Annotated in this window: 55 protein-coding genes, 1 tRNA gene, 1 pseudogene and 1 riboswitch (1 of these 58 only partly in view); of the genes and pseudogenes, 36 read left to right on the forward strand and 21 right to left on the reverse strand. The window is 70.4% G+C overall.

Annotation, left to right across the window (positions count from 1 at the left end):
* Both FM112_RS17520 and FM112_RS17670 read right to left on the reverse strand, forming a co-directional pair.
* A pseudogene (locus FM112_RS17520) lies at positions 1-262 on the reverse strand (hypothetical protein); the annotation flags it as partial.
* Positions 259-972: a DUF3662 and FHA domain-containing protein gene (locus tag FM112_RS17670; RefSeq protein ID WP_087005748.1), complete on the reverse strand. Its 714-nt coding sequence runs from the start codon at positions 970-972 to the stop codon at positions 259-261. The gene FM112_RS17670 and the pseudogene FM112_RS17520, both read right to left, overlap by 4 nt.
* A gap of 159 nt (positions 973-1,131) precedes the next feature.
* On the opposite strand from FM112_RS17670, the gene FM112_RS07250 reads away from it, so the two are divergent.
* From FM112_RS07250 to FM112_RS07260, 3 genes are all read left to right on the forward strand, one after another.
* Positions 1,132-1,215 (forward strand) — tRNA-Leu (locus FM112_RS07250).
* Positions 1,216-1,622: 407 nt separating this feature from the next.
* Positions 1,623-1,732, forward strand: a riboswitch (TPP riboswitch).
* Positions 1,733-1,740: 8 nt separating this feature from the next.
* Positions 1,741-3,543, forward strand: a complete 1,803-nt coding sequence (thiC, locus tag FM112_RS07255; protein ID WP_087005930.1) for a phosphomethylpyrimidine synthase ThiC — start codon at positions 1,741-1,743, stop codon at positions 3,541-3,543.
* 54 nt (positions 3,544-3,597) lie between these two features.
* Positions 3,598-5,286 carry a GMC family oxidoreductase gene (locus tag FM112_RS07260; protein WP_217874468.1) on the forward strand — a complete coding sequence of 563 codons (1,689 nt, stop codon included), beginning with the start codon at positions 3,598-3,600 and terminating at the stop codon, positions 5,284-5,286.
* Positions 5,287-5,564: 278 nt separating this feature from the next.
* Here FM112_RS07260 and FM112_RS07265 read toward each other — a convergent pair whose 3' ends face one another.
* From FM112_RS07265 to FM112_RS07280, 4 genes are all read right to left on the reverse strand, one after another.
* Positions 5,565-6,311 (reverse strand): energy-coupling factor transporter transmembrane protein EcfT, encoded by a 747-nt coding sequence (locus FM112_RS07265; protein WP_087005751.1) that lies wholly within the window; start codon positions 6,309-6,311, stop codon positions 5,565-5,567.
* Positions 6,308-7,765 carry an ABC transporter ATP-binding protein gene (locus tag FM112_RS07270; RefSeq protein ID WP_254910411.1) on the reverse strand — a complete coding sequence of 486 codons (1,458 nt, stop codon included), beginning with the start codon at positions 7,763-7,765 and terminating at the stop codon, positions 6,308-6,310. The genes FM112_RS07265 and FM112_RS07270 overlap by 4 nt, the downstream gene beginning before the upstream one ends.
* Before the next feature lie 2 nt (positions 7,766-7,767).
* Positions 7,768-8,403, reverse strand: coding sequence for an ECF transporter S component (locus FM112_RS07275; RefSeq protein ID WP_087005757.1), 636 nt, complete (start codon positions 8,401-8,403; stop codon positions 7,768-7,770).
* An 81-nt stretch (positions 8,404-8,484) separates the two neighbouring features.
* Positions 8,485-9,843, reverse strand: coding sequence for an NtaA/DmoA family FMN-dependent monooxygenase (locus FM112_RS07280; protein ID WP_217874470.1), 1,359 nt, complete (start codon positions 9,841-9,843; stop codon positions 8,485-8,487).
* Positions 9,844-10,019: 176 nt separating this feature from the next.
* Here FM112_RS07280 and FM112_RS07285 point away from each other — a divergent pair, with 176 nt between their 5' ends.
* Positions 10,020-10,562, forward strand: coding sequence for a YaeQ family protein (locus FM112_RS07285; RefSeq protein WP_087005758.1), 543 nt, complete (start codon positions 10,020-10,022; stop codon positions 10,560-10,562).
* A 99-nt stretch (positions 10,563-10,661) separates the two neighbouring features.
* On the opposite strand, the gene FM112_RS17175 is transcribed toward FM112_RS07285, so the two are convergent.
* The 3 genes from FM112_RS17175 to FM112_RS07295 all read right to left on the reverse strand — a co-directional run bounded on the left by FM112_RS17175 (position 10,662) and on the right by FM112_RS07295 (position 12,032).
* Positions 10,662-10,811, reverse strand: a complete 150-nt coding sequence (locus FM112_RS17175) for a hypothetical protein (RefSeq protein ID WP_176386720.1) — start codon at positions 10,809-10,811, stop codon at positions 10,662-10,664.
* A 45-nt stretch (positions 10,812-10,856) separates the two neighbouring features.
* Positions 10,857-11,111 carry an addiction module protein gene (locus tag FM112_RS07290; protein ID WP_087005761.1) on the reverse strand — a complete coding sequence of 85 codons (255 nt, stop codon included), beginning with the start codon at positions 11,109-11,111 and terminating at the stop codon, positions 10,857-10,859.
* Positions 11,112-11,432: 321 nt separating this feature from the next.
* Positions 11,433-12,032: a TetR/AcrR family transcriptional regulator C-terminal domain-containing protein gene (locus FM112_RS07295; protein ID WP_217874472.1), complete on the reverse strand. Its 600-nt coding sequence runs from the start codon at positions 12,030-12,032 to the stop codon at positions 11,433-11,435.
* Positions 12,033-12,089: 57 nt separating this feature from the next.
* Here FM112_RS07295 and FM112_RS07300 point away from each other — a divergent pair, with 57 nt between their 5' ends.
* From FM112_RS07300 to FM112_RS07340, 9 genes are all read left to right on the forward strand, one after another.
* Entirely contained in the window at positions 12,090-13,307 is a 1,218-nt protein-coding gene (locus tag FM112_RS07300) for a beta-ketoacyl synthase (RefSeq protein ID WP_087005770.1), read from the forward strand.
* A gap of 245 nt (positions 13,308-13,552) precedes the next feature.
* Entirely contained in the window at positions 13,553-14,056 is a 504-nt protein-coding gene (locus FM112_RS07305; protein WP_087005773.1) for an Asp23/Gls24 family envelope stress response protein, read from the forward strand.
* On the forward strand, positions 14,053-14,244 hold the full coding sequence (locus tag FM112_RS07310; protein WP_087005776.1) for a DUF2273 domain-containing protein: 192 nt from the start codon (positions 14,053-14,055) through the stop codon (positions 14,242-14,244). Before FM112_RS07305 ends, FM112_RS07310 begins: the two co-directional genes overlap by 4 nt.
* On the forward strand, positions 14,241-14,627 hold the full coding sequence (locus tag FM112_RS07315) for an NTP pyrophosphohydrolase (protein ID WP_087005778.1): 387 nt from the start codon (positions 14,241-14,243) through the stop codon (positions 14,625-14,627). The genes FM112_RS07310 and FM112_RS07315 overlap by 4 nt, the downstream gene beginning before the upstream one ends.
* Complete coding sequence (locus tag FM112_RS07320; protein ID WP_140400610.1) at positions 14,628-15,212, forward strand: DNA/RNA endonuclease G; 585 nt, start codon at positions 14,628-14,630, stop codon at positions 15,210-15,212.
* Complete coding sequence (locus FM112_RS07325) at positions 15,209-15,826, forward strand: hypothetical protein (RefSeq protein ID WP_087005784.1); 618 nt, start codon at positions 15,209-15,211, stop codon at positions 15,824-15,826. The genes FM112_RS07320 and FM112_RS07325 overlap by 4 nt, the downstream gene beginning before the upstream one ends.
* Positions 15,827-16,165: 339 nt before the next feature.
* Entirely contained in the window at positions 16,166-16,732 is a 567-nt protein-coding gene (locus tag FM112_RS07330) for an RNA polymerase sigma factor (protein WP_087005787.1), read from the forward strand.
* On the forward strand, positions 16,729-17,349 hold the full coding sequence (locus tag FM112_RS07335; protein WP_087005939.1) for a hypothetical protein: 621 nt from the start codon (positions 16,729-16,731) through the stop codon (positions 17,347-17,349). The genes FM112_RS07330 and FM112_RS07335 overlap by 4 nt, the downstream gene beginning before the upstream one ends.
* Entirely contained in the window at positions 17,346-17,684 is a 339-nt protein-coding gene (locus FM112_RS07340) for a hypothetical protein (RefSeq protein ID WP_087005790.1), read from the forward strand. The genes FM112_RS07335 and FM112_RS07340 overlap by 4 nt, the downstream gene beginning before the upstream one ends.
* Before the next feature lie 30 nt (positions 17,685-17,714).
* Here FM112_RS07340 and FM112_RS07345 read toward each other — a convergent pair whose 3' ends face one another.
* Positions 17,715-18,260, reverse strand: a complete 546-nt coding sequence (locus FM112_RS07345) for a MarR family winged helix-turn-helix transcriptional regulator (RefSeq protein WP_254910404.1) — start codon at positions 18,258-18,260, stop codon at positions 17,715-17,717.
* A 156-nt stretch (positions 18,261-18,416) separates the two neighbouring features.
* Here FM112_RS07345 and FM112_RS07350 point away from each other — a divergent pair, with 156 nt between their 5' ends.
* The 4 genes from FM112_RS07350 (at position 18,417) to FM112_RS07365 (ending at position 22,833) form a co-directional block, all read left to right on the forward strand.
* Entirely contained in the window at positions 18,417-19,631 is a 1,215-nt protein-coding gene (locus FM112_RS07350; RefSeq protein WP_087005795.1) for a ferrochelatase, read from the forward strand.
* 314 nt (positions 19,632-19,945) lie between these two features.
* The gene (locus FM112_RS07355) at positions 19,946-20,794 is read left to right on the forward strand and encodes an SDR family oxidoreductase (protein WP_087005798.1); all 849 of its coding nucleotides are present in this window, start codon (positions 19,946-19,948) and stop codon (positions 20,792-20,794) included.
* Positions 20,795-21,279: 485 nt separating this feature from the next.
* Positions 21,280-22,161, forward strand: a complete 882-nt coding sequence (locus FM112_RS07360; RefSeq protein ID WP_087005801.1) for a DMT family transporter — start codon at positions 21,280-21,282, stop codon at positions 22,159-22,161.
* Positions 22,162-22,395: 234 nt separating this feature from the next.
* The gene (locus FM112_RS07365) at positions 22,396-22,833 is read left to right on the forward strand and encodes a pyrimidine dimer DNA glycosylase/endonuclease V (RefSeq protein WP_087005804.1); all 438 of its coding nucleotides are present in this window, start codon (positions 22,396-22,398) and stop codon (positions 22,831-22,833) included.
* 175 nt (positions 22,834-23,008) lie between these two features.
* Here FM112_RS07365 and FM112_RS07370 read toward each other — a convergent pair whose 3' ends face one another.
* Positions 23,009-23,665 (reverse strand): TetR/AcrR family transcriptional regulator, encoded by a 657-nt coding sequence (locus FM112_RS07370; RefSeq protein ID WP_087005807.1) that lies wholly within the window; start codon positions 23,663-23,665, stop codon positions 23,009-23,011.
* A gap of 170 nt (positions 23,666-23,835) precedes the next feature.
* On the opposite strand from FM112_RS07370, the gene FM112_RS07375 reads away from it, so the two are divergent.
* The 8 genes from FM112_RS07375 to FM112_RS07410 all read left to right on the forward strand — a co-directional run bounded on the left by FM112_RS07375 (position 23,836) and on the right by FM112_RS07410 (position 34,857).
* Positions 23,836-25,296 carry an ABC transporter substrate-binding protein gene (locus tag FM112_RS07375; RefSeq protein ID WP_254910405.1) on the forward strand — a complete coding sequence of 487 codons (1,461 nt, stop codon included), beginning with the start codon at positions 23,836-23,838 and terminating at the stop codon, positions 25,294-25,296.
* Between the two features lie 82 nt (positions 25,297-25,378).
* Positions 25,379-26,338, forward strand: coding sequence for an ABC transporter permease (locus FM112_RS07380; protein ID WP_087005814.1), 960 nt, complete (start codon positions 25,379-25,381; stop codon positions 26,336-26,338).
* The gene (locus tag FM112_RS07385) at positions 26,335-27,174 is read left to right on the forward strand and encodes an ABC transporter permease subunit (RefSeq protein ID WP_254910406.1); all 840 of its coding nucleotides are present in this window, start codon (positions 26,335-26,337) and stop codon (positions 27,172-27,174) included. Before FM112_RS07380 ends, FM112_RS07385 begins: the two co-directional genes overlap by 4 nt.
* The gene (locus FM112_RS07390) at positions 27,171-28,592 is read left to right on the forward strand and encodes an ABC transporter ATP-binding protein (RefSeq protein ID WP_087005817.1); all 1,422 of its coding nucleotides are present in this window, start codon (positions 27,171-27,173) and stop codon (positions 28,590-28,592) included. Before FM112_RS07385 ends, FM112_RS07390 begins: the two co-directional genes overlap by 4 nt.
* Positions 28,589-30,295, forward strand: a complete 1,707-nt coding sequence (locus tag FM112_RS07395) for an ABC transporter ATP-binding protein (protein ID WP_087005820.1) — start codon at positions 28,589-28,591, stop codon at positions 30,293-30,295. The genes FM112_RS07390 and FM112_RS07395 overlap by 4 nt, the downstream gene beginning before the upstream one ends.
* Positions 30,295-32,037 carry an ABC transporter ATP-binding protein gene (locus FM112_RS07400; RefSeq protein ID WP_140400611.1) on the forward strand — a complete coding sequence of 581 codons (1,743 nt, stop codon included), beginning with the start codon at positions 30,295-30,297 and terminating at the stop codon, positions 32,035-32,037. The genes FM112_RS07395 and FM112_RS07400 overlap by 1 nt, the downstream gene beginning before the upstream one ends.
* A gap of 131 nt (positions 32,038-32,168) precedes the next feature.
* Positions 32,169-33,950: a hypothetical protein gene (locus FM112_RS07405; protein WP_140400612.1), complete on the forward strand. Its 1,782-nt coding sequence runs from the start codon at positions 32,169-32,171 to the stop codon at positions 33,948-33,950.
* A 262-nt stretch (positions 33,951-34,212) separates the two neighbouring features.
* A complete protein-coding gene (locus FM112_RS07410) occupies positions 34,213-34,857 on the forward strand; it encodes a DUF4232 domain-containing protein (protein ID WP_087005828.1) in 645 nt (214 codons plus the stop codon).
* Positions 34,858-34,865: 8 nt separating this feature from the next.
* Here the strand turns inward: FM112_RS07410 and FM112_RS07415 are convergent, their stop codons facing one another.
* From FM112_RS07415 to FM112_RS17540, 3 genes are all read right to left on the reverse strand, one after another.
* Positions 34,866-35,900, reverse strand: coding sequence for a GTP-binding protein (locus tag FM112_RS07415; RefSeq protein ID WP_087005831.1), 1,035 nt, complete (start codon positions 35,898-35,900; stop codon positions 34,866-34,868).
* A 175-nt stretch (positions 35,901-36,075) separates the two neighbouring features.
* Complete coding sequence (locus FM112_RS17535; RefSeq protein WP_087005834.1) at positions 36,076-36,744, reverse strand: bifunctional 2-polyprenyl-6-hydroxyphenol methylase/3-demethylubiquinol 3-O-methyltransferase UbiG; 669 nt, start codon at positions 36,742-36,744, stop codon at positions 36,076-36,078.
* The gene (locus FM112_RS17540; protein ID WP_087005837.1) at positions 36,737-37,693 is read right to left on the reverse strand and encodes an NAD(P)/FAD-dependent oxidoreductase; all 957 of its coding nucleotides are present in this window, start codon (positions 37,691-37,693) and stop codon (positions 36,737-36,739) included. The genes FM112_RS17535 and FM112_RS17540 overlap by 8 nt, the downstream gene beginning before the upstream one ends.
* Positions 37,694-37,771: 78 nt before the next feature.
* On the opposite strand from FM112_RS17540, the gene FM112_RS07430 reads away from it, so the two are divergent.
* Complete coding sequence (locus FM112_RS07430) at positions 37,772-38,326, forward strand: helix-turn-helix domain-containing protein (protein ID WP_087005839.1); 555 nt, start codon at positions 37,772-37,774, stop codon at positions 38,324-38,326.
* 84 nt (positions 38,327-38,410) lie between these two features.
* Here FM112_RS07430 and FM112_RS07435 read toward each other — a convergent pair whose 3' ends face one another.
* The 4 genes from FM112_RS07435 to FM112_RS07450 all read right to left on the reverse strand — a co-directional run bounded on the left by FM112_RS07435 (position 38,411) and on the right by FM112_RS07450 (position 40,238).
* Positions 38,411-38,668, reverse strand: coding sequence for a type II toxin-antitoxin system RelE/ParE family toxin (locus FM112_RS07435; protein ID WP_087005842.1), 258 nt, complete (start codon positions 38,666-38,668; stop codon positions 38,411-38,413).
* 9 nt (positions 38,669-38,677) lie between these two features.
* The gene (locus FM112_RS07440) at positions 38,678-38,926 is read right to left on the reverse strand and encodes a type II toxin-antitoxin system Phd/YefM family antitoxin (RefSeq protein WP_087005945.1); all 249 of its coding nucleotides are present in this window, start codon (positions 38,924-38,926) and stop codon (positions 38,678-38,680) included.
* 112 nt (positions 38,927-39,038) lie between these two features.
* Complete coding sequence (locus tag FM112_RS07445; RefSeq protein WP_087005845.1) at positions 39,039-39,458, reverse strand: hypothetical protein; 420 nt, start codon at positions 39,456-39,458, stop codon at positions 39,039-39,041.
* Between the two features lie 90 nt (positions 39,459-39,548).
* Positions 39,549-40,238, reverse strand: coding sequence for a TetR/AcrR family transcriptional regulator (locus tag FM112_RS07450; RefSeq protein ID WP_087005848.1), 690 nt, complete (start codon positions 40,236-40,238; stop codon positions 39,549-39,551).
* 156 nt (positions 40,239-40,394) lie between these two features.
* On the opposite strand from FM112_RS07450, the gene FM112_RS07455 reads away from it, so the two are divergent.
* From FM112_RS07455 to FM112_RS07480, 6 genes are read left to right on the forward strand one after another with little or no spacing between them, the layout of a single operon-like run.
* Positions 40,395-42,188, forward strand: a complete 1,794-nt coding sequence (locus FM112_RS07455) for an ABC transporter ATP-binding protein (protein WP_087005852.1) — start codon at positions 40,395-40,397, stop codon at positions 42,186-42,188.
* Positions 42,185-43,954, forward strand: a complete 1,770-nt coding sequence (locus FM112_RS07460; protein ID WP_087005855.1) for an ABC transporter ATP-binding protein — start codon at positions 42,185-42,187, stop codon at positions 43,952-43,954. Before FM112_RS07455 ends, FM112_RS07460 begins: the two co-directional genes overlap by 4 nt.
* Positions 43,951-44,592, forward strand: coding sequence for an MptD family putative ECF transporter S component (locus FM112_RS07465; RefSeq protein WP_087005858.1), 642 nt, complete (start codon positions 43,951-43,953; stop codon positions 44,590-44,592). The genes FM112_RS07460 and FM112_RS07465 overlap by 4 nt, the downstream gene beginning before the upstream one ends.
* Before the next feature lie 13 nt (positions 44,593-44,605).
* Positions 44,606-45,310: an energy-coupling factor transporter transmembrane component T gene (locus FM112_RS07470; RefSeq protein WP_254910407.1), complete on the forward strand. Its 705-nt coding sequence runs from the start codon at positions 44,606-44,608 to the stop codon at positions 45,308-45,310.
* Positions 45,307-46,839: an ATP-binding cassette domain-containing protein gene (locus FM112_RS07475; protein ID WP_087005864.1), complete on the forward strand. Its 1,533-nt coding sequence runs from the start codon at positions 45,307-45,309 to the stop codon at positions 46,837-46,839. The genes FM112_RS07470 and FM112_RS07475 overlap by 4 nt, the downstream gene beginning before the upstream one ends.
* Entirely contained in the window at positions 46,836-48,092 is a 1,257-nt protein-coding gene (locus FM112_RS07480; protein WP_087005867.1) for an MFS transporter, read from the forward strand. The genes FM112_RS07475 and FM112_RS07480 overlap by 4 nt, the downstream gene beginning before the upstream one ends.
* A gap of 24 nt (positions 48,093-48,116) precedes the next feature.
* Here the strand turns inward: FM112_RS07480 and FM112_RS07485 are convergent, their stop codons facing one another.
* Positions 48,117-48,800 carry a CoA pyrophosphatase gene (locus tag FM112_RS07485; protein WP_087005870.1) on the reverse strand — a complete coding sequence of 228 codons (684 nt, stop codon included), beginning with the start codon at positions 48,798-48,800 and terminating at the stop codon, positions 48,117-48,119.
* 130 nt (positions 48,801-48,930) lie between these two features.
* On the opposite strand from FM112_RS07485, the gene FM112_RS07490 reads away from it, so the two are divergent.
* Positions 48,931-49,800 (forward strand): hypothetical protein, encoded by an 870-nt coding sequence (locus FM112_RS07490; RefSeq protein WP_087005873.1) that lies wholly within the window; start codon positions 48,931-48,933, stop codon positions 49,798-49,800.
* 25 nt (positions 49,801-49,825) lie between these two features.
* Here the strand turns inward: FM112_RS07490 and FM112_RS07495 are convergent, their stop codons facing one another.
* The gene (locus FM112_RS07495; RefSeq protein ID WP_087005876.1) at positions 49,826-50,335 is read right to left on the reverse strand and encodes a MarR family winged helix-turn-helix transcriptional regulator; all 510 of its coding nucleotides are present in this window, start codon (positions 50,333-50,335) and stop codon (positions 49,826-49,828) included.
* A 10-nt stretch (positions 50,336-50,345) separates the two neighbouring features.
* Positions 50,346-51,938: a DHA2 family efflux MFS transporter permease subunit gene (locus FM112_RS07500; RefSeq protein WP_087005880.1), complete on the reverse strand. Its 1,593-nt coding sequence runs from the start codon at positions 51,936-51,938 to the stop codon at positions 50,346-50,348.
* A 213-nt stretch (positions 51,939-52,151) separates the two neighbouring features.
* On the opposite strand from FM112_RS07500, the gene FM112_RS07505 reads away from it, so the two are divergent.
* The 3 genes in view from FM112_RS07505 to FM112_RS07515 are tightly spaced (each overlapping or abutting the next) and all read left to right on the forward strand, a layout consistent with a single transcriptional unit that may run on beyond the window.
* The gene (locus FM112_RS07505; protein ID WP_087005883.1) at positions 52,152-52,916 is read left to right on the forward strand and encodes a LamB/YcsF family protein; all 765 of its coding nucleotides are present in this window, start codon (positions 52,152-52,154) and stop codon (positions 52,914-52,916) included.
* Complete coding sequence (locus FM112_RS07510; RefSeq protein ID WP_087005886.1) at positions 52,913-54,526, forward strand: 5-oxoprolinase/urea amidolyase family protein; 1,614 nt, start codon at positions 52,913-52,915, stop codon at positions 54,524-54,526. Before FM112_RS07505 ends, FM112_RS07510 begins: the two co-directional genes overlap by 4 nt.
* Positions 54,526-54,834, forward strand: partial view of a biotin carboxylase N-terminal domain-containing protein gene (locus FM112_RS07515; protein WP_087005889.1) — the 5' end (the start) only. The gene runs 1,431 nt beyond the window's last position; 309 of the gene's 1,740 nt are visible here — the first part of the coding sequence; its start codon is at positions 54,526-54,528; its stop codon lies beyond the right edge, outside the window. The genes FM112_RS07510 and FM112_RS07515 overlap by 1 nt, the downstream gene beginning before the upstream one ends.

Genomic DNA, 54,834 nt, shown 5'->3' on the forward strand with positions numbered 1-54,834 from the left:
CGGCAAGCACGTCTACGGCGTCGCGGATGGGATGGGCGGCCACGCCGGAGGCGACCGCGGGGGTCGGGGTGGTGTCGGCCGGGCCCTGACCGGCCGCGGCGAAGGTCTGCTGCCTGGACTGGGCCGCCATGGCCTGCTGGTAGTCGCGGGACCGGGTGCCGAAGAGGTCGCTCCGGAGCGCGTAGACGATCGAGAAGACGAAGACCCACATGACCGCGAGAAACGCGAGACGGATGACGAGTAGCGTGAGCTCCCCGCTCATGGTGTACCTCCCGGTCGTCGCACGTATCCCGTGTCATCACTGGGCTGCGCCTCGGGGACGATGCGGAACGTGAGCTGGGTACGGCCGATTTCAATGAGTGAATCAGGGTCGAGCGCGGACTGCGCGACTCGCCGACCGTTGAGTTTAGTACCGTTCGTCGATCCGAGGTCGCGCAAGCCGGCGCGCTGGCCGTCCCACACCACCTCGGCGTGCTTGCGGGAGGCCCCGCCGTCGTCGATGGTGATCTGCGCCTCGGAGCCGCGGCCGATGACGTTCGAGCCGCGATGCAGGGGGATGCGGGAGCCGTTCACCTCGAGCACCGGGGTCCAGTTCACCCGACCCTCGACCGAGCGGGACTCGATGCCGAGCTGCCCCATGCTGAGCGAGTCGTCCTGGAGCAGCTTGACCGAGAGGCCGCCCGAGAACTGGTACTGGTGCTTGGCGGCGTGGCTCTCGATCTCCTGCAGCAGGGAGGAGCGGAGCGACTCGCCCATGCCGGAGAGGCGGTCGTAGTCGGCGGCGGAGACGTGCACGTTGAAGCGGTTGGGCACGAGGATGCGCTGGCGGGAGATGATCGACGCCTTCGTATCCATTTCGCGTTTGAGCGCGGCCACGATCTCGACCGGCTGCAGGCCAGACCGGAACGTCTTCGCGAAGGCGCCATTGAAGGTGCGCTCCAGTCCGCGCTCGAACTTGTCGAGAATTCCCACATGTCTCCTTGCCGCCGAATCGCGCGGACGTACTGCCGCGCACGGTTGCATCGCATAGTAATAGGCGTGCATGTAAACCATGCCCGATGCGTGCTGCCCAGGGGAAATCTTGGCCGGATGCGAGCGGCGAGTCAAACATCTGGTAGTGTTTTCCTCTGCGCGCGAGTGGCGGAATTGGTAGACGCGCACGGTTCAGGTCCGTGTGCCCTAGCGGGCGTGGGGGTTCAAGTCCCCCCTCGCGCACGAATGCCCTCGGCCCCGGTATCACCGGGGCCGAGGGCATCTTCGTGCGCTCGCGGCCAATGCTGGCGTCCCTCCTCGGCCGGTGCACGAGACAGCGCCACGCACCTGTCCCGGACAGTGCGCTATTGCCCCGGACAGTGCGCTATTGCCCCGGACAGTGCGCTTTGAGCGCGGCGTGCATGTCTGCCCGCCGTCGTCCACCACGATGTGCGGGGCGGAAGCCGTTGCATCGGCGCTCTCCATATGGGCCGGCTCCCGCGGGTGCGCCATTGCGCGGCGGCCGCCATCCCTCGGCGCCTGGCAGTCGGCACGCACCAGCCGGCCCGCTACCGCAGTTTCGGTATGCCGCTGTCTGCGGCGGGCGTGGCGTGTCGTTGCAGCCGGTGGATGCTGCGTGGTAGGAATTGATGGTCCACACGGGGGCCCCTGGCAGGGGCTGAGATCGGGCTGGTGGAGTCCGAGACCGTTGAACCTGATCCGGTCAATACCGGCGTAGGAAGTGAGGAGATACTCGTGCCTGCGTCTATTCCCAATACGGCTGCCAGCTCCGACGAGACTGTCGATACGACGGTTCCGCGGAATTCCGAACAACACCCTGCTCACCGCATCGGATGGATCGAGGATGCCGAGCACGGCATCAAGGTCCCCGTCACCGAGATCCATCAGTTGGACTCGCCCGGAGGTCGGCCGAACGAACCCCTGCGCGTGTACCGGACGATGGGCCCCGGCAGCGTCCCCGACGAAGGCCTGGCGCCGTGGCGCGCCGAGTGGATCGCGGACCGCGACGATACCGAGTCATATCAAGCCCGGGGCCATCGGCTTGAGGACGATGGCCGCACAGCGGTTCGGCGTGGAGCGCCTTCCCAGCAATGGCAGGGTCGTAAGCCCGTGCCGCTGCGGGGGAAGCCCGGTCGCCGAGTAACGCAGATGCACTACGCCCGCCAGGGCATCATCACCCCTGAAATGCGATTCGTCGCGCTGCGGGAGCAGTGCGATGTCGAACTGGTCCGTAGCGAACTCGCGGCGGGAAGAGCGATCATCCCTGTGAATGTGAATCATCCGGAGTCTGAGCCGATGATCATCGGCAAAGCCTTCCTCGTGAAGGTCAACGCCAATATCGGCAACTCCGCGGTGACGAGCTCGATCGACGAAGAAGTCGCGAAACTCGAGTGGGCGGCGAAATGGGGCGCCGATACGTTGATGGACCTTTCCACGGGTAACGATATCCACACCACCCGTGAGTGGATCATCCGCAACTCGCCCATCCCGATCGGCACCGTGCCGATCTACCAGGCGCTGGAGAAAGTCAACGGCGACGCCAACGCGCTGACATGGGAGATCTACCGCGACACCGTGATCGAACAGTGCGAACAGGGCGTGGACTACATGACCGTCCACGCCGGGGTGCTATTGCGCTACGTGCCGCTGACGGCTGACCGGGTCACCGGCATCGTCTCCCGCGGCGGGTCGATCATGGCGGGCTGGTGCCTGGCGCATCACCAGGAGAACTTCCTCTACACCCATTTCGACGAGCTCTGCGAGATCTTCGCCGCCTACGACGTCGCGTTCTCGCTGGGCGATGGACTGCGGCCCGGATCGATCGCCGATGCCAATGATGCCGCCCAGTTCGCCGAGCTCGACACCCTCGCCGAGCTGACCAAGCGCGCCTGGGAGTATGACGTGCAGGTCATGGTCGAGGGACCGGGCCATATCCCGCTGCACAAGATTCGTGAGAATGTCGAGCGACAGCAGGAGCTCTGCGAGGGCGCACCGTTCTACACGCTCGGCCCGCTGGCCACCGATATCGCCCCGGGCTATGACCACATCACGTCTGCGATCGGTGCGACCGAGATCGCCCGCTACGGCACGGCCATGCTCTGCTACGTCACTCCGAAAGAGCACCTCGGGCTGCCCAATCGCGACGATGTGAAAACTGGGGTGATCACCTATAAGATCGCCGCCCACGCCGCCGATATCGCGAAGGGCCACCCGGGTGCGACGGAGCGTGATGATGCCCTGTCGAAGGCCCGGTTCGAGTTTCGGTGGCACGATCAGTTCGCGCTCGGCCTTGATCCGGTCACGGCGCAGGAGTATCACGACGAGACGCTGCCGGCGGAACCGGCGAAGACAGCGCATTTCTGCTCGATGTGCGGGCCGAAGTTCTGCTCGATGCGCATCTCGCAGGACATCCGCGACACGTACGGCAGCGCGGAGGCTCAGGCCGCTATCGCCGGTATGCAGCAGAAGAGCCAGGAGTTCCTGGCTTCCGGCGGCGGAGTCTATCTGCCCGAGCCGACCATCGGTCGGCCCGATGAGCCCGTCCGCTGATACTCCTCTCTGCCGGGGGTCCTGATCCGTCGCGCCGGCCGATCGATGGTCGTCGTGGCAGTCACTCGTGGTGGTGAGGTTCTGCCGGTGCGGAACGGGGGCTCGAGCCCGTCGGGCGATGAGCGCGATGCCGGTCGCGGCTCCGATTTCGATCCGGAGAGCAGTGTTGTGCAGCGGTCCTGCGGAGAGGTGCAGATGTCGAGTGGGGTAGACCGAGAAGCGGATGTCCTCGAGGCCGATCATGTGGTGGTCGGCAGCGGTTCGGGCGGGAGCCCGGTTATCCGGAGGCTGCTGGACGAAGGTCGTTCGGTGATCGTCCTCGAAGCCGGGGGCGAGGACGATCATGAGGCGATCACCGCGCCGGACCGCATGTTCGAGTTGCGCGGAACCGAACTCGACCATGCGTTCCGTACCGAACCGCAGGCATCGCTCGGCGGCAGAAGGGTGGAGTGGCCGCGAGGTCGCGTTCTTGGCGGCAGCAGCGCCATCAACGGCATGATCCACATGCGAGGCCATCGCGAGGATTTTGACTCCTGGGCCCGCGGCGGCGCCGACGGATGGAGCTATCACGACGTGCTGCCGATCCTGCGAAGGCTCGAACGCCTGGACCCGGCAGGGGATCCCGCGTACCGCGGACACGAAGGGCCCTTGCCGGTCCGGTTCAACCTCGACCTGCATCCGTTGAGTGCTGCGCAGGTGCAGGCGGCTCGGCAGGCAGGGTTTCCGTTCAACGCGGATCCCAATGCCGAAGACCCGTACGGAGTCAGCCATGTGCAGCTCAACATCGCTGATGGACGGCGCGTGAGCGCCTGGCGCGCGTATCTCGGATCAGCACGGGAGCACGAGCGGTTGACGGTTCTTCCGGGCGCATCGGCGATCCGCGTGCTTCTGGAACGGGGGAAGGCCGTCGGAGTCGAATATGTTCGGCGGGGAGAGCGGCGCGTTGCTCGTGCGCGCGGCGAGATCGTGCTGTCGGCCGGCGCTCTCGGGACTCCGCACGTGCTGCAGCTTTCGGGCATCGGGCCGGCTGATGCGCTTCGGCGCGTCGGCATCACGCCGGTCGTCGATCTTCCCGGAGTGGGCGAGAACCTGCACGACCATATCCTTTCGCAGGTGGTGTGGCGCTCTCGCCGTCCGATCGATGCTTCAGGCCATGCGCCGTTCGAGGTGCAGCTCTTCGCCGATAGTCGTGCGGGGCTTGCCCGTCCGGATCTGCAACCCGTGACCGGGTTTTCCGCGTATCCGATGCCCGGCTATGTATTCCCCGAGGGACGCGTCTATTCCTGGTATCCCGGAGTCGTCCGCCCTCGTAGCCGCGGGCGTCTGTGGCTCCGCAGCGCCGACCCGATGGAGCAGCCGTTGGTGGATCCCGCGTATCTGCGCGAGCAGGATGACCTCGACGCACTGGTCGAAGGCATTCAGATCACTCGCGAAATCGGCAGGCAGGCGGCGCTCGCGGAATGGAACGCCGAGGAGATCGCCCCGGGGCCCGATGTACGCACCCGCGCCGAGCTCGATGCCTATGCTCGTGCGAGCCTGAACACGTACTACCACCCGGTGGGGACTGCTCGTATGGGAACCGACCCGCTCGCGGTCGTCGACCCGCGACTGCGCGTGTACGGTGTGACCGGCCTTCGCGTGGCCGATGCGAGTATCTTCCCGGAGATTCCATCTGCGAATACCCATGTCGCCGCCGTCATGGTGGGGGAACGGGCCGCCGACTTCATCGCGGCGGATTCTTGAGGTCGTGGGCCGACGGGTGCGCCCGCCGCGCATCCAGTCTGCCGAACCGGCCGGAGGATCGCTCGGAGGGCTGAGCCCGGGCGGACGCGCAGTGATCTCCCATCCGGTACTCGACGGTGCGAGTCCCGCGGCCGGGCGGCCCGGCGGCCCGGCGCGCCCCTGGACGGGGAGCGGTCGTCTCGTGCACCGGAATACCGGCGATCCTCGCCGATATGCGGTGGGAGGATGCGGTTCGTGCTGCACGAAGCGTTGGGCTTCAGGGCTCCGTCGGTCTGCGATCAGCCGAAGAACCGTGTCGAGAAGGTCGTGAGCGAGACGACCACGATCAGGATGCATACCGCGGTATCCCGCTGACGCCACCTCGAACGCCGCCATTCGCCGCGCTGCACCCCTCGCCGTTCCCAGGCCTGCATCCCCCGAGTCTCCATGGCTGCCGATAGGGTCGTCGCCTGTCTCAGCGCAAGGACGAGGAACACCGTCGTCCGCCCGCAGAGCTCTCGAACCCGGCCCGCCGGACCGCGTCCGGCAAGGCCGCGGCTACGACGTACGAGCCCGAGCTCCTGCCATTGATCGGCCAGCAGGAGCGATCGCTGCAGCGCCATCACCGCGGCGAGCACTGGCCTTGCGGGGAGGCGGAGCTGCTGCATCAGCGCGTCTCCGAGCGGGAACGGCCGTATGTGCGCGGACAGGAGAAGCCCGGGCAGCGCCACGCACGTGACGCGTCCGGCTGCCACGGCGGCGACGGCGACATCGCGTGAGCCGATGAGCCAGTTGCTCCAGAGCATCGTCGAGCACAGCAGCAGCGCTGCGAAGAGCCGCATGGCAGTGCCCCGGAACCCGCTGTGGGTGAACGGCAGGGACAGCAGCACCGCGGCGATCCCGAATGCGACCCCCAGAAGGGAGTCTATGGTGAGCGCGGCGATCCCGGGGAGGACGATGCCGGAGACGATCACCAACTGGTTGAGGCTCGCGATTCGCGTCCCGTCCGCAGCAGTCTTGTCGAACTCGAAGGATGCGGTGCTCATGATCGGTGTTCGCCGGAGACCGGTCGAATTTCTGCGTGGATGTTCAGGAAGGGCGATAACCGGGCGTCGTGCGTGGATACGGCGAGACTTCGCCCATGTTGTCGCAGGAGCTCGATCGCCGCCCTTATGCCTCGCCACGTGCTCCGGTCCTGTCCCACCGTGGGTTCGTCCAGGAGGACGACCGGCGCGTCGCTCGCGACGGCCGCGGCGATTGCGAGGCGACGCTGTTCCCCGCCAGACAGCGTGTGGGGATTCCGTGCTTCGGCGTGATCGAGCGCAAGGCATTCGAGCAGTCGGCCGGCCCGAGGAATGTCCTTTCGCGTGAATCGTCCGGTGAGGCGTCGGGTGAGCAGCACTTCCTCGAGCACGGTCTTCGCCACGATACCGCGGTCCGGGTTCTGCCCCATGAACGCGATCCGTGCGGCGAGATCCTTCGAGGCCCAACGATAGGGCTCCTGCGGATGAGCGCCGCGCAACGAGGTCGAAGCCATGAGGACTCCCCGGCTCGGCCGATACCAGCCGGCGAGAAGCCGGAGCAGTGTGGTCTTGCCGGCGCCGCTGGGCCCTGTGACGGCGACACCATCACCAGGCTTCAGCTCGATATCGGCGGATGCCAGGCGAGTGCCCGATGACGTCGAATACCCGAGTCCATAGCCTGAGAGCCGGGGTTCGGCGTCCGGCGCTTCCGCGGCCGGATCGGGTTGCCAGGCGATCTCGATCGGTTCGGCAGGAGGCGAGGCACCGGGCAGCCAGAGCTCGGGGGAGTGCAGATGGGCGGATGCGTCTTCCGGGCTCCCGTCGAAGACGATGCGGCCATGCTCGAGGACGATGACGCGGTCGATATGCGGCCACCATCCCGCGAGATCATGATCTGCGATCACCAGCGCTGAACCGCTGTGCTCGGCGACCCTCACGATCGCGGTCCTGGCTTCGGCAGCCGATTCGTGATCGAGCATGGCGAGCGGTTCATCCAGGAGCAGTGCCGAGGGCTGCATTGCGAGGAGTCCCGCCAGCGCCAGCCGCTGTCCCTGGCCGCCGGAAAGATGCGTCGAGCGGCGGTCGGGAGCGAGGTGACGGAGCCCGACGCTTCCGAGTGAGCGCCGCACGATCGCGTGGAGCGAATCGCCGGTGATCCCCAGATTCTCCGGGCCGAATGCGACATCCCGGCCTACCGTCCCCGCAACGACTTGGTCGGTCGGATTCTGCAGGAGGAGGCACACGACGCCCTCGCCCGCGCCGCTCGACACCTCGCCGGTCAGGTCTCCCGGGGCGTAATCCACGAGCACACCGGCGAGGGCGCGCAGGAGCGTGGATTTGCCGGAACCGCTGGCGCCTGTGATCAGGACGCGTTCACCGACTCCGACCTCGAGATCGATGCCGACGAGCGTCGGCTCGGCGCCCCACGGGGTCCAAGTCAGGCCACGGGCGCGGAGATGCGTCGAGGCGCGATGCATGCTCACTCGGCACGGGCATCGTCGCGTTCCGGGAGCGCATGGCGCTCCCTCCCTGCGGGGAAGGCGTCGAGCGCCCCGCTTGCCGCAAGGGCCTTCACGATGAGCCACCCGACTCCGGCGCCGATGACGACGGCCGAGACGATTCCGGAACCCGCGTTGATCAGCTTCCATCCGAGCGCCCAATCCGGGTAGTAGAGGTTCACCCCCCAGAAGCTCTGCACCAGCGCACCGAAGCCGATGCCCAACGCCAAGGGGCCATAGCCCCATCTCCGCCAGCGGAAGAGCGCGAGTACGAGTTCTATCCCGACGCCGTAGAGCAGGCCGGAGACCAGCGCGATGAGCGAGAACTGGTTGCCGAGCAGCAGCTCCACCGCGGAGGCGATTCCCTCGGTGAGCATGGCTGCCCCCGGACGGCGAACGATCGCCGCGCCGACGACGGCAGCGATCGTCCATACGCCTCCGACGAGTCCGATGATCGGTGGAAAGCCGAGGAACAGGGGGAAGACGAGAGCGTAGACTGCATCCCAGCCCCAGAATACGACTCCGAACGCTGCACCGAGAATGGCGACAGTGACGAAATCGACCGTGCGCCAGGCCCATGGCCGCCCGGATGCGAGTGTCAGATTACGAACGGGCATAATAGGGTCTCCTCCGGCTCACAGCATCTTTCTTTACTCTGTTTAGAAAGTGTACAGGTGGATGGTGCTGTACCGCGGCCCTCAGGTATCCCGCATTCGACGATGTCGAGGGGAGCCGGGGTGGTCGTCCGACAGGCGATCATGCCCGCTGCCGAAGAGCTGTGATCGCCACGTGCCGGAGACGGGCCGTTCCCACACTCCGCGTCGGGCGAGCTCCGGCAGCACGTAGTCGCCGAACTCTTCGAATGATCGGCCAGGAACGACGTCGACGAGGTTGAATCCGTCGATGTCCGCCTCCCGGCTCCATCGTTCGATCTCGTCGGCGACATGTTCGGGGCCGCCCACCAGCAGGGGGCCGAAGCTCGACACCGCCATGTGATCGGCGATCTCGCGAGGCGTCCATACGCGATGCGGGTCCGCCCTGGTGAAGTTCTCAAGGATTGTCCGGATGCCCGGAGCCTGCGAGTACTCTAGGGGCTCGTCGAAATCCAGCACGCCGATGTCGATGCCCACCGTGGCCGCGAAGCGGGCCAGGTTGCCCTCCGCGCTCGCATACGAGCGGTAGTGCTCGTACCGCTCCTGAGCCGCGGCGTCGTCGAGGCCCGTGACCACCGTGAGGATGGACAGCACTTTCAACGATCTCGGATCACGCCCGTGCAGCGATGCACGCCGACGGAGGTCATCCACGGTCCTGCGGAGAATCGTCGGGGTGGGTGCGCTCGCGAACACCACCTCTGCGTGTCGTGCTGCGAACTCGCGACCCCGTTCGGAACTCCCCGCCTGGAGCAGGAGCGGTGTCCGTTGCGGGGTGGGGGCGGACATATGAATGCCGTGGACCCGGAAGTGGTCGCCTTCGAACGATATGGGTCGAACCCGTTCCGGGTCGGCGTAATCGCCGTTGACCCGGTCGAGGAGGACGGCATCGTCATCCCAGCAGTCCTCCCAGAGGCGGTAGGCGACCTCGAGGAATTCATCGGCCCGGTCGTAGCGCTCGTCGTGGTCGAGCTCACCGCCTGTGCCGAGGGCGCGGACGGCATTGCTCGACAGACCGGTGACGATGTTCCATCCGATACGGCCCCCGCTCAACTGATCCAGCGTGCTGAGTTTCCTGGCGATGTCGTAGGGGAGCGTCGCCGTGGTCGGAAAGGTGATTCCGAAGCCGAGGCGCTTCGTCGCCGCTGCCATGGCAGAGATCATGAGGCTCGGATCCGTAGACGGAACTTGGAGGCCTTCGCGCACCGCCTGCTCCGCGGAACCGTGATAGACGTCGGGTACGCCGAACGAGTCGGCGATGAAGAGCCCGTCGAATCCATAGCGCTCCAGGGTGCGAGCGCGGTCGATCCAGAACTCGAGTTCGTCGTAGCGAGTGGCCTGGCTTTCCGGGTGGCGCCATAAGCCGGCGGTGGTGTGCGTCGTCATCGACGCCTTGAAGCCATTCACGATGATTCTTGTGGGCGCCAACGCGCATCTCCGTCCGTGATACCGCCGATCGGTCGATTCGACGCTACACGGGATCGGCACCGCCCGAATCCGCCGATCAGGACAAGCCGCTTGCCCGGCAGCGTTCGAAGCGCCCACGGGGCACGATGCGCGCCGGGCGGGTAGGCTCGCTCACCATGGCGATAGGCGCGACGATCCACACGTTCGAGGTCGAGCTGGCGGACGTGGACCGCGGCGTCTACGAGCAGTTCTCGCTGCGCGCGGCGCGGCACCCCTCCGAGACCGGGCTCTTCCTCGCCACGCGCGTGCTGGCCTACTGCCTCGAGTACGAGGAGGGCATCGCGTTCAGCGCCGGCGGGGTCTCCTCGACCGAGGAGCCCGCCGTGGTGGTGCGCGACCTCACCGACCGCATCACCGCCTGGATCGAGGTCGGGGCGCCCGACGCGCAGCGGCTGCACTTCGGCAGCAAGCTCGCCGGGCGGGCCGCGGTCTACACCCACAGGGATCCCGCCAAGCTCCTCGACGCGTGGCGGGGCAAGACCATCCATCGCGCCGAGGACATCGTGCTGCGCTCGTTCGACCCCGGCTTCGTGGAAGCGGTCGCCGCGGCACTCGAGCGGCGCAACGCGCTCACGGTCTCGGTCACCGAGGGGCAGCTCTATCTGGAGTGCAACGGCGCGGTGCTCGACACGGCGATCCACGAGCATCGCGCCGCCTGATCTGCCGGATGCGTCGAAGTCGGCCTTCACGTACGGCGCGTCCTTCGAGCCGAAGTGGACGGTGCGTCGACCGACACACTCCGCGGTCCGTGGGCGCGGTCAGCGGTCGAGTCGGTGCCGCCAGTAGCCGGGCCCGTGGCGGTGATGGGCGTAGGCGACGATCATGACGCCGGTGTCGGTGAAGTAGTAGAGCACGCGGTACGGGAAGACGCGAACGCTCCTGCTGCGCTTCCTACCATCTGGCTGCATCTCGCAGTTCCGAGGGTGCCTCGGGGTGAATGCGGCGCGTCAGCCTTACTTGCGCATCGCGGCGAGTTTCGCACGAATCTGCGCGTGCACCTCGTCCATGTCCAGCAGTTCGGCCTTGCCGCTCTCGATGTCATCAATGCGACGGCGCAGCTCGGTACGCCAGGCGGAATCTGCCTCGGCCGGATCGGTGCCGGTGCGGTCAGCATCGAGGCTTTGCAGACCACGCTGGATCACGGCAGCACGATCATGCTGATCGAGTGTGAGAAGCGCCTGCTCGACTTCCGTGACATTCATGGGCATGCATGCAGTGCACGCCGAGGCACCGACACCGCCCGGGTGCACATGTCCGTGCCCCGGTACCTATCTCTGTCGCCAGGGCCGGCGCTTCACCGGGGGCATTGCTCCCGGCCCACCGGTCCAACCCCGTCGCGGTGAGGATTGTTGCCGCGGTGCTCTTGCACGAAGCCGGGTAGCCTTGCTCGGCGCGGGCCCGTTCGGTCCGAACCACTGTCTCGTCCGGAGGCGAGGGCGCGGAGCTGTTCGGCCGCTGTCCCGCACGTGTTTCGCGGCCCGCTGGTGCCGGGGGCCGATCGAGCAGGGTAGGCGGTGGATGTGCTGGGCTCAGACTGCGGGATCCTCGCCCCGGATGACGAGCGTGGCGGCGACGTCGATGTCGGACGGGCCGCCCGGGTAGCCCGCCTGCGAGATCAGGACGGCGCCGAACACGGCGCTCCAGAAGGTCTTCGTCGCGCGTTCGACTCCCTGGTCGGTCGTCCAGCCGTGCTTCGCGAGCTCCTTCGACAGGTACCGGTCGGATTGCCGGAAGAGCACGGCGAGGGCGTTCTGCAGCACGGGCTGGACGGACTCGTTGCCGCGGGCGAGCGCGAGCGCGCCGACGACCGCGGTCGTGGACGGCATGCTGAGCGCGGTCCGGGCCAGCGCGCGCCGCAGCGCATCCGGGGTCGACGCGCGCCGCCCCGCGGCCTGCAGCCGCTCGGTGTCCCGCAGCAGCAGGGCGAAGGCCGCATCCACGTACAGCGCGTCCTTCGAGCCGAAGTGATGGGTGATCTGATTCGGGTACACCCCGGCCGAGCTGGCGATCTCGCCGACGGTCACGTCCGCGGGCCGCCGTTCCCGGAAGAGCGCCATCGCGGCTTCGCGGATCCTCCGCCGGGTCTCCGCGCCCCGGCCGGTCCGGCTGCGTGCGGTCGAGTCTGGCATCCCCCGATTGTATGTGATACAACTTAGCTTGTACGTCATACAAGTTTGGGAGTGCGGATGCGGATCGCGGTGACCGGGTACGGGGCGTTGACGGCCCTCGGCGACGGAGTGGAGGAGCTGTGGAGCGGCCTCCTCGAGGGGCGCTCCGGCGCGCGGCTGCTCGACGAGGCCGGCGGGGAATGGGCGGAGCTGCCCGTGCGGATCGCCGCGCCGGTGACGGCCGACCCGGAGGCGGCCCTCGGCCGGCCGCGGGCGCGACGGCTCGACCGGAGCCAGCAGCTGGCGCTCATCGCCGGCGGGGAGGCGTGGCGCGATGCGGGGAGCCCGCAGGCCGATCCCGAGCGGCTGGCCGTCGTCGTGGGCACCGGCATCGGCGGGGTCGGCACACTGCTCGAGCAGGACGACGTCCTCAAGCAGCGCGGTCCGCGCCGGGTGTCGCCGCGGACGGTGCCGATGCTCATGGCGAACGGCGCATCGGCGCAGCTGAGCATCGAATACGGGGCGCGAGCCGGCACCTACACGACCGCCGCGGCCTGCGCCTCGGGCGCCGAGGCCATCGCGATGGCGGCAAGGCTCATCCGGGAGGACGACGCGGATATCGTGATCGCGGGCGGGGTGGAGGCGGCGATCACGCCCCTGACGCTCGCGGGATTCGCGCAGGCCCAGGCGCTCGCCAAGCCGGACGGCCCGCCCGAGGGGCTCTCGCGCCCGTTCGACGCCGACCGCCGCGGCTTCGTGCTCGGGGAGGGCGCCGGATTCGTGATCATGGAGCGCGAGGACCGCGCCGCGGCCCGCGGGGCGCGCGTCCGGGCCCGGCTCGACGGCTGGGGCGTGACCGCCGACGCCTACCACATCACGGGCACGGAGCCCGGCGGCGCAGGGCAGGTGCGGGCGATGCGCAAGGCGCTCGCCAAAGCCGGGCTCGCGGCGGCGGACATCGACCACGTCAACGCCCACGCCACGGGCACCGCCGTCGGCGACCGGGCCGAGGCGGATGCGGTGTTCGAGGTCTTCGGCGATCGCGTCCCGGTCACGGCGCCCAAGGGCTCGCTCGGGCATCTTGTGGGCGCCGCGGGCGCGGTCGAGGCGATCATCGCCATCCGGAGCCTCGAGACGGGACTCGTCCCCGCCACGAGGAACCTGCGCGAGCTCGACCCCGAGATCCGGCTCGACGTCGTCGCCTCGGAGCCCAGGCGCGAGCCGGTCCGCGCGGTGCTGAGCAACTCGTTCGGCTTCGGCGGGCAGAACGTCTCGCTGGTGCTGCGGGGGAGCTGAGCCGCCTCCGGATGCATCGCGGCCTTCGCTCCTGCCTTGCCCCTCGCGCCGTTCGCCGCTGCCGAGCGATTCCGCCCGCTTTCCCGGGCCCTCTCTGCGCCGCCGTCGAGATCGTGTTCGGCGTCCGGAGAAGTATTTTGTGATGTTTCGCCCGGCCCGGCCGTCCTATCACTAGAGCGTCGTTCTTTCGCTCATCGATAGGCACGGCCATCGGGGTCGTGCTGCGGAATCTGGAGGTAGTTCTGATGGCTACGAATGAGATCGACAAGACTGTTGCATCCGAGGACGGCATCGCGAAGACGCGGGCCGCTACGACTCCTCGAGTGGATCGCGCACCTGCCGCGCCGGGCGCAACTGCGCAGGACGGAATTTCTGCAGGGCGCACCACGATCGCCGAGAGCGTGGTCGCCAAGGTAGCGGGGATCGCCGCCCGCGAGGTCTCCGGCGTGCATTCGCTCGGCAATGGCGGAGCGCGTGCCCTCGGAGCGATCCGCGACGCGGTCAACGCGACGGACCTGACCCAGGGCGTGAAGGTCGAGGTCGGAGAAACCCAGGCGGCTGCCGACATCACGATCGTGGTGGACTATCCGGCACCGATTCAGGACGTCGCGGAGAACGTGCGCAACTCGGTCGTGGAAGCGATCACGCGTCTCGTGGGCCTGCAGGTCGTCGAGGTGAACGTCGATGTGAACGACGTGCATTTGCCCACCGATGATTCGGCTGATGACGCCGAATCCCGCGTGTCATGAGCCCGGCGCTGAGCGGCGCCCTCGTCGGGGCCGTCCTGGCCTTCGCGGCGCTGGTCTTCGGGTTCTGGGGGTTCCTGCTGGTGGCAGTGCTCATGGGCATCGGCGCCCTTGTCGGACGGGCGATGTCCGGGCAGCTGGATTTCCGGGCGTTGGTCGCGGCCTTCACGGGTAGGCGTACCTCGTCATGAACGGCATGATCGTTGCGTCCCTTCCGGACGTCGAATCTGATGACCTCCCCCGGATACCCGGCAGGATTCGAGTACGGGACCGGGCCATCGAGAAGGTCGTCCGGGAGACGTCAGCGGTCGCCATCGGCGTGCCACGGGACGATGCGGATGTCGAAATCGAGGAGTGGGGGAGCGGGCTGTCCGTGCGTATCTCGGCGAAGCTGCCCATCCCCGATCTCTGGGATGCCGAGGCGGTCCGGGGCGAGCAGCCGGTGCTGGAGCGGGCTCGCCGTTTGCAGCGCGTCCTGGCGGAGGAATTCACCAGGTTGACGGGCCGAGAGATCCGTCGCGTCTCGTTCACCGTGACGGGGGCGGCGGCTTCGCGGCAGAAGAGGGTGAGGTAGATGATGAATCCGATCCTGAAGCGAGTCGTACGCAGGGAAACCCATTCGCCTCGTACTGTCGCGACTGTCGTCGTGCTGCTGCTCGTAGCGGCCGCTGCCGTTTATGCGGCCGTGGAGATCGTGCTGCACCTTCTCGGGGTCGCGCCGCTCCTGGTGGCGCCGGGCTCGTTCCTCGAGCAATGGCCTGCACTCCCCGACGCCGAGCCGAGAGCGCTTGTCCTCGCGTGCGCTGCGATCGCGGCGGTCGCGGGCTTCGTCCTGATCTGGCTCGCGCTGAGCCCCGGCCGCCGACCGAGGCATCAGCTCGGAGCCGGACCGCATGCGATTGTGGTCGATAACGGCGTGATCGCATCGGCGGCGGCGGCTCGGATCCGTCGAGAGCTGGATCTGTCCAGGAACGCGGTGGTCGTCGGCGTCGGGCACAGGGCCGCGGATGTGACCGTGCGCCCTGATGCGGGGCGAACGATCGACCGGGCCGAGGTGCGCGCCCTCGCGGAGTCGGAGCTCTCGGGCTACGGACTCTCACCGGAGGTGAAGGTACGGGCGCGAGTCGTGCGCACTGCAGATGCGGAAGGAGCATCATGAACGCCACGAACCGAGGCGTGAACCGGAGCATTCTCCTGACCGTCGGTGCAATGCTCCTGATCTCCGGCGGCGCTGCACTCGTCGTGGTGCTCTGGGCTCCTGCGGGGAGCGTGTGGACGGCAGGAACCGGCGCCGCCGTCGACTGGCTGCGTGAAACACAGATCGATACGCGAATCGCGGATTCGACGACGTTGAGCTGGCTCGCGCTCGCCCTCCTCGCCCTGCTGCTGATCGTCGTGGTGATCGCAGTGGTCGTGATCGCGAGACTCGGCGGCGGGGGTAGCAGTCGGGTGGTGCATGTGGAGGCGGAGGAAGCTCCGTACGGTTCCGTGACCGTTCGTGCCCGATTCGCCTCAGACGCGATCGCCGATGCGTTGGCCGGGCGTGATGAGATTCTCGCCTCGCGGACCAGGGTACGTCGAGTCCGCGACACGAACGTGCTGCACGTCAGCGTTACGCCCCGTCTGAACACCTCGCCCGTGGACGTCGCAGATACCGTCGCGCAGCTGGTGGGCAACCTCGAAACGCTGATGGGTCAGGATGTTCCCGCATGCATATCGGTGCATTCCGGCATTCGCTCCAGGGTGGCACCGGAGCGCTCTCGAGTCGATTGACCCGGGTCGGGAGAACCCGGATTCGAGAAAGGGGTAGACGTGAACGCGTATTGCCGTGGCGGAACGCCCGATGCGGCGGAGGCCGTGAGAGGTGAGTGCACGGGTCGAACGAGCCCGTGTCGCTCCTCCGGCTTTGCCTCGGACAGCCAGACCGCGGGGCTTCCCGATGTGTCGCCTATCCACGGGCGGACTGCTGACCGATGGGGGAAGAAATGACGATCGTGTACAGAATCGCCGATCTGCTGCTCGACAGGTACGAGCATGAGGGGCAGCGCAGGGCGGATCTGCCGTGTGCCGGCCCTCGACGGGGAGGGCCCCTTCGTATAAGGGGGACCAGGATTGAACGACGACCACTTCCGCAGCCCGTTGGAAGCTGCGGACGACGGCTTCCTCGCCGGAAGAGCAGCGGACGGCGACACGGCTGCATTCGGTGTGCTCGTGCGGAGATACGCATCGATGATGCGCGCCTACGCACGTCGACTGCTCGCAGGATCGGCAGAAATTGACGATGTGGTGCAGGAGGCATTTATCACCGCTTGGGAGCAGCTGCCGAACTTGGGCGATCCGCGACGGGTGAAGAGCTGGTTGATGCGGATCACGAGCCGCAAGGCCATCGATCGCACCAGATCGGCCCGAACGTATATCGACATCGCCGATATCGACCTACCGGCGCCGGGACGAGCAGCGCCTCCGCGTCAGACCGAGGCCAGGGAGACGGTCGCGGCATTGAGCGAGGCGCTGCAGCAGCTGCCGGCTGCGCAGCGGGAGTGCTGGACGCTTCGAGAGATCGGCGGGTACAGCTATGAGGAGATCGCCGACGAACTCGATCTGCCGGCTTCCACCGTTCGAGGGCTGCTTGCCAGGGCTCGCAAAGACATCATTGTTCGGATGGAGCAGTGGCGATGAACGAATACGACAGCACAGGCGCTCGACTTCCCGGCCTGGATCCGCAGGATCTCGACGGGCACACCATCGAGGAGCTCAGCGATTACCTCGATGCCGGTCGTGCGCCTGCAGATCCTTCGATCGATGAATCTCCCGCCTGCCGGATCGCGCTGGAGTCACTGGAGCGCCTTCATGCCCTAGCGCCCGAGCTGTTCGCCGCCGACACGGCGGCGGAGCCGGAGCCGGAAGAGGGCTGGGTGCAGAACATCCTCGAGGGCATCGCCCTCGACGCGCGCGCCGGCAGGCGAATACCGATCACGGTTCCTAAGGCGAACGCGGACCTGGGGATCACGGAAGGCGCCGTTCGTGGCTTGATCCGCGCCGTTGAATATTCGGTCCCCGGCGTATTCATCGGTGCATGCCGTTTCGACGGCGATGTCACGGTGCCCGGCGAGCCTGTCCGCGTCGGCGTCGAGATCAGCGTCCCGTATGGCGCGTCCATCCCGGACCTCGCGGATCGGCTGCGTGTCCAGACCCGAGCACGGCTCTCGGCGCAGACCACGTTGCACGTGATCGGCATCGACATCGCCGTGACCGATATCAGGCAGGCTCGGGAATCCTCGGAGGGGGAGCGATGAACGATTCGCAGGAGCGGGAGCTCGTCGAGGGCGTCGAAGCCGCCGTCCTTGGGGTGGCGGGTGTGACGGCCGTGTTCTTCGCCGGCAGCCGCCCGTCTCGAGTCGTCGATGCGGGAGTGCGGCTGCTCGGGTTCCGTGAGCGCGGTGCTCCCCTCGTGCGCTTCGAGCGATTCGGGGACGAATGTCGCGTGGACGTCGCGATCGGCGTGCGCGCTGCGGCGGGAGTCGTAGACACGGCCCTGCGCGTGCGGGCCGCGATCGAGTCCATCTTCGCCGAGAGCGGTGCGCTTCGCGTGGAAGCCCGGGTGACGGTCGTCCACGTCGATGACACCTGACGCGGGCGGGTTGCCGCGGTCATAGCCCGGTCAGCGCGCCGCGTCGTCCTCGGTGGCCGAGAGCGCATCGAAGAACCTGGTCACGGCTTCGCGTTCTGCCGGGGTGAGCGCTGCGGCGACCTGAAAACGTTCCGCGTGGCGCCGCCCCACCGCGCGCCGCGCCTCGCGCGCTGTTTCGGGCGAGACCTCGATGGCGACGCTCCGGCGGTCGCGCGGATGCGGTACCCGGCGGATGTGTCCGTGCTCGGCGAGCCTGTCGAGCATCTTCGTGACCGAGGCTGTGGAGACGCGGAGGTGTTTGGCCAGTGCGCTCGGCGTGGCGGGGCTTCCTCTTCGTGCCGCGGCGATGATGAACCGGAGTGCTCGCATATCCGTCTCGCCGAGCCTCATGTACTCGCGCTCTGCCTGATGCATGCGCCGTTCGGCCTCTCGCCAGCGACGCATCGCCTCCAGCAGCGCGACGATGCGGTCCAACTCCTCGCGGTCGAACTCTTCGTGACGGATGATCTCCTGGCCAGGGTCCATGATGCGCGGATCGTGCATCGAATTCGTCCATGTCTCGTCGGAGCCGTGCAAGGTTCATCCCATCCGCGTATATTGCTAGCTTTGCTAGTAATTAGCTAAGCTAATTAAATGTGGCGATTCAGCCACTCCGATTATCGACGTGCCTTCCACCGGTTGCCGAGCATCCTCGCTCCATGCAGGGCAGAAGCGCAGAAATGGAGCAATCCGATGAACGAACCGTCGCATGAGCAGAGTATCGGCGCCGGGAGCTGCTCGCCGTCGGTGCTGTATGCCTCTCCGACATCTTCGGAGGGGCGTGCGCATACGAACGAGCCGCAGGTGTACGACGCTCTCCTGCTCGTGGGGTTCGGAGGCCCGGAAGGGCAGGCCGACGTCCTGCCCTTCCTGCGCAACGTCACTCGCGGCCGCGGCATCCCCGATGAGCGTCTGGAAGAGGTCGCTGTTCACTACCGTCACTTCGGCGGTGTGAGTCCGATCAACGAGCACAACCGGCAACTTCGAGAAGCGCTCGAGGCCGAGATGCGTGCCCGCGGAATCGGCATCCCGGTGTACTGGGGCAATCGGAATTGGGACCCCCTGCTGAGCGATACGGTGAGAGAGGCTGCTGACGACGGCCGCTCACGGCTTCTCGCGCTGGCCACCAGCGCCTACAGCTCCTATTCGAGCTGCCGCCAATATCGCGAAGACCTGGCCGCAGCGGTTTCGGACGCCGGGCTCCGTGACCGAGTCATCATCGACAAGGTCGGCCAGTACTTCGACGTTCCCGGGTTGATCATCGCATTCGCCGAGGGCGTGGCCGAGGCGGTTCGAGGTTTCGAGGAGCGTGGCACAACGGGCGGCTCGGTGCGGGTGCTGTTCAGCACGCATTCCATTCCCGAGGCCGATGCGGACCGTTCCGGGCCGAGCGAACTCGGCCTCGGCCGGGGCGGGGCCTACGTGGCGCAGCACCGCGCGGTCGCCGAGCGAATCATGCGAGATCTGCGCGATGCCGGCGCGGTGGAGCCGTCCACGCAGTGGGAACTCGTCTTCCAGTCCCGCTCCGGACCGCCCTCGCAGCCCTGGCTCGAGCCGGATATCTGCGATCGCATCGCGGAGCTCCCCAGGGAGGGCGTTGCAGCCGTCGCCATCGTACCGCTCGGGTTTCTCAGCGACCACATGGAGGTGCTCTGGGACCTGGACGAAGAAGCGATGGCTGCAGCCGAGGCGGCGGGCCTGCTCGGCTCGCGAACGCCGACCCCGGGCATCCACCCGGCGTTCGTGGCGAGCCTGGTCGATCTGGTCGAGGAACGGATGCGCGGCTTGCCGGCCAGCGCGCGGCTGCGGTGCACCGAGCTGGGGCCCTGGTATGACGTCTGCCGTCCGGAATGCTGCGCCAACGCCCGGAGAGGATTCGCGCCGGCGGTGGCGGGCATCACTCCCTAGTGGGAAGGCCCTGGCCGCTGCGGGCGCTACTCGGAGACCTTCTCCGCCGCGGTGCGAGCGAGGCGGACGGAGAACCTGGCTCCGCGACGGCCCTGTCCACCGATTCCAGCGCCCGGGCGCGCCTTCGCCCTGATCGACGTGGACGCGCTCGAGCGTTTCGAGGCCGGTCCGGGTGAGCGACTCGTTCCGGTGCGTCGCAGATAGTCTGCTGTACAGCGCGAAGGCGGCGGCCCGGGCATCGGAATGTCTTTATCGCTCGTGTCTCGGTGGTCGTGCTGCGTTCAAGCCTGCTTCGGGATGGGAGGATTGCGTCCATGGACGCTGAGCATCGAGACGATCTTGCGCGCGATCCGTTGCCGCTGCGGGGACGAACCGTGCTCGTCACCGGCGTGAGCCGCCGAGCCGGCATCGGCTATGCCACCGCGTGCAGGCTCGCCGCCTACGGCGCGAATGTGTTCTGCCATCATTTCGCCCCGCACGATCGCGAACAGCCGTGGGGCGATGACGACATCGACGCGGTGCTCGCCGGCATCCGCGGGCACCTCGTCGGCGACGCGCGGATCGCCGACGCCCACTTCGACCTCTCCGAGGCGGAGGCTCCCGAGCGGCTGCTCGCTGCGGCCGCGGATGCGTTCGGGACGGTGGACGCGCTGATCTGCAACCAGGCGCTGTCGGGATCCGACGGAGCGCTGGGCGAGCTCACCGCGCAGGACCTGGACCGGCACTGGGCCGTCGACGCACGCGCCTCGATTCTGCTGGCGCAGGAGTTCGCGAACCGCCACGAGTCGGGAGCATCCGGCTCGATCGTCTTCCTCTCCTCCGGGCAGGGGCTCGGCCCCATGCCCGGCGAGGTCGCCTACGCCGCGGCGAAGGCGGCGATCGCGGGCATCACCGCGACGATCGCGGACCAGCTCGCCGACGACGGGATCCGGGTCAATACCGTGAACCCCGGCCCGGTCGACACCGGCTACGTGACCGAATCGATGTGGCGCGAAGTCGCGCCGATGTTCCCGCTGGGCCGGTACGGCGAGCCCGACGACCCCGCGCGACTCATCGCGTGGCTGGTGACGGACGAGGCGTCCTGGATCACCGGGCAGGTCATCAACACGGAAGGGGGGTTCGGCCGGTGGCGGCCGCGCGGCGAGCGGGACGGATCTCGATAGCGCTGTCTGCGGACCGACGGATGCGTCGCAGTCTGCGGTTCTGACCGGTTCGGAACCGCAGACTGCGACGCATCTGTGCGCCGTCCTCGGACTCCTCGCGTGCCGTGCCCGGGGGTCGGTGAGCGCGGTCCGGCGGCGCCTTCGGCGCCTGGCGGGACCGCCGGGTCTGGCGGGACAGCTGGGGGCTGGCGGAGGGGGCTTGCGCGCAGATGCCACCCGATCTGTCGTTATGGATGCTCGATAACCGCGGATTGCGACGCATCTGTTCCGCGGGCGGCCTGCTGGAATGCTCGATGCCGTCGGTTCCCTCGGCCCGCCCCGGTCTGCCCGCACTCGAGTCGTCAGCGTTCGGGCCGCCCGGGTTGCCCGGCCCGTTCGGCTCGCCGGGCTCGTCCGAGCGTCCGCCTGGTCCGCCTGACCTACCCGGCCCGAAGCCGCGAAGGCCGCCGTTTCGCGGGACGGCGCCGAGGGGCGACACTGGTCTCATGCCGTCGTCTGCTCGCAACTCCGCCTTCTTCGGGCCCTCCCTGGTCATCGTCGGGCTGGCCTGCCAGGAGGTGGGCGCGTCGATCGCGGTGACGCTGTTCCCCACGGTAGGCCCGGTCGGCATGGTGACCCTGCGGCTCGTGTTCTCCGCGCTCATCCTCCTGCTGGTCTCCCGCCCCGCCCTGCGCAACCGGAGCGCGATCGCGTGGCGCACCGCGGTGGCCTTCGGCCTCTCGCTGAGCGGCATGAACGTGTGCTTCTACCTCGCCCTGGAGCGCCTGCCGCTCGGCACCACCGTGACCATCGAATTCCTCGGCCCGCTGGTCCTGAGCGTGGTCGCGGGCCGCCGCTGGCTGAGCCTGGTCTGGGCCCTGCTGGCCGCGCTGGGCGTGGTCATGCTCGGGGGAGGGATGAGCGACCTGGACCCGATCGGCGTGATGTTCGCGCTGGCCGCCGCCGCGCTGTGGGTCGGCTACATCCTGTTCGCGCAGGCCACCGGCGTCCATTTCCGGGGCGTCGGCGGGCTCGCGATCGCCACTGCGATCGGCTCGATCCCCACCATCCCCCTCGCGCTGGCCGCCACGGGCGTCGCCCCGTTCGTCGACCCCGGCGTGCTGCTCGCGGGCCTGGGCATCGCCCTGCTCTCCTCGGCGATCCCGTATGCGCTGGAGCTGACCGCGCTGCGCCGCGTCACGGCGAGCGCCTTCGCGATCCTGCTCTCCCTCGCCCCGGCCATCGCCGCGGCCGCGGGATTCGTCATCCTCGGCCAGAATCTCGGGCTCGTATCGCTGGCGGGCATCGCGTGCGTGATCGCGGCGAGCATCGGCGCCATCCGCACGCAGCCGCGGCCCGCGCCACCCGAGGCCCCGGGGGACGGCTGAAGGTTGGCCGCTCCGATCGGAGCCGGGTCGGTAGCGTCGCGTCTCGATGCCTGAGCGGCCGGCCACTCCGGCCGGCACCGGGGCGGGAACGAGGCTCCCGGGATCGCCGAATCGCCGGGCCGATAGTGTTGAGTCCCCGGGTGTCGGGCCGCGCCGAGGCGCTCCTCGGGTTCGACCCTCCACTGCAGTCCTCGGGCGTCGGATCGCCGGAGGCGGAAGGATGGTGCCGAACGGATGAGGCTCTGGTCGCTGCATCCCTCGCTGCTCGACAGGCAGGGACTCCTCGCGTGCTGGCGGGAGGCGCTCCTGGCGCAGGCCGTGCTGCTCGGCCGCACCCGCGGCTACGTGCGGCATCCGCAGCTCGAGCGGTTCCGCGAGCATCCCGACCCGGACCGCGCGATCGGCGCCTATCTCGCGGGACTGCTGGAGGAGTCCCGCACGCGCGGCTACCGCTTCGACGCCGCGCGGATCGTCCATCCTCCGGAGGGGGAGCTGCCCCGCATCCCCGTCACGACCGGGCAGGTCGAGTACGAGTGGTCCCACCTACGGGCGAAACTCGCGGACCGATCTCCCGAGGTGCTCGCCGCGGTGGAGGGCGCCGCCGAGGGGCGGCCGGTGCATCCGCTCTTCGAGGCGGTCCCCGGCGGGATCGCGACGTGGGAGCGGCCGTAGGGTCGGCCGGATGTCCGCAGATGCGTCGCAATTCGCGGTTATGAGCGATCCATAACCACGAATTGCGACGCATCAGTCCGGAGCTCGAACCGTACGAGCACGCATCCATGCCGGTGCGGAACGGGATTCTTCAGCGCGAAAAGCAGTCGCTCGGTGCTGGTTCCGATTGTCGGGCTCAGCCGTCGGAGGCGCGGCGCTCGCGGATCCCTGCGATGATCCAGTCGAGTCCGGTTTCGAAGATCTCCTCCATCGAGAGGCCGAATACTTCTGGGCCGATCCGCGCGGCATCCGCGTATTTCTCAGGGTCGCTCTGCCGCAGGCCCGTGATGAATGATCGAGCACGACTTGAACGGCCCGAGCGTTCTCGGGCATCGGCCTGGTCCTCGACGGCCACCCGCGAGAACGTCCAGCTCATGACCAGCACCGATCCGCGAGCCACAGCGGCATCCTTCAAACCGGCATCCGTCAGCGCGGAGGCGAGCAGGTCGAGCAACCGGTAGGCCTCGTCGCCTGCCGGGCCGTTGTCGATGAGCCATGCGGCCACTCCCGGGTGCCGGCGCAGCACCTCGCGCTGGGCGAGCGCCCACGCGCGGGTCTTCGCCTCCCAACCTGCACCCGCGGGTGGAGTCGGCTGGACCAGGCTGCCGACCCGATCCACGACGAGACGAGCCAGCTCCTCGCGGCCGTCGATGTGCCGGTAGAGCGCCATCGGCGTGACGCCGAGTCGTTTCCCGAGGGCGCGCATCGTCAGGGCTCGCAGCCCTTCTTCGCGCGTGAACTCCAGCGCCGCCGTCACCACGCCGTCACGGGTAAGGGGGGTCTGCGGCGGCACAGGAGCATCCTAACAATCGGTCGATGACGGGGAAGCAGTCATTGAGATGAGAATCGTTATCATTTGGGTATACTTAGTAAACATCGTGCCCGGGCCCCGGGGACGAGATGCGCGAAGAGTGAAAGGTGACGAATCCGATGACGAGACGAGGGAGGAGAAGGGCATCGATCGTGCTTGCAGGCACGGCGATCGTCTCGCTGCTGGCGGGGTGCGCGGCCGGCGGTGCACCGGGGGAGGACGCCACAACGCTTCGGGCGGCCTTCCCCGGCGGCGCCGCCGAGACGCTGAATTACCTGAAGGGTCCGACGGCGCTGGACTACGTGCGGGCGAAGCATGTGCACGCTCCCCTCTGCGAGCTCGACCCCGGTGCCGAAGAGGGCGTCTCCTACGGCGTCGTCGAGTCGATCGAGGCGAGCGAAGACCTGACGGAATACACGCTGCATGTGCGAGACGACATCCGGTTCACCGACGGTTCCCCGCTCACGAGCGCAGACGTCCTCTATTCGCTCCGCGCCCCGGTGCTGCTCGAGGGGCTTCCGTTCACGCTGCTCGCGGCGCAGAACTTCGATCTGGATGCGGCCACCGCTCCCGACGACTCGACCGTGGTGCTGCCCGCCCTCTCGCCGATCGCGGACGGCCGCGAGCTGATCTGCCAGAGCATGCTCGCGATCAAGGACGGCACGACCGAATTCACCCCGGATACACCGTCATCGGGACCGTTCACGATCGTCGACTTCGAGCCCGGGCAGTCGACGCTGCTGGAGCGCAATCCGGACTACTACGGCGAGGAGCCGACGGTGGAGCGTATCGAGCTGATATCGATCGCCGACAGCAACGCCCGCGTCAACGCGCTCACCCAGGGCCAGGTCGACTACATCAGCGGTGTGACGCCGACCGAGGCGGAGGAGCTCTCCAGCACTGCGGGATACTCGGTGACCACGAGCGAGCCGCCGTTCGTCTCGCGGCTGTTCTTCACCATGAACCTCGAGGCCGAGGAGTTCCAGGATCCGCGCGTGCTCGAGGCGTTCACACTGGCGGTGGATCGGGATCGAATCGTCGAGAATGTCTATTTCGGCAATGCGGTGGTCGGGAACGACCTGCCAGGGCTGGGGTTCCCGAGCTATGACGACGGGATCGAGCAGCGCCCCCACGATCCCGAACGGGCAAGGGAACTGCTCGAGGAGGCGGGCGCCGTCGGAATGAGCGTGGAGCTCACGGTCGGGCCGGAGCTCACCGGCATGGTGGAAACCGGCACGCTCATCGTCGAAGACCTGCAAGAGATCGGGGTGGATGCGACACTGCAGGAGCTTCCCGCCGGTCAGCTCTTCGCCGACTACCCCGCCTACCTCGAGCTTCCGTTCCGAGCGGGGTTCAATCCGGCGGCCATGTTCGAGCCGAACCACACCCCGGGCAGCTTCCCCGAAGTCGACGCGCTCGTGCAGACGGCACGGAGTTCGACCGATGAGGAGGAGCGGCTCGAGGCATCGCACAAGGCTCAGCAACTGCTCTGGGAACAGGGGAATGAGATCGGACCGGTGTTCGTGCCCGACATCAGCGCCTCCAGGGACGGCGTCTCGGGTATCCGCGAGGCGGGTTTCCCCGATTTCACCCAGGTCACGGTCACGGGCTGACGCATCGCGATCCGTCCCTCGGCCGGGAGCACCGCGGGGGATCGAGCCGCGTACGAGCACTCGCAGTGCAGATGGGGCGAACATGAACGTCATCAGGTGGCTCGGGGGCAGGTTGTGCTTCGTCCTCGTCACGATCGCGGCGCTCTCCGTGGCGGTGTTCTGGGCAACCGAAGTGCTCCCGGGAGACGCGGCTGGAGTGATATCCGGCCCGGACGCGACACAGGCGCAACGCGAGGCGGTCCGTGAATCGCTCGGCCTGGACCGGCCCGCCGCGGAACGGTACGGCGAATGGATCCTCGGAGCGCTCCGAGGCGACTTGGGCGCTTCGCTCATCTCCGGCAGAAATGTCGCAGGCATCGTCGCGGGCAGACTGCTCACGAGTCTGGCGGTGCTGATCCCCGCCGCCGTGCTGATCCTGCTGTTCGCGGGCGTGCTTGGCACGATCGCCGGGATGCGGGCGGGGACGAGGCTCGACCGGGCGCTGACGGGAGCGGCTCTCGGCGTGGTGAGCGTGCCGGACTTCCTCATCGCGACCGCGCTGCTGCTCGTCTTCGGCGTGTGGCTGCCGATCTTCCCCGTGGTGGCCGTGGTGCCGCTGGGCGATGGGCTCTGGCAGCACCCCGAGCTCATCGCGCTGCCCTGCCTCGCTCTGGCGGTCGGCGGCTTCGGCTCCACGATGCGTCTGCTTCGAGCCTGCGTCGCGCAGGTGAACGGCACGCCCTACGTCGAGTTCGCGAGGCTCAACGGCGTGGCCGGAGCACGACTCGCGAGGCTCGTTCTCACGAACGCCGCCGGGCCGGCGGTGCAGGCGTTCGCCGTGATGATCGCGGGGCTCCTCGGCGGCGCGATCGTGGTCGAGACGCTCTTCAACGTGCCGGGCCTCGGCTACGAGCTGACCCGGGCCGTCGCGAATCGCGATGTGCCGCTCGTGCAGGGCATCGGACTCGCGCTCGGCACGAGCGCACTGCTCGTACTGCTGGCGGGCGACGTGGTCGCCCGCCAGCTGGGCTCACGATCCGCGGAGGAGGGGATGCGGCGGTGAGTCTCACGCACCCCTTCGCACGCATGCGCCGGATCGGGATCCTGTTGCCCGCGCTGCTGGTCGTGGCGATCGGCGTCCTCGGGCCCTGGTTGGCGCCGATGAGCTCGACGAGTCCCGTCGGGGGATCCTTCCAATCGGTCGATCCGGGGCATCCGCTGGGCACCGACGTGCTCGGCAGGGATGTGCTCGCCCGGGTGCTCACCGGCGGGCGCACGCTGATCCTCCAGGCGTTGATCGCCACTGTGCTCGGAAGCGCGGCGGGGCTCATGATCGGCGTCTGGAGCGGCATGACCCGGCGGCGTCGGCTCTCGGCCTCGGTGCTGCGCGGGGTGGATGCGGTCGCGGCATTCCCGGCGCTGCTCCTGCTCCTGCTGCTGGCGGCCGGCATGCCCGGTGACGATGCGGTCCTCGCGGCCGCGATCGCCCTGGTGAGCGTGCCGTTCTCGGTTCGAGTCAATCGCGAGTGCACGATGCGGCTGGCGGCGACCGACTACGCGCGGGAGGCGCAGGCGCGCGGAGACGGCGCGCTCGAGCGCGTCCGTCACGATATCCTTCCCGGCCTGATACCCGTCGCTCTCGCCGAGGCGGGCGTCCGCTTCGTGGCCGCCACCCAGCTCGCCGCGACTGCGGGCTTCCTCGGGCTCGGCGCGGGCGCCCCCGCTGCGAACTGGGGCCGCATGGTCCGGGAGAACAGCGGCGGCCTCGCCGAGAATCCGCTGCCCGTGCTGGTACCGGCGCTGCTGCTCGTCGTCCTCGCGGTGAGCATCGCCCTCGCGCTCGACCGGGTGAGCGATCCGCGGATGCCCCTTGGGCGAGGATCGGAGGTGCTCGCATGAGGGGGAACGGCACGAACGCGGTCGCGAGGGTCTGGGGCGTCACGATCCGCACCGAGTGCGGGCGGGCGCTGCTCGACGGCGTCGACCTGGAACTGCGCCCCGGCGTGACGGCACTGCTCGGCGAATCGGGGGCGGGGAAGACCACGTTGGCCTTCGCGCTGCAGGGATGGCTCGGGAAGGGCCTGCAGCGATGCGGAGGGCTCGTCGAAGTCGCGGGAAGGGACCCGTTCACACGCGACGGCCGCCGTGCACTGCGGGGTCGAGTGACGGGATACGTCCCGCAGGATCCGGGCAGCGCCCTCGACCCCCGGCGCACGATCCTCGCCCAGCTGCTCGAGGCCGCGCGGATCTCCGGCCGCGGATCATCCCGAGCGGAGCGGGAGGAGCGGATCCGTTCTGCGGCCCGCTCCGCCGCATTCGACGAGTCGCTTCTCCGGCGTCGCCCTGCCGCCCTCTCGGGAGGGCAGGCGCAGAGGGCGCTGCTCGCGCGGACCTTCGTGGTGCGCCCCCGGCTCGTGATCCTCGACGAGCCGACCAGCGGGCTCGACGATGTCACGGCGGAACGGGTCGGCCGAGCCTTCGCCGAGCTGCCGTGGCGGCCCGCCGTCTTGCTGATCACCCACGATCGCGCGCTGGCCTCGAGTATCGCGGATCGGACGCTCGAACTCGAGGGAGGACGACTGCGCCCGGTGCGACCGCTGCCTGTCGTCGGGAATCCCTCGAGGCCGACTCGTGCACCGGAGGAGTCCCCGAAGGAGGCCGCTGTGGTCGTCGAGGAGCTGACGATCCGGAGGGGCGCGATGACGCTGCTGGAGCCGGCGACGCTCCGCTTCGGCGCGGCCGAACTCGTCGCGCTTCGGGGAGTCTCGGGCTCCGGGAAGACGTCGATCGCCCATGCCCTGTGCGGACTGGCCGCTCCCATGGGCGGGCGACTGCTGGTACACGGCACCGCGGTCTCCTGGGATGCCGGAAGCCGTGCTCATGAGGGCGGGCCCTTCCTCGCCTACGTGGGGCAGGACGCCCGCGCCTCTCTGAACCCCGGTGAGCGGCTCGAGACGACGCTGGCGCGCGCCGCGCGATCGGCTCGTCGTCGTCGCGGCGCACCCGTGTGGGACGCGGAGACGCTGCTGCGACGACTTTCGCTGCCGCCCGACGCTGCCGACAGGACCCCGGAGCGGCTCAGCGGCGGCCAGCGGCATCGCGCCGCGCTGGCACGGGCGATCATCGCGAATCCGCAACTGCTCGTACTCGACGAGACCCTCGCCGCGCTCGACGACCGGACCGCCGGAGTCGTGCTCGATGCGCTCGACGACTGGCGAAGGGAGTCGGGGACTCCCGTGCTGCTCATCACGCACCGGGACGCGGTCGCGCGCCGCGCGGATCGGGTCCTCACCTTGACCGAGAGGAGAATCTCTTGACCGCTCTGCATCTGCTCCGGCCCGTGCGCGGGCCGCTCGTCTGCGCGGCGATGCTGCAAGCGCTGGCGAGCGCGCTCGTCTTCGTCCCGTTGCTCGCGCTCATCGAGTTCGCCCGCTCCGCGCTGGCGGGAGCACCTCCACCCGGCACGTGGTTCGTGCTCGCCGCCGTGGCGGGAACGGTCGGCGCAGCGGGCGCGGGCGCCGCCGCGACGTGGATCGCGCACCGCGCCGACGCCGATCTCGCCTGGTCGCTGCAGCGGCGCCTCGCCGAGGCCATCCGGAGGGCGCCGATGCCGACGATCACCGGTATGGGCGGCGGCCGGATCAAGAAGGTCGTCCAGGACGATACGGGCGCGCTGCACTACCTCGTCGCGCATACGCTGGTCGATGCCGCCGCGTTCACCACCGCGCCGATCGTCGGCCTGACCGCGCTGTGCGTCTACGACTGGCGCCTCGCCCTGTGCAGCGTGCTGCCGCTCGTCCTCGGAGTGTGGTGGTACGTGCGGGCCATGGCCGGGTCCGGGGCGAAGTTCGGGGAGTACGCGGCCGCGCAGCAGCGGATCAACGGCACCGTGATCGACTACGTGCGCGGCATGCCCGCTGCGAAGGTGTACGGCGGCACCGGGGGTGCGCGCTCCCGGTACTCGACCGCCGTCAACGGCTTCCACGACTTCTTCCGGGAATGGTCGGGCAGCACGGCCGGGGTGACGACGGCCTCATGGCTCGTCGTCGCGCCGGGCGTCACCGCCGCCTTCCTCGCGCTGGTGGCGGGAGCGGGCGTCGGAGCCGGCTGGGTCGAGCCCGCGGGACTGCTCGCCGCGGTCCTCCTCGGCCCGATGGTCAGCGCGCCGGTGGCAGTGGCGGGACCGCGCATCCAGGCGGTGCGCACCGGCATGTCGGCGCTCACATCGATCGCGGAGATGCTCGACACGCCGCCACTGCGATGGGGAGGGCGGAGCGAGGCGCAGGGGCCGGCTTCGCTCGTCGAGGTGCGCCACGCCTACGATGACCGCGTCGCGCTGCACGAAGTCGGCGTCTCCCTTCCGGAACGAGGCCTGGTCGCACTGGTCGGGCCCTCGGGCGGGGGCAAGAGCACCGTGGTGTCGCTCCTCGCGCGGTTCTTCGACCCCGATGGCGGGCGGGTGCGCATCGGCGACGTCGACGTGCGCGACCTTTCCGAGGCCGCGCTCTACGAGCGGGTCGCCTTCGTCTTCCAGGACACGGGCCTTCGCCGGGCGAGCGTGTCCGACAGCCTCACCGGCGGGCGCGATGTGCCGCGAGAACGGATGATCCGAGCGGCGCGCGATGCGGCCGTGCATGAGGAGATCCTCGCGCTGCCTCGCGGATACGACACGGTGCTCGGCGAGGAGGGGGAGCTCTCGGGCGGACAGCGACAGCGCGTCGCGCTCGCGCGGGCGCTCCTGAGCGACGCCGATCTGCTCGTGCTCGACGAGACGCTCTCATCGGTGGACCCCGCCACCCGCACGCGGCTGCTCGGCGTTCTGCAGCAGGAGGCGGCGAGGCGCTCGGTGCTGCTCGTCACTCATCAGCTGCATCTGGTGCGCGACGTCGAGCGCATCCTCGTGCTCGACGACGGCCTGCTGGTCGGGGACGGGGACCATCCGACACTGCTCGAGCAGTGCCGCAGCTATCGAGCGCTATGGCGCGACAACCTCGAGACCGACACGAAGAGGAGCCGCTGATGCTGCGCACGCTGACCCGTCTCTTGCCGGCGCCCGAACGACGTCGGCTCTCCCGCATCGTCGCGTGGTTCATCGCCGCGGCGGCCCTGCACGGCATCGTCCTTGGACTCGTCGGGGTCGTCATCGCCGCATGGCTGGGAGAAGGGAGCCCGCCGCAGCCGCCGATGATCGCGCTCGCCGTCGCCGCGGTGCTGTTCGTCGCCGTGCAGTGGACCGCCCAGATGGTCGTGTTCCGCACGGGGACCCCGATCTTCCGAGCGTTGCATGAGCGCCTCGGCGATCGCCTCGCGGAGCTCCCGCTCGGATGGTTCACCCCCGAGCGGCAGACGAGGGCGATCACCGCGGCTACGGAGGGCGTGCCCCGGCTGATGTCCTACCCGGCACTGCTGCTGCGTCCGATCGTCACCGCGCTCGTGGCGCCGGTGACGGCGGCGGGCACGATGCTCCTGCTCGATTGGCGGTACTCGGCGGCGGTCCTCCTCGGAGCTGCGGTCGCCTGGACGGCGAGCCGGTACAGCAGCCGTCTGGCGCAGGAAGTCGACGCACGCCGGCATCGTATCGGGGCGGAAGCCACCGATCGCGTGCTCGAGTATGCGGAACGGCAGCCCCTGATCCGGACTGATCGCCGTCCGGGTGACGAGGAGGATCTCGTGCTCGCGCTCGACGAAGTCCGGACGGTGTCCCTCAGGTCCTCGGGCACGGTCATCCCGGGCATCCTGCTGTTCGGGCTGACGCTGAACGTGCTCTTCGCGGCGCTCATCGCCATCGGAGCGCTCTGGATCTCGCACGGCTCGCTCGCGGTGCCGGTGCTGGCGGGCGTGCTGGTGGTCGTCGCGCGGCTCAGCGCGATCGCCTCGGCCGGTGCGGAGCTCGCGGCCGGGCTGCGGCTGCAACGGGGCGAGCTGGAGCGCCTCGCCGAGATCCTCGATGCTCAGCCGCTTCCCGTGCTGCCCGCTCGTCCCGGAGCAGGAGACGCCGCGGAGGGCGATTCAACGCTGGTCCGCGTGGAGGGTGCGGGGTTCGCATACGATCGACGAGTCGTGGTCGAGGATCTGGACTTCGTGCTTCCGGAGCGCGGCCTCACCGCGATCGTCGGCCCCTCCGGAGCCGGGAAGACGACGATCGCGCGACTGCTCGCGCGATTCTGGGACCCGGACCGGGGGAGGATCCTCTTCGAGGGCGGCGATATCCGCATGCTCGCCCCGGAAGCGCTGTACCGGCGCATCGGCATCGTGTTCCAGGATGATCACCTCATGGACGCCACCATCGGCGAGAACATCCGCGTCGGGCGCCCGGATGCGAAGTCGGGAGAATTGCGGCGCGCCGCCCGGGCAGCGGGGCTGGAGGCGACCATCGCCGAACTGCCCGAGGGGCTCGACACTCCCGTCGGCCCCGGAGGCTCCCGGCTCTCGGGCGGTCAGCGGCAGCGGGTCGCCGTGGCGCGTGCGCTGCTGAAGGCCGCTCCGCTCACGATCATGGACGAGGCCACTTCGGCCCTCGACCCCGAGAACGCCCGCATCGTCACGGCCGCAGCGAAGGAGCTCTCCCGCTCGGGAAGCGTGGTGGTCATCGCCCACAACCTCGACACGATCCTGCGCGCCGACCAGATCCTGCTGCTGGAAGAGGGGCGGATCGTCGGCCGCGGGACCCATGGGGAGCTGCTCGAGACCTCCGAGCTGTATCGGCGGCTCGTCCGCGAACATGGGACGGATGCCGCGCGTCTTCCGGAGGCCGAGGGCTGAGACCGGCCGGCGCGCTTCGCAGAAGCAGGTTGCGGAAGCGGGGCGCGGGAGCTCGACCGGCGGCAGGGCACGCGCCGTCCGAAACTCGACACCGGCCAACTGCATTCAACTCGAGCGCCTACATTGCCGTCATGGCTACCGTTCCCGCTCGAAACACCGCCGTTCCGGACTGGCGCTACGCCCAATTCGCCGTCGTCCTGCCGATGCCCGCAGAACCGTTTCCCGAGGGGTTCATCTCGATGACGACGGCGGGCGGCGAAGCGGGATGGGCGGAGGGCCGGTTCGTGGACGACAGCGTGCATGCGGTCGACGGCGTATCCCGGAGCATGAAGGATGCGCATCACCCGGCGCACAGCCGGTACATTGGCACCCACCTCGCCGCGTCGCTCGGTCCGCGGCCGTCGGGGAAGCGCGGGGAGCGCCGGCATGGGAGCGAACGCGGCGCACCCGCCGAGGAGCAGTTCAGATTCCAGCACTTCGCGCCCGCGAGGGGCACGTTCGAGTATCCCCTGGCGGATGCGGGGCATGAGGGGGCCAAGGCGGGCCTTCTGGCCGCGGAGGTCCTGCAGTACCGGGACGAGTCGGTGGCGGGCAGCGGTTGGGACTATCGGCGATTCCTCGTCCTGCACGTGCGGGTGCAGGACTGCTCGAGCCGGATGCTCGGGAGGATCGCGCAGAGCATCCGCCGGGACCGGAACAAGGTGCCGCTCGTCCGCGATGAGGGCCGAGGCCCCGATGAGGTGAACCTGCTCCGCGAACTGCTGGAGCGTCTCGGCGACGAGCAGCTCTACGTCGAGGACGCGACGGCGGGCGACCGCGGAGCCCCGACCCCGCTGGGAGTCGCCCTCACCTACGGCGGGTATCTCCAAGCGACGAGCAGCGTCAGGACGCCCGGCAGGTATCGGGTCGCCATCCCCGCGCATCGCATCGCAGTCGCCGTACCGGGGAGCGGCGCCACGCTCGCCGACTGCACTCGCCCCGCCCGTGACTATGCCGCGGAGATCGGCGCGGTCGATCCGGTGCACGCCGGCATCGACAGGGATGCGCAGTGGTCGCGGGCGGAGGTCTGGGCCTGGGCGCTGGCCACCGGGGCCGACGGCAACATGCTGACCGAGAACCGTCCCGGCGTCTACACCGATCCGGGCGCTGCGGGGCGGCTCGGGAACCTCAAGAACTGGTCGTTGCTCGCCGCCACCGAAGGGCTGGGCCTCGTCTTCCACTCCGAGATGACGAACGAGGCGGTGCGGCCGCTGAGCCTCGCCTCCTCCCGATACGTGGACCTGATGATCCTCAACCTCCGCAGCTACGCCGCGGTCGCGGAGCTGAACCAGCGGTTGGGCGAGGAGCGGACGCAGGCCGGGGTCGCCGAACGCTCGCTGCGGGACCGCCTCCGCGCCCTCGGCGAGATCGAGGACGGGTTCGTGACCATGCGCGACCGCCTCTGGTTCGACTCCATCCCCAAGCATCCGCTCGACGGGGAGATCCTGCGCGGCCTGCGGGGCGCGTTGGGCGTGCAGGCGCAGTACGAGGACTTCGTCGACGAGATGAATGCGCGCAGGGACATCTACCGCACGCAATTCGATCTGCAGCGGCTCGAGGCGGATGCCGCGCAGGCCGAGGAGCGGCATGCCGAATCGGTTCGGCGCGCGCAGGCGGAGGAGGCGCGGAGGAAGGATAGGGATGTCGCGATCGAGCGGCGCGAGCGGCTCGTCGTAGCGCTATCCGTGCTCGCGCTCGTGCTCGTGACCCCCTCGTTCGTGGATCTGTTCTTCGAGCACCACGGCGTCGGCCCGGGGCTCTTGGGAATCGGGATCGCCCTCGGGCTCGCGGCCGCCTTCGGGGTGTGGTGGTGGTTCCGGAGCCGCCGCGAGGCGAAAAAGCGGCCCGCGGCTCCCGGACGGACCGACGAGTGAGTCCGAGGCGCCCGGCGGGAGCGCTGGTCCGCACAGATGCGTCGCACTCTGCGGTTATGGATCGCTCGTAACCGCAGACTGCGACGCATCTGGGACGGGGGAGCGCCCTGAGCGCCCTGAGCGCCGGGATGCGCCGGGGCGCGCCGTGCGGTGCGACCGCCGCGCAGATCACCCGAACGGGGCATAGGCGCACCGGCGCGGCCGTGACAGGCTCGACGGAGTCTCGAGTCGATCGACGGGGTTCCGAGACGATCGGAGGAGCATGGACGAGCGAGCAGGCGGGCCGCGCCTCCTCCGGCGCCTCGGAATCGCGGGGGCCATGACGCTGATCCTCGCGGTGGCGGCCGGCGCGGGACTCTCGAGGATCGCGTACTTCGCGGACGCCGCGTGGCAGACCGAGGCATCGCAACCGCGGGAGACTCCGCGGGAGACCGCGCCGCCCGCTCCGACGGATCCGCCGCCCGACGTCGCCGAGACCGAGGCGCCGGGCTTCCCCGGCCGCTGCGATGCCGAGGATGTCGAAGTGGTCGTCGCGGGCACGGACGCGGCCACGGGCGCGCGCTTCCTCAGCCTCGAGGCGCAGAACACCGGCGCCGAGGCCTGCGCGATCGGCGGCCTCCCCGATCTGGCCTTCGCCGACGAGGCGGGGAATGCGGTCCGCCCCGAGATCGTGGAATCGCCGCGGAACGCGGCGGGCGACGAGGTCGAGGACGTCCCGGTGCAGCTCGAGCCCGGTGAGCGGGTCCGCGCCGATGTCATGTGGCGGTCCGAGACCGGTCGGCCCGAGCCGATGACGCTCCTCGCCGCGCCGTGGTCGGGGGCGGAGCGTACCCCGGAGGACCTCTCGCTCGACATCGTCGACGGCGGCGAGATCACGCTGACCTCCTGGTACTCCCCGGAAGGATGATCCCCGCGCTACTCGCTGAGCAGGCGATAGCGGCGGAGACGCCGAAGCCCCCTCGCATCCGGCCGAATCGCGGGGGATTGCAGCGCCGCATCCAGTCGGGCCTCGCCGATGCCGGTATCCAACCCGGTTCCGATCAGCACGAGCTCGCCGCGGCGGGGAGGCCGGTCGAGCGGCGCGATGTGGATGGCCCGTCCGACGAGATTCACGAGGTATCCGCGGTCTGCTCGGGGCCAGCGAATCCGAACTCGTCCCTTGAGCCGGTACGTCCCGGGCGGAGGATGCTCGAGGAGATCGATCAGCGCGGTCGGCGAGATTGCCCCGGGCGTCGCTCGGGCGACCGCGGCGACGCCCGGGTGCTCGGCATGCGTCGAGTGCGCCTCCGTCGGAGCATCACGGCCCGGACCGGCGGAGGAGCTCGGGAGAGGCGCATCGAAGATGAGCGAGGGATCGATACGGCCGAGATGCGCGGTGATGCACTGCGCGTGCGGATTGCGCATCCGAACCCGCTCGATGATGCGGTTCACAACCTTGGCGCGATCCGCCGAGCGCGGGATCCGATCGCTCTTCGCGATGACGACGAGACTCGCGGCGTCGTAGCGCTCGGGCGGAACCCTGCCGGTATCGACCGTGTGGAAGTGCTCGACCGCGTCGATGATCTCGATCACGCCTCCCGGCCGGATGCGTTCGGCTCCGCTGAACCGGATGAGCTGCGCCAGCGTCATCGGGTCGGCGGCCCCGCTCGCCTCGACGAGAATCGCATCCACACGATGCTCGGGCTGCGCCAGGCGTTCGAGTGCCTCGTCGAGCCCTCCCGCCTCGGGCAGGCAGCAGATGCATCCGCCGGCGATGGAGGCGATCTCATCCGCGCGACCGGCCACCGAGGCGGCGTCGACGTCGAGTTCGCCGAAGTCGTTGACGATGACGCCGAGCCGCGCTCCCGGAGCGCGAAGCAGATGATTCAGCACGGTGGTCTTACCCGCGCCGAGGTAGCCGGTGATGGCGATGACCGGTACGCGTGCGGGGACAGATGCATCGGGGGTCATGATTCGTACACCTCCTTGCCGGTGGGCAACGTGCCGGATGCGTCGCAGTCTGCGGTTATGAATCGTTCATAACCGCAGACTGCGACGCATCTGTGGTGGGGGAGTCCGTGCGACGCATTCGGGGCGGGGCTCGCGGGACATCCGGCGCCGGGCGCGAGGATCCGGGCCGCGCGGCTCAGCGCAGGCGCCGCACCAGCACGACCCCGTCGACGACGGTGCCCGGCTCGCCGTCGGGCGTGGTGACCTCGCGGTCGCGGAGCTCGGCGAGCAGCACCTCCCAGGCGTCCGGATCGAGGTCGAGCGCAGCCAGATCCGACTCGGGCGTGGGGAAGGCGTAACCGTGGAGAGCCTCGTGATCGGCCCAGGCCGGCGCCGCCGCATGCGAGGTGACGAGGAGGCGCCCGCCGGGCGCGACGAATCCGGTCGCGCGGCGCAGGATCGCCTCGCGGGGGATGACGACGGGCCAGGAATGGAGGAACGAGCAGGTGACGAGGTCGAAGGGCTCCTCGGGGCTCCACTCCGCCAGGTCTCCGGCCTCGAAGCGCAGCGAGGCCTCCGAGATCCCCAGCTCGCGGGCGGCGGCACGGCCGCGCTCGGCGGCGGTGGGCGAGATGTCCACGCCCGTCGTCGTCCATCCTCGTCGGGCGAGCCAGGCGGCGTCGCCGCCCTCGCCGCATCCGAGGTCGAGGGCCCGGCCGGGCTCCAGCGGGGAGGCGACGTCCTCGAGCACGCGGTTGACGCGTCCCGACCAGAGCCGATCGAGCTCGGTGTAGCGCGACTCCCAGTACTCGGCCGGGGAGCGCTGCTCGGCCGGGGTCTGCTCCTCGGTCCGCGGATCAGCCACGGCCGGCCTCCTGCGCCAGGTCGAAGTCCTCCTCGACGAGGAAGCCGTTGGCCGCCGCGCCCGCCGAGGCGCCCGCGCCGATGACCATGGGCACGTTCGCCATCGGGTTCACGACGTTCCCCGCCGCCCACACGCGCGCGTGGCTGGTCCGGCCCATCGGATCCACGCCGAGGAAGGAGCCCATGCCGAAGGGCAGCTCCGCGCGGTCGAGCCCGAGGCGCTCGAGGAAGCCGTCGTGGGGCCGGGGGACGCCGGCGGTGAAGACCGCGTCGACCTCGATCTCGCGGCCGCCGGCCACGCGCACCGCGCGCAGCGCCCGGTCCTCGCCGAGCAGCGCCTCCACGGGATCGGGCACGATCTCCACGCCCCGCGAGCGGAGCCGCGCCTCGAAGGCGGGATCGAGGTCGCCCAGCGCCGCGGAGAAGAGCACGACGCGCTCGCTCCACTGGCGCACCATCGACGCCTGGTGCAGCGCCGCGGGCGAGGTGGCGAGTACGCCGAGCCGGCCGTCGGCGACCTCCCAGCCGTGGCAGTAGGGGCAGTGCAGCACGCTCTCGCCCCAGCGCTCGGCGAGGCCGGGAATCTCGGGCAGCTCGTCGTCGATGCCGGTGGCGACGACGAGCGAGCGGGCGTCGTGCGCGGCGCCGGCCTCGTCGACGACGCGGAGGCCTCGGGGCAGCTCCTCGACGGAGTCGGCCCGGCCCTCGGCGAACCGCACGCCGTACTGCGCGGCCTCGTCCCGCCCCTTGCGCACGAGCTCGGACGGAGGCGTCCCCTCGTTGCCGAGCACGCCGTGCATGTGCTCCGCGAAGCGGTTGCGCGGGCTGCCCGCATCGAGCACGAGCACGCGCCGGCGGGCCCGGCCCAGCATGAGCGCGGCGGAGAGGCCGGCGGCGCTGCCGCCGACCACGATGGCATCCCATTCGGGCGTTGCGATCTCAGAATTCATGCGAACGATTCTCAACTAGTATCGGATGTACTGGCAACTACTCTTGCGGAAATGGCAAGACGGGGATCGGAGGGGCGGATGCGGGATGAGCTGGCCGAGATCGGCGCGCGGCTGCGAGCGGTGCGGCGCTCGAGAGGGCTGACGCTCGAGGAGCTCTCGGAGCGGGTGGGCATCTCGCAGAGCACGCTCTCGCGGCTCGAGTCGGGCAAGCGGCAGGCCGGCCTCGAGCTGCTGCTGCCGCTGACGAGGCACCTCGGCGTGCGCATCGACGACCTGGTCTCGCCCGACTCGCCCGATCCGCGGGTCCGCAGGCCGGTCATCCACCGCGACGGGCTCGTCATCGCCCCGCTCGCGCCCGAGGGATCGCCGATCCACACCTACAAGATCACGTATCCGCCGGTGCGGGAGCTGCCCGAGCTGCGGGTGCACGACGGCTACGAGTGGCTGTACGTGCTGACCGGGAGGCTCCGGCTGCGGCTCGGCGGGCAGGAGCTCGTGCTCACGCGCGGCGAGGCCGCCGAGTTCGACACGCACGTGCCGCACGCCATGTCCGCGGCGGGTGGCAAGCCGGCCCAGGTGATCAGCATCTTCAACGACGCCGGCGCGAGGATGCACACCCACACCACGGAGTGAGCGCATCGCCGGCCGGCGGACTCGGGAGCCCTCGGCGAGGGCGTGCAGCAGGCCCCGCGTTCCACGGGACCGGTCGACTCGCCCTCAGCGGTACACCTCGCGTCGGTGGCCGACGCTCAGCACGAGGATCACCACTTCCGCATCGATGACTTCGTAGATCACTCGATGATCGCCGACGCGGATCCGCATTTCGCCGGCGCCGCCCTTCAGTCGTTGGCAGTCTTGCGGACGCGGGTCTTGCGAGAGCGCATCGATGGCGCGAAGGATGCGCCTGGCAGGTTCTCGATCGAGTCTTCGCAGCGTCTTCAGCGCGGATCGTGCGTAGCGGATCTCGTACTGCACGGGCAGTGCTCAGAGCCCGAACTCGGTCATGACCTCGGAGTGCGACTCTCGCGCGGTACTTTCGTCCCGAGCCTCTGCCGCGGCACGAATATCGGCCTGGTCCTCAAGCGCTTGCAGTGCGCGATCGAAGAATTCGGGAGAGACGACCACGGCGCGCCGCCCCACCCCTCGGGAGGTGATCTCGACAGGCTCGCGCTGCGCCGCCGCGATGTAGTCGCTCTGCCGCGCGCGGAACTGGGACAGCGTTATCGAAGTCATGAGCAAATGCTACAACTTGTACAAGATGTGCACAATGGCGGTGCGGGCGCTGTTCGGCTCGGAGGCTCGCGGCGGACGCGCGCCGGCGAGCATCCGCGCCGACGCCCGCGGCTCAGTTCCGCGGGGCGAGGCCGGCGTAGAGCAGCTGGCCGGACTGCGGATCGCGCATCACGAGCACGCGCTCGCCCGTGCGGGGGATCTCGAGGCGCGAGACGAGCGCCTGGATCGCCACGTGCTGCTCGCCGAGCGCGAGGGTGAGCACGACGCTCGGGTTGTCGTTGATCGTCTGGCCGGTGTCCTGGAGCGCGACGACGGTCGCCTCCTCGGTGGGCACGCCCGCCGCCCGGAGGGAGGCGACGTGCTCGGCCTGGTGGATCGAGGAGGTCGCCTGGCGCAGCGACTCCGCGGCCTCGTCGCCGATGAAGGCCCGGCTCATCTTGCCCATGAGGCCGCGGCCCTCGGCGATGTTCTCGGCCATCCGCAGCCCCTCGGCCTGACGCTCCTGCCGGCTCTTGCGGTTGAAGAGTCCCATGATCGATCCTTTCGTGTTCGCTGCCGTCCCGGGCATCCGACCCGGGCTCGAATGCGAACCTACGCTGCTGCGGACTCTACCGATCACGAGTTACGCGTCCGCCAGCAGGGAGGCGAGCCCGGTGATGGTGGTGTCGACGGCGAAGCGGTAGTACTGCCGTCGGGCCTGCGCAGCGGTCGCACCGCCCTCGGCGAGGGGGCCGAGGAACTCCTGCCCCATGCTGCGCACGGATTCCGAGGCGGTGGCGAGATTTCGGAACTCCGCCATCATCGTCGCGTGATCGCGCGGCCCGTCCTCCTCGTGCTGCAGCCGGTCGTCGCCGATCGAGATCGTGAGCATCGCGGTGTTCAGCAGCAGCGCGTAGGCGAACGACGACCGCCGCCCGAATCCCGCCCGCTCGAGCAGGGCCATGCCGTGCTCGAGCGTGGGCAGCACCGCGGGGATCGTCGGCCCGTGCATGAGCATCCACTTCGCCACCCCCGGGTACTCCTCCACGAGCGGGCCCGTGCCGTAGAGGAACTCGCGGAACCACTCCCGCCAGCCCAGCTCGGACGAGGGCGGCTCGATGCGCTCGAGCACCCCCTCGACCACCCGCCGGCACAGCTGGTCCTTGCCGCCCACGTGGTGGTAGATCACCGAGGGCGAGACGCCGAGCCGCCCGGCCAGGTCCCTGATCGACCAGCTCATGAGGTGCGATTCCCGGGTCAGCGCCGACGCCGCCGCGACGACCCGCTCGGGGGTCAGGCCGACGTGGAACGGGGCATCGGCTCGCTCGGTCATCGGTCGCTCCTCGTCGAGTTGGGGCGGTCCAGGACATCGTAGGCCGCCGAATCTCCAAGACGCGCCGCCGGGTCTTGTGATCGATTAGAACACTGTTCATACTGGGTCGATAACCGTTATCAATAACCGTGCGATCGAATCAGTGAGGGGCGGCGTATGGCTTCCGATTCCAGGAATCCGGGTTCCGAGTGGGCGAAGGGCGAGGAGTCGTTCTTCGAGCCCGTGAAGGGGAGCCTCGCGAGCATCGTCGTGCTGAGCCTCGTCGGCGCGGCGAGCGGCGTCGTGCCGTTCATCGCGATCGTCGAGCTCGCCCGCACGCTGCTGCCCGCGCTCGACGGGCAGCCGATCGACGCCGGCCGCGTATGGGGCATCGTGATCATCGCGGTGGTCGCCCTGTTCGTGAACGTCGGCACGGCGTTCGGCGCCGGCGCCGTGGGGCACTTCGCGGACGCGCGCCTGCAGCTGTCGCTGCGGCGGCGGATCGTCCGGCACCTCCAGCGCCTGCCGCTGGGCTGGTTCGACCAGCGCTCCTCGGGCACCGTGCGGAAGCTGGTCGAATCGGACGTCACCGCCCTGCACCAGCTCGTCGCGCACACCATCCAGGAGGTGCTCACCGCGGTCGCGGTGCCGGTCATCAGCCTGGTCTACCTCTTCGTCGTGCAGTGGCAGATGGCGCTCGCGGCGCTGGTGCCGCTCATCGTCACGGTGCTCCTCTACCCCGTGCTCATGCGGGGCAGCGCGGAGAAGTACCGGCAGTACGACGAGGCGACCTCGGCGCTCGCGGGGGCGACCGTGGAGTTCGTGCAGGGCATCGCCGTGGTCAAGCGCTTCGGGCAGCTGGGCCGCAGCCACCGCCGCTACCGCGACGAGACGAAGCGGTACGTCCGCTTCGTGGGCGAGTGGACGGCGGAGACCGCGGTGGCCTTCACGATCATCGAGATCGTGACCTCCCCGGTCGTGGTGCTGGTCTGGCTGCTCGCCGCGGGCCTCTGGCTGGTGAACGCGGGCGCCGCGGCGCCGATCGACGTGCTGCCGGGCCTGCTGCTGGGACTCGGGCTCACCGGGCCGCTCATGAAGCTCGGGGCCTCGGGACAGTTCCTGCGCAACGCGACGAACGCCCGGAAGGCGCTCTCGGCGTTCTTCGCCCTGCCGCCGGTGCCGCAGACGGATGCGCCGCGCGCGCCGCAGGGGCATGACGTCGCGCTCGACGCGGTCTCGTTCGGCTACGACGCCGAGCACCCGGTGCTGCACGAGATCGGCGCCGCCTGCGCGCCCGGCACCGTCACCGCTCTCGTCGGCGCATCCGGCTCGGGCAAGTCCACGCTCGCGAAGCTCGTGCCCCGCTTCTACGACGCCGACGCCGGCCGGGTCGCGATCGGCGGCGCGGACGTGCGCGAGATCACCGGGGACGGGCTCTACCGGGAGGTCGGGTTCGTGTTCCAGGACGTGCAGCTGCTGCGCGCGAGCCTGCGCGACAACATCCGCCTCACCCGGCCCGACGCGAGCGATGACGAGGTGGAGGCCGCGGCCCGCGCGGCGCAGATCCACGCGCGCATCCTCCGCTTCCCCCGCGGCTACGATTCGGTCGTCGGCGAGGACGCGAACCTCTCCGGCGGCGAGGCGCAGCGGGTGACGATCGCCCGCGCGCTGCTCGCCGACGCCCCGGTGCTCGTGCTCGACGAGGCCACGGCCTTCGCCGACCCCGACTCGGAGGCGGCGATCCAGCAGGCGCTGTCGACGCTCGCCGCCGACCGCACCGTGCTCGTGATCGCCCATCGCCTGCACACCATCACCGGCGCCGACCAGATCCTCGTGCTCGACGACGGTCGCATCGTCGAGCGCGGCACCCACGCCGAGCTCGTCGCCGCAGGGGGGGGGCGCTTCGCCCGCATGTGGGCCGACTACCAGGCCAACCACGCCCGTTCGCTCCCGGAAGGAGCCGCATCGTGATCCGTCGTATGCTCCACTACTGCTCGCCCGAGGCCCGCCGGCTGGTCATCGCCGAGCTCGCGTTCGTCGTCGCCACCGCGGTGCTGCAGGGCGGCGCCTTCCTCATGCTCGTGCCGCTGCTGCGCGCGTTCTTCGCCGGAGACGGGGAGCTCGCGGGGCGCTGGACGCTCGCGGCCGTGGTCCTCGCCGCGCTCTACGCGATCTCGGCGTGGTGCGCGAGCCAGCTCGGGATGAAGGCCAGCGGCGCCGTGCTCGACTCGCTGATCACACGCCTGGGCGACCGGCTCGTCGAGCTGCCGGTCGCCTGGTTCGGGGCGGACCGCACCGGCCTGATCACCGGGATCGCGACGCAGGGCGCGATGTTCGTGTCGACCATGCCCTATGCGATCCTGCGGCAGATCCTCGTCGGCTTCATCACCCCGGCCACCGTGCTCGCGGGCATGTGGTTCTTCGACTGGCGGCTCGCGCTGGCCATGACCGCGATGGTGCCGGTGATCGCCCTCGGCTACCGCTGGCTCAGCCGGAAGATCGGCGAGGGCGATGCCGAGCACTCCCGGGCCGTCGCCGACGCCTCGAGCCGCGTCATCGAGTTCGCGCGCGCCCAGCCCGCGCTGCGCACGGCGGGAGACGCGTCCATCGCCGACCGCCTCGTCGAGGACGCGCTGCAGCACCAGCACCGCGTCTACCGGGGGATGCTCGTCACCGGCGGGGCGGGCATCGCCGCGTTCGCCGGCATCGTGCAGCTGTCGATCACGGTCGTGCTCGTCCTCGGCGCGCTCCTCGCGCTCGGCGGCAGCGTCGACATCCCCACGCTCATCGCGCTGCTCGTGCTCGGCGTGCGCTTCAACGAGCCGATCGTGCAGGCCGGGGACCTCGGCGGCGGCGTCTCGGTGGCCAAGACCACGATCGACCAGCTCGACGCCCTCGCCGCGGTCGAGGCGCTGCCCGAGCCGGAGCGGCCCGGAGAGCCCGCCGACTGGGGCGTCGAGTTCGACCGCGTGGCCTTCGGCTACGGCGGCGAGCCGGTGCTCCGCGACCTCTCGTTCACGGCGCCCTCGGGCCGGATGACCGCGATCGTCGGCCCCTCGGGGTCGGGCAAGACGACGATCACGAAGCTCATCGCCCGCTTCTACGACCCCGAGGCGGGCACGGTGTCGATCGGCGGCGTGCCGCTGCCCGAGCTCGGCACGGACGTCGTCGAGGGCGCGGTGGCGCCGGTCTTCCAGGATGTGTACCTGTTCGACGACACGATCCTCAACAACGTGTGGATCGGCAACCCCGGCCTCGGCCGCGAGGAGGTCGTCGCGGCCGCGACCAGGGCGCGGGTCGACGAGATCGCCGCGCGCCTTCCCGGCGGCTGGGACGCCCGTGTCGGCGAGGGCGGCTCGAACCTCTCCGGGGGCGAGCGCCAGCGCATCTCCATCGCCCGCGCGCTGCTCAAAGACGCGCCCATCGTGCTCCTCGACGAGGCCACCGCGGCGCTCGACATCGGCAACGAGATCGCCATCGGCGAGGCCGTGGACGCGATCCGGCCGGACCGCACGCTCGTCGTGGTCGCGCACCGCCTGCAGACCATCATGACGGCCGACCGCATCGTGATGCTCGACGGCGAGGGCGGCATCCGCGAGGCGGGCACGCACGACGAGCTCCTGGCCGCGGGCGGCGCCTATGCGGGTTACTGGCGCGAGCGCGTCGACGCCGCGGGCTGGCAGCTCGCAGGCGGGGAGCGCTCTGACATTACGGAGAACGAGAGGAAGGCACGATGACCGAGCAGACCGCCCCGGGCGCCGCGAAGCACGATGGGAGCGCACGTGCACGCGCCACGCGCTTCACGGCCAGAGACCTCCTCAACGTCGCGATCTTCGCGGTGATCTACTTCGTGATCGTGTTCGTGATCGCCATGCTGGGGATCATCAGTCCGATCGCGATGCTGCTCACACTGCCGCTCTCGGCGATCGCGGCGGGAATCCCCTACATGCTCTTCCTCACCCGGGTGCGCCACGCGGGCCCGGTCGCGCTGTTCGGGCTCGTCGTCGGCCTGCTGTACCTGATGGTCGGGCACCCCTGGGCGAGCACGCTCCTGACGATCGGCCTCTCGGTGCTTGCCGAGCTCATCCTCCGCGCCGGCGGGTACCGGTCCGCCTGGGCCGCGATCTGGGCATACACGGCGTTCTCCGCGTGGTTCCTCGGCCCCTGGATCCCGCTCTTCCTCGACCGCGAGGAGTACCTGCGCTCGAACGGCATGACGGCGATGGGCGCGGAGTACGTCGCCGCGTTCAACGAGACCGTCACCGTGCCGGCGGTGCTCGGCATGGTCGTCCTCACGGTGCTCTGCGGGTTCCTCGGCGCGCTCCTGGGCACCCGGCTGCTCCGCAAGCACTTCGCCCGGGCCGGACTTGCCTGAGCGGAGAGCCGTCTTGGCCGTCCGGGCAGGGCTGGACCCGCGGGCCAAGCTCCTGCTCGTAGTCGCCTGCAGCATCGTCGTGATGAGTCCGGGCGGCCTGCGGTTCGTCCCGGCCGTGCTGCTGCTCGGCATCGGCCTGGCCGTCCGGGAGCGGGCCTGGGGCCGGGCGATCGGACTGCCCGCGACCGCCGCCGCGATGCTCGCGCTGGGATGGCTGCTGCCGATGTGGTGGGCGAACCCGCTCACCGCGATCGTGTCGCTCGCCTGCGCGTACATGCTGCGCTTCGTCGCGGCGATCGGCGTCGGGATGCACGTGCTCGGCACGACCTCGCCGACGCAGCTCTCCGCCGGGCTCAGGGCGTGGCGGATGCCGCGCGCCATCTCGGTGACCCTCGCCGTGATGCTGCGCTTCTTCCCGGTCGTCGCGACCGAGGCCGCCGCCGTGCTCGACGCGATGAAGCTGCGCGGGCTCGCGGGCGCGCACGGCGTCCTGCGCCATCCGATCCTCACCGTCGAGCGGTTCGCGGTCCCGATGATCGCGGCCAGCCTGCGGTCGAGCGAGGACCTCTCGGCCTCCGCGATCCTCCGCGGCCTCGGCTCCCGCAGAATCCCCACGGCCATGCACCCGCCGCGCTTCGGCGCGTCGGACCTCGTCCTCCTGCTCGTCGTCGCGGCGCTCGCGGCCGCGGCCCTGGCCCTGCCCTCTCCGCTGACATGATCCCCGAGCACTCCGCCGAGCCCCCTGCCGGGACGATCCGCATCGAGGACGTCTCCTGGACCTACCCGCACGCCGATGCGCCGAGCCTGCGCGAGCTCTCGCTGCAGATCGGCGCAGGGGAGTTCGTCATCCTGTGCGGCGCGAGCGGTTCCGGCAAGTCCACCGCGCTCCGGCTCATGAACGGCCTCGTCCCGCACTTCCACGACGAGGGCGCGCTCACCGGCGCCGTCCGCGTGGACGGGCTCGCGACCGCCGCTGCCGAGCTCGACGAGATCGGGCTCGTCACCGGCACCGTGCTGCAGCACCCCAGGCGGCAGTTCTTCGCCGACACCGCGCCCGAGGAGATCGCCTTCGCGATGGAGAACTTCGGCGTCCCGAGCGAGGAGATCCGCGCCCGCGTCGCGACGGCCCTCGAGACGCTCGCCGGGGGCGTGCCCACGGGCTCGAAGCTGCAGCATCTCTCAGGCGGTCAGCAGCAGCAGGTCGCCATCGCCGCGGCCACCGCGCACCGGCCGCGCATCCTGCTGCTCGACGAGCCCAGCTCGAACCTCTCCGCCGACGCGGTGGCGCGCCTCGTCCGACGGCTCGGGGAGCTGAAGGCGCGGGGCGTCACGATCGTGGTGGCCGAGCACCGGCTGCGCTACCTGCAGGAGCTCGTCGACCGGGTCGTCGTCATGCGCGAGGGCCGGATCGACGTCGTCTGGAGCGCCGAGGAGTTCCGCGCCGTGCCCGACGCCGATCTCGCGCGGGAGGGGCTCCGCGGCGAGCCGCGGCGCGTCGACCTACCCGCGCTGCCGGCCGGCGGCGCGAGCGTCGCGGAGGGGGACGGCGGCGCGAGCACCGCCGCCGGGCCGGAGGCGGGCGAGGCCGCGACGCGCGCGCTCGAGCTCGAGGGGGTGCGCTGCCGGCTCGGCGGTCGCCTCGTGCTCGACCTCGACGGCGTCGCGTTCCCCGCCGGAGCGGTCACCGCGATCCGCGGGATCAACGGCGCGGGCAAGACCACCCTCGCCCGGGTCGTGACCGGCCTGCAGCGCAGCACCGGGAGGGTGCGCCTCGACGGCAGGGCGCTCTCGCCCCGGGCGCGGCAGCGCGCGAGCGCGATCGTCATGCAGGATGTGCAGCGGCAGCTGTTCACCGACAGCGTGGCGGCCGAGATCGAGCTCGCGGCGAGCGGCGCCGCGGAGACGATCGACACGCGCGAGGTGCTCGAGGCGCTCGATCTCGAGCAGCTCGCGGAACGCCATCCGCTCTCCCTCTCGGGCGGGCAGCAGCAGCGGCTCGTCGTGGCCGCGGTCCGGGTCGCCGGGCGGCGGATCGTCGTCTTCGACGAGCCCAGCTCGGGCGTGGACCGACGACATCTGCAGTCCATCTCGGACCAGATCCGCGCCGTGGCCGCCGACGGCGCCGTGGTCCTGCTCATCAGCCACGACGACGACCTGCTCGCCCTCGCGGCCGACCGCCGGCTCGTGCTCAGGCCGGCCTCCGGCGCCGGCGCCGGCGCGGAACGAATCAGGAAGGAACCCGTATGACCGGAACCGACTCCGCGGCCCGGGAGCCGCGGCCGCAGATCCCGCTGCTGCTGACGACGGTGTTCCTCGCCTATCTCGGGCAGATGACGCTCAACCCCGTCATCGCGCCCCTGGCCCGCGAAGTGGGGCTGAGCGAGTGGCAGATCGGGGCGACGATCAGCGTCGCCGCGATCATGGTCGTCGTCAGCAGCCAGTTCTGGGGCCGCCGCTCGCAGTCCTGGGGCCGGAAGCCGGTGCTCCTCGCTGCGCTCGGCCTGGCCGCCGCCGCGATGGCCGGATTCGCGGTCGTCGCCGCCGCGGGGATGCGGGCGCTGCTGCCGACGGCGGCGCTCTTCCTGCTGTTCGTCCTGCTGCGGGGCGTCGGGTTCGGCTCGGCGCTGGCGGCGATCGCCCCCACGGCGCAGGCGTACATCGCCGATGTGACGGCCGACGAGGCCGCCCGCACCAAGGGTATGGCCGGGGTCGGCGCCGTCCAGGGCGTGGCCATGATCGGGGGCGCGGTCGTGGGCGGCGCGCTCGCGGGCTTCGGGATGCTCGCGCCGATCGCGGTCGTGCCGGTGCTGCTCGTATTCGGGCTCGTACTGGTCGCGGTCCGGCTGCGGCGCGAGCCGCGGCACGAGCTCATCCCGGAGCCGGCCCGGGTCAGCCCGACCGACCGCCGCGTCTGGCCCTTCCTGCTCGCGGGCTTCGGGATGTTCACGGCGCTGGGATTCATGCAGGTGCTCATCGGCTTCGTCGTGCAGGACAGGCTGGCGCTCTCGGCCGAGCTCACCGGCGTCGTGACCGGCGGATCCCTGCTCGCCGCCGGCATCGGCATGGTGGCGGCGCAGAGCGTCATCGTCCCCCGCAGCGGCTGGTCGCCCGCCGCGCTGCTGCGGGTCGGCACGGTCGTCGCCTGCGCCGGGTTCGCGCTGCTCGTGCCGGACCTCGGCGCGTGGCCGCTGATCCTCGCGATCCTGCTCATCGGTCTCGGCCTCGGCATCGCGATGCCCGGCTACACGGCGGGCCCCACGCTCCTGATGAGCAGGGAGGAGCAGGGCGGCCTGGCCGGGCTCATCGGCGCGACGAACGGCCTCACCTTCGTGGTCGCGCCGACCGCGAGCACCGCGCTCTACGGGCTCTGGCCGCCGCTGCCCATCCTCGTCGGAGCCGTCCTCATGGGGATGGTCGCGCTCTTCGTGCTGCTGCACCCGCGCTTCCGCAGCGCGGCGGTGTCGGGCACTTCGGCGGCCGAGGCGGACCCGACGGCATAGGGCCGGCCGCGCAGGCGGCCGGGCTCAGCGCGCGACCGGGATGATGCGCGACGCATCCCACGGCCGCTCCCAGCCGGCCAGCTCGAAGACCGTGGAGAGCAGGATACCGGTGAAGCCCCAGACGATCCGGTCCTCGTCGTGCTGCCGGAATCGGAAGGCGGGGCCGCGGTGCACGGCACCGCCGAACTCGAGCACCGAGGTGCCGCGGCAGCCGGGATCGAGCAGCCGCGCCACGGACACGCGGGCGACCTCGACGGTCTCGCGCGCATCCGCGACGGTCTCGCCCGGGGTGCGCCACCAGCCGAGTACGGGCGTCACGAGGTTGTTGCTGACCGGCAGATACACCTCTGGCAGCGAGCCGAGCATCTCGATGCCGTGCGGATCCACGCCCGTCTCCTCCGCGGCCTCGCGGAGCGCCGCCGCCTCCGGCCCGTCGTCGGCGGGCTCGATTCCGCCGCCGGGGAAGGCGATCTGCCCGGGATGGTGCCGCATCCGCGGCGAGCGCCGGGTGAGCAGCACGTCGAGGCCGTCGCCGCCGCTCGCGGAGCCGGAGGCGCCGGCCGACGGTTCGGGCGAGGGGCCGAAGAGCATGAGCACCGCCGACTTGCGCAGGGGCGCGTCCACGAGCGGCTCCGCGGGCCCGTGCCGGCGCAGATCGAGCGAGAGCCCTCGCCGCAGCACCTCCCGCAGGTCTCGTTTCGCGTCCATGATCCTCCCCGAGGACCGGCGACGGGCGGCTCCTCCCGCACAACACTACGATGGAGGGGGATTCCGAGGGAGGGATGCCCGAGCGGCGGATGCCGGTCCGCCGCCCCGGCTTGCGAGGGGAGCGGACGGGATGGTCGAGGGATTCGAACGGTACGGGCGGGGCATGGGCGCCCGGCGCTACCCGTGGCTGACGGTTCCGATCGGCATCCTCGTGCTGATCTGGGGCGGGTACGTCGTCGTGACCAACGCTCTCGAGGGCGACTGGCTCGTCGCGATCGGCGTGGGCTGGTTCTCGCTCGCGCTCGGCCTGGGCGGCATCGGCGTCGGCTTCGCCAACCGCGCGGACGTGCAGGACTTCGTGCTCCGCGACGCCGCCGTATGGGCCGATTCGGACGAGCCTCCGCCGGATGCGCGGGTGCATCTCGCGAGGATGCGCGCGCTCCCGTACCCGCTGGTCGTCTGCGCCGCGCTCTTCGCGCTGGGCATGGCGCTCATCTCGGCCACGGCGCTGCTGCAGCTGCTCGGCCTGGTGCCGCGGGCCGCGGACGACGTGTCGACCGGCACGCTGCTCCTCGCAGCGGCCGGGTCGGCGGTCCTCGCCGGCATCGGCGGCTGGCTCGCGCGGCAGCACGCGACCCGCAAGTGGCGCGGCGGCGCCCTCAGCCGCCGCCCGGAGGGCGTCGCGCTGGGGGAGCGCGAGGTGCTCGTGCGGGTGCCCGGATACGACGCGGAGATCGCGTGGGCGCACATCCTCGCCGTGCGGCCCGATGCGATCCGCGACGGGATGGCACCGGTGTTCCGGCTCGAGCTGTCCCCGGAGGCGGGGATCCGCGGCGATGCGCAGCTGATCCCCGCCGGAGGCTACTCGGTGCCGACCGACGCGCTGTACTCGGCCCTGCGCTGGTACCGCGCCCATCCGGAGGCGCGGCACGAGCTCGGCCGCGAGGCCGGCGGGCGGCGGCTCGCGGACTGGTGCAGGCTCGCCCGCAAGCTCCGCTGACGGCCGGGCGTCCCGAGCGGGTCGGTCAGTCCGCGGCCCGGGCGCCATCCGCCCCGCGGGTGCAGCGTCGGGCGGGGCCGTCCTCCAACACCTCGGCGGACTCGTTGAAGCGCCGCAGCGCCTCCTGCAGCCGCGCGAGCTCCTCGAGATCCCAGCCGACGAAGCGCTCGTGGTAGGAGCGCGCCCAGCGCTCGCGGATGCGCTGCAGCAGCTCGCTCGCGCTCTCGCTCACGGTCAGCACCGTCACCCGCCGGTCCTCCTCGGAGGGCTCGGCTTCGACGAGCCCGAGCTCGCGGAGCTTCGACACCTGCCGGCTCACGGTGGCCTTGTCCATCTCGAGGATCTGGCTGAGCTCGGTCGCCGTCACGGGCGCCTTGCGCAGCACGATCTGGAGGATGAGCATCGACGTGCCGCGGAGGTCGGGATGCACCTCCTCGGCGTAGCGGGCCCAGTTGGCGCGCGAGGCGGCGAACACCTCCGAGAACTCCGCGATGATCTCGGCGATGCGGTCGTCTCTCGAAGGGTGCTGGTCCATCGCTTCGAGCCTACTCGGCCGCGGCGTCGCGCTTGAGCGCCGCGCGCTGCTCCGCAGCGCTCTTGGAGCTCAGCGGGATGTTCGGGATGCAGGCGATCGCGATGATCGCGATGATCGCGACCGGCGAGGCGGCGAGGAACACGTCCCCGATGCCGTGCCCGTAGGCCTCCTCCACGACCAGCCGGATGGGCTCCGTCAGGTCGGCCAGCTTGGGGATCGCGCCGCCCTGCAGCGCCTCGGCCCCCGCCATCGCGGCGGGATCGGTCTTGGCGAGCCGGTCGAGGCCGTCGGTGATGAAGCTCACGATCTGCTGGGAGAGCATCGCGCCCATCGCGGACATGCCGGCGGTGCCGCCGATGGTGCGGAAGAAGGTGACCGCCGAGCTCGAGACGCCGATCTCGTTCGGCGAGACCGTGTTCTGCACCACGAGGACGAGGTTCTGCATGCACATGCCCACGCCCGCGCCGAGGATGAACATCGACACGCCCACGTACCAGAACGAGGTGTCGTAGCGCAGCTGCCCCATCATCAGGAGCCCCGCGAACAGGATGAACGAGCCGGCCACCATGTAGCGCTTCCACTTGCCCGTGCGGGAGATGAGCTGGCCCACGAGGGTCGAGGCGAGCAGCACGCCGGCCATCATCGGGATCGTGAGCAGGCCGGACTCGGTCGGGCTCTTGCCGCGGGCGAGCTGCATGTACTGCCCCAGGAACACGGAGGTGCCGAACATGGCGAGGCCGACGGCGAGGCTCGCGATCACCGACATCGTGAACGTGCGGTTCTTGAACAGGTGCATGGGCAGCAGCGGCTCCTCGGCGCGCAGCTCCACGAGCACCGCGATGATCAGGGCGATGACGCCGCCGCCGACCATGAGCAGGGTCTCCCACGACACCCAGTCGAACTCGTTGCCGCCGAGGGTCACCCAGATGAGCAGGCTCGAGAAGCCCGCCGAGATGAGCACGGCGCCCCAGTAGTCGATCGTGACCTTGCGCTTCTCGGTCTGCAGGTGCAGCGTGCGCTGCAGGAAGATGATGGCGACGATCGCGATCGGCACGGCCACGTAGAAGTTCCAGCGCCAGCCGAGCGAGTCGGTGATCCAGCCGCCGAGCAGCGGGCCGCCGACGGTGGAGACCGCCATGATGGCGCCCATGATGCCCATGTACTTGCCGCGCTCGCGCGGGCTGATGATCTCGGCCATCACGATCTGGCCGAGCGCGCCGAGCCCGCCGGCGCCGATGCCCTGCAGCACGCGCGAGGCGATGAGCCAGGTCGGGTCGGTCGCGAGGCCCGCGGCCATCGAGCCGAGCACGAAGACGACGAGGGCGAGCTGCAGCAGCACCTTCTTGTTGGTGAGGTCGGCGAGCTTGCCCCAGATGGGGGTGGTGATGGCGCTCGCGAGCATGGTCGCGGTCATCACCCAGGTGAAGGCGGCCTGCGTGCCGCCGATGTCCGCGATGATGATCGGCATCGAGGTGCCGACCACGGACATCGCCAGCATGGACACGGCCATGCTCATGAAGAGGCCCGTGAGGGCGAGGCCCTTCGCGCGGCCCGTGAGGATGCTCTCGGTGCGCGGGGCAGCAGCTTCTTGCGTCTGCGTCATGTGTGGGGAATGTCCTTCGAGATCAAGGCCGCCCGCGACTTCCGGGGCGGACGTCGCGGGCGGCAGGTAGTTGACGAAGGTCAACCATATGCCGGTAGTTGATATAAGTCAACCAACTGCACAGCCGTTTCCAAGGCGCGGATCGCGGAGCTGGATGCGCTCGCCCCGCCGGCTTGCGAGACTGGTGGGATCGACGGCGATGGGAGGCGGGCGATGCGGATGGACCTGAACAGCGATCTCGGCGAGCACTACGGCGCCTGGCGCATGGGCGACGACGAGCGGATGCTCGACATCGTCTCGAGCGCCAACGTGGCCTGCGGCTTCCACGCGGGCGACTCGCGCACCATGCTCGCGACCCTCCGGGCCGCGGCCGAGCGCGGCGTGAGCGTCGGCGCCCACGTCTCCTACCCCGACCTGCAGGGCTTCGGCCGGCGTCCGATGGACCCCGACGACGAGGAGCTCGAGGCCGATGTGGGCTACCAGATCGGGGCGCTGCAGGCGCTCGCGCGCATGGTCGGCACCGAGGTCGTCTACGTGAAGCCCCACGGCGCGCTCTACAACCGCATCGCCTTCGACGAGCGGCAGGCCGAGGCCGTCATCCGGGCGATCCGCGGCGTGGACCCCGCGCTGCCGCTCGTGTGCCTCGCGGGCTCCCAGCTCGTCGAGCAGGCGCGCGGCCTCGGCCTCCGCGCGGTGCCCGAGGCCTTCGCGGACCGCGCCTACGAGCCCACCGGCGCGCTCGTCCCGCGGCGCGACGAGGGCGCGGTGCTGCACGATCCCGGGCTCGTGGCGGAGCGGATGCTGCGGCTCGTGCGCGAGGGCGTCGTCGAGGCCAGGGACGGCAGCGCGGTACGGGTCGAGGCGGAGTCGATCTGCGTGCACGGCGACAGCGCGGGCGCCGTGGCGATCGCGACGTCGGTGCGCGACCGGCTGGTGCAGTCCGGGGTCTCGCTCGCGCCCTTCGCGGTCCGGCGATGAGCGGCCGCGGGGAATCCGCCGGCGCGCCCGCCGTCCGCGCCGTGGGCGAGGACGCGCTGCTGCTCGACTGCGGCAGCCTCGAGCGCGCGCTCGCGGTCTTCGGCGCGCTGGAGGCCGTCCGCGAGGCGGGCGGGCTCGGGGAGGCCGAGCTCGTGCCCGCCGCCGAGACCGTGCTGGTGCGCGGCGGGGCCGCGCGGCATCCGGGGCGCTTCGCCTCGGCGCTCGGGCGGTGGCTCGCCGAGGCGGCGGACGGCTCGCGGCCCCGGGATGCGCAGGAGGAGACCGTGCTGCCGGTGGTCTACGACGGGGCCGACCTCGACGAGGTGTCCGGGCTCACGGGCCTGAGCGTCGAGCAGGTCGTCGCCCGCCACGTCGCGGCGCGCTACACGGTGGCCTTCACGGGCTTCGCGCCCGGATTCGCCTATCTCGCGGGCGGCGATCCCGCGCTCGTCGTGCCGCGGCGGGATACCCCGCGGCCGCGCATCCCGGCCGGCGCGGTGGGGCTCGCCGGCTCGTTCTCCGGCGTGTACCCGCGCGAGAGCCCCGGTGGCTGGCGGCTCATCGGCCGCACCGATCGCGCGATGTGGGATCTTGACCGCGAGCCGCCCGCGGCGCTCCTGCCCGGCGCTCCCGTGCGGTTCGAGCCGCGGCGCGAGCGCATCGCCGCGGCCCGGGAGCCCGCCGCGTCCCTGCCGAGCGGCGGGCAGGCCGAGGGCGCGCCGGTGCTCGAGATCGAGGATCCGGGCCTGCAGGCGCTTGTGCAGGACGCGGGCCGTGCGGGGCACGCGCGGCTCGGCGTCAGCGCATCCGGCGCCGCCGACCGCGGCGCGCTCGAGCGCGCCAACCGCATGGTCGGCAACGCCGGGCGCGCGGCGGCGCTCGAGCTCGGGCCGGGAGGATTCTCCGCCGCAGCGCTCGCCACCGCGGTCCTCGCGCTCGCGGGCGCGCCCCGGCCGGGATGCATCGAGGGGCCCCTCGGCCGCCGCGCGGCGCCGATGGATCGCCCCTTCCGCATCGACGCGGGGGAGCGGCTGCGGCTCGAGGGGCCCGAGCGCGGCATCAGGACGGTGCTCGCCGTCCGCGGCGGGGTGCGGGCGCCGCTGGTGCTCGGCAGCGCCTCGCGCGACACCCTCGCGGGCCTCGGCCCCGAGCCGCTCGCCGCGGGCGATCGGGTGTTCGCGGGGGAGGCGCCGCGGAGCGCCGTGGGCGTCCCCGAACCCGGCCCGGCGCTTCCCGCGCCGGGCGAGGGGGCGGAGCTCGCGGTGGTGCCGGGCCCGCGCGAGGACTGGTTCGGCGAGGAGGGGCTCCGCCGGCTCGCCGCGACCTCGTGGGAGGTGACGCCGCGGAGCGACCGCGTCGGCGTGCGGCTCGCGGGGGAGCCCCTGCCGAGGGTCGCCGAGCGCCGCGACCGCGAGCTCCCGAGCGAGGGGATGGCCGCGGGCGCCCTGCAGGTGCCGCCGGACGGGCAGCCGGTGCTCTTCCTCGCCGACCATCCGCTCACCGGCGGCTATCCCGTCATCGGCGTCCTGCGCCGCGCCGATCTCGACCTCGCGGCGCAGCTGCCGCCCGGCGCCCGCGTGCGCTTCACGATTGCGAAGGAGGAGGACTGATGGCCCTCGACACGATCCTGGTGGCGAACCGCGGCGAGATCGCCGTGCGGGTGATCCGCGCCGCCCGCGAGGCGGGGCTGCGCTCCGTGGCGGTCTACGCCGACCCCGACGCGGACGCGCCGCACGTGCGCCTGGCCGACGAGGCCTACGCGCTGCGCGGCTCCGAGCCCGCCGAGACCTATCTCGACGCCGAGAGACTGATCGAGATCGCGCGCCGCTCGGGCGCCGATGCGGTGCACCCCGGCTACGGTTTCCTCTCCGAGCACGCCGGGTTCGCCCGCGCCGTGGCGGATGCGGGGCTCGTGTGG

Source organism: Gulosibacter sp. 10 (assembly GCF_900163695.1).
GTDB lineage: Bacteria > Actinomycetota > Actinomycetes > Actinomycetales > Microbacteriaceae > Gulosibacter.

What these genes read in the sequence shown, in the direction of transcription:
- FM112_RS07265 (WP_087005751.1), bottom strand. Translation starts at nt 6,311, where the DNA reads ATGAGCACCGCATCCTTCGAGTTCGACAAGACTGCTGCGGACGGGACG.
- FM112_RS07270 (WP_254910411.1), bottom strand. Translation starts at nt 7,765, where the DNA reads ATGCATCGCGCCTCGACGCATCTCCGCGCCCGTGGCCTGACTTGGACC.
- FM112_RS07275 (WP_087005757.1), bottom strand. Translation starts at nt 8,403, where the DNA reads ATGCCCGTTCGTAATCTGACACTCGCATCCGGGCGGCCATGGGCCTGG.
- FM112_RS07285 (WP_087005758.1), top strand. Translation starts at nt 10,020, where the DNA reads ATGGCGATAGGCGCGACGATCCACACGTTCGAGGTCGAGCTGGCGGAC.
- FM112_RS17175 (WP_176386720.1), bottom strand. Translation starts at nt 10,811, where the DNA reads ATGCAGCCAGATGGTAGGAAGCGCAGCAGGAGCGTTCGCGTCTTCCCG.
- FM112_RS07290 (WP_087005761.1), bottom strand. Translation starts at nt 11,111, where the DNA reads ATGCCCATGAATGTCACGGAAGTCGAGCAGGCGCTTCTCACACTCGAT.
- FM112_RS07295 (WP_217874472.1), bottom strand. Translation starts at nt 12,032, where the DNA reads ATGCCAGACTCGACCGCACGCAGCCGGACCGGCCGGGGCGCGGAGACC.
- FM112_RS07300 (WP_087005770.1), top strand. Translation starts at nt 12,090, where the DNA reads ATGCGGATCGCGGTGACCGGGTACGGGGCGTTGACGGCCCTCGGCGAC.
- FM112_RS07305 (WP_087005773.1), top strand. Translation starts at nt 13,553, where the DNA reads ATGGCTACGAATGAGATCGACAAGACTGTTGCATCCGAGGACGGCATC.
- FM112_RS07310 (WP_087005776.1), top strand. Translation starts at nt 14,053, where the DNA reads ATGAGCCCGGCGCTGAGCGGCGCCCTCGTCGGGGCCGTCCTGGCCTTC.
- FM112_RS07315 (WP_087005778.1), top strand. Translation starts at nt 14,241, where the DNA reads ATGAACGGCATGATCGTTGCGTCCCTTCCGGACGTCGAATCTGATGAC.
- FM112_RS07320 (WP_140400610.1), top strand. Translation starts at nt 14,628, where the DNA reads ATGATGAATCCGATCCTGAAGCGAGTCGTACGCAGGGAAACCCATTCG.
- FM112_RS07325 (WP_087005784.1), top strand. Translation starts at nt 15,209, where the DNA reads ATGAACGCCACGAACCGAGGCGTGAACCGGAGCATTCTCCTGACCGTC.
- FM112_RS07335 (WP_087005939.1), top strand. Translation starts at nt 16,729, where the DNA reads ATGAACGAATACGACAGCACAGGCGCTCGACTTCCCGGCCTGGATCCG.
- FM112_RS07340 (WP_087005790.1), top strand. Translation starts at nt 17,346, where the DNA reads ATGAACGATTCGCAGGAGCGGGAGCTCGTCGAGGGCGTCGAAGCCGCC.
- FM112_RS07350 (WP_087005795.1), top strand. Translation starts at nt 18,417, where the DNA reads ATGAACGAACCGTCGCATGAGCAGAGTATCGGCGCCGGGAGCTGCTCG.
- FM112_RS07355 (WP_087005798.1), top strand. Translation starts at nt 19,946, where the DNA reads ATGGACGCTGAGCATCGAGACGATCTTGCGCGCGATCCGTTGCCGCTG.
- FM112_RS07360 (WP_087005801.1), top strand. Translation starts at nt 21,280, where the DNA reads ATGCCGTCGTCTGCTCGCAACTCCGCCTTCTTCGGGCCCTCCCTGGTC.
- FM112_RS07365 (WP_087005804.1), top strand. Translation starts at nt 22,396, where the DNA reads ATGAGGCTCTGGTCGCTGCATCCCTCGCTGCTCGACAGGCAGGGACTC.
- FM112_RS07380 (WP_087005814.1), top strand. Translation starts at nt 25,379, where the DNA reads ATGAACGTCATCAGGTGGCTCGGGGGCAGGTTGTGCTTCGTCCTCGTC.
- FM112_RS07390 (WP_087005817.1), top strand. Translation starts at nt 27,171, where the DNA reads ATGAGGGGGAACGGCACGAACGCGGTCGCGAGGGTCTGGGGCGTCACG.
- FM112_RS07400 (WP_140400611.1), top strand. Translation starts at nt 30,295, where the DNA reads ATGCTGCGCACGCTGACCCGTCTCTTGCCGGCGCCCGAACGACGTCGG.
- FM112_RS07405 (WP_140400612.1), top strand. Translation starts at nt 32,169, where the DNA reads ATGGCTACCGTTCCCGCTCGAAACACCGCCGTTCCGGACTGGCGCTAC.
- FM112_RS07410 (WP_087005828.1), top strand. Translation starts at nt 34,213, where the DNA reads ATGGACGAGCGAGCAGGCGGGCCGCGCCTCCTCCGGCGCCTCGGAATC.
- FM112_RS07415 (WP_087005831.1), bottom strand. Translation starts at nt 35,900, where the DNA reads ATGACCCCCGATGCATCTGTCCCCGCACGCGTACCGGTCATCGCCATC.
- FM112_RS17540 (WP_087005837.1), bottom strand. Translation starts at nt 37,693, where the DNA reads ATGAATTCTGAGATCGCAACGCCCGAATGGGATGCCATCGTGGTCGGC.
- FM112_RS07430 (WP_087005839.1), top strand. Translation starts at nt 37,772, where the DNA reads ATGCGGGATGAGCTGGCCGAGATCGGCGCGCGGCTGCGAGCGGTGCGG.
- FM112_RS07440 (WP_087005945.1), bottom strand. Translation starts at nt 38,926, where the DNA reads ATGACTTCGATAACGCTGTCCCAGTTCCGCGCGCGGCAGAGCGACTAC.
- FM112_RS07445 (WP_087005845.1), bottom strand. Translation starts at nt 39,458, where the DNA reads ATGGGACTCTTCAACCGCAAGAGCCGGCAGGAGCGTCAGGCCGAGGGG.
- FM112_RS07450 (WP_087005848.1), bottom strand. Translation starts at nt 40,238, where the DNA reads ATGACCGAGCGAGCCGATGCCCCGTTCCACGTCGGCCTGACCCCCGAG.
- FM112_RS07455 (WP_087005852.1), top strand. Translation starts at nt 40,395, where the DNA reads ATGGCTTCCGATTCCAGGAATCCGGGTTCCGAGTGGGCGAAGGGCGAG.
- FM112_RS07465 (WP_087005858.1), top strand. Translation starts at nt 43,951, where the DNA reads ATGACCGAGCAGACCGCCCCGGGCGCCGCGAAGCACGATGGGAGCGCA.
- FM112_RS07475 (WP_087005864.1), top strand. Translation starts at nt 45,307, where the DNA reads ATGATCCCCGAGCACTCCGCCGAGCCCCCTGCCGGGACGATCCGCATC.
- FM112_RS07480 (WP_087005867.1), top strand. Translation starts at nt 46,836, where the DNA reads ATGACCGGAACCGACTCCGCGGCCCGGGAGCCGCGGCCGCAGATCCCG.
- FM112_RS07485 (WP_087005870.1), bottom strand. Translation starts at nt 48,800, where the DNA reads ATGGACGCGAAACGAGACCTGCGGGAGGTGCTGCGGCGAGGGCTCTCG.
- FM112_RS07490 (WP_087005873.1), top strand. Translation starts at nt 48,931, where the DNA reads ATGGTCGAGGGATTCGAACGGTACGGGCGGGGCATGGGCGCCCGGCGC.
- FM112_RS07495 (WP_087005876.1), bottom strand. Translation starts at nt 50,335, where the DNA reads ATGGACCAGCACCCTTCGAGAGACGACCGCATCGCCGAGATCATCGCG.
- FM112_RS07500 (WP_087005880.1), bottom strand. Translation starts at nt 51,938, where the DNA reads ATGACGCAGACGCAAGAAGCTGCTGCCCCGCGCACCGAGAGCATCCTC.
- FM112_RS07505 (WP_087005883.1), top strand. Translation starts at nt 52,152, where the DNA reads ATGCGGATGGACCTGAACAGCGATCTCGGCGAGCACTACGGCGCCTGG.
- FM112_RS07510 (WP_087005886.1), top strand. Translation starts at nt 52,913, where the DNA reads ATGAGCGGCCGCGGGGAATCCGCCGGCGCGCCCGCCGTCCGCGCCGTG.